This window comes from Mycobacterium sp., from assembly GCF_036273375.1.
Taxonomy (GTDB): Bacteria; Actinomycetota; Actinomycetes; order Mycobacteriales; family Mycobacteriaceae; genus Mycobacterium.
Genome location: NZ_DASUHS010000250.1, coordinates 1 through 57,671, shown reverse-complemented (window position 1 = coordinate 57,671; position 57,671 = coordinate 1). Strand labels below are relative to the sequence as shown.

Below are 57,671 nucleotides of genomic sequence, written 5' to 3'. Positions count from 1 at the left end.
CTTGGAAATTCGAGACACCGATGCTGCGAGCGCGTCCGTCGCGCGCGAACTCTTCGAAGACCTTCCACGTCGAGACGAAGTCGCCGTCATAGAGCGTGGGCAGCGGCCAGTGGATGAGGAACAAATCGACGTAGTCGGAATCCAGCTTCTTCAGCGTCTTGTCGAAGGCGCGACGCGCATCGTCTGGCTTGTGAAATCCGTTGTTGAGCTTGCTCGTGACGAAGACCTCACCGCGGTCAAGTCCCGCATCGCGAATGCCTTGTCCGACTTCCTTTTCGTTGCCGTACATCTCGGCCGTGTCGATGTGGCGGTATCCGATCTCGAGCGCCGTCTTCACCGCCGCGGCGGTCTCGTCGGGCTTGATCTGGAACACACCGAAACCCAGCTGCGGAATGCTGACACCATCATTGAGTTCGATTGTTGGAACCTGGCTCATGCGTCTCCTCCTTCTGAATCCCCTGTACCCCGTCGAGAAAACACCAATCCCTCGGCCGGCGTTGCCAAGCCGGGACGGCAATCAACGGCGGCGCGACCGTAAGTAGTCGCCGACCACGGCCGCTCCCAATCCGTCGAGATCGGGCACCACGACGCGCCCCTCGACGCGTCGGGCGACCTGGTCGATGAACCGGGCCAGACCCGGGTCGCTGCCCAGCCGGAAGATGGTGATCTGGGCACCCAGTCGCGCCATCTCGTCGAAGCCGCGCACGGTATGCGCGATGGTCCGCGGATGCGGTGGGTAATCGAAGAACACGGTCGTGCCGTCGCCGTCGAAGTCTTCCAGGTGCGCGGTGGGCTCTCCGTCGGTCACCACCAGCACCACGGGCTGCGCGTTGGGATGCCGGCGCAGATGGCGACCGGCCAGCGCGAGCGCGTGATGCAGGTTGGTGCCCTGCTCGTAGACGCCCTCGAGGCCGGTGAGCTCCGCGGCGGTCACCGTCCGGGCGTAGCGGCCAAAGGCGATGATCTGCAGAGCATCCGAACGAAAACGCGTGCACACCAAATGGTTGAGCGCCAGCGCCGTCTGCTTCATGGGCAGCCACCGATTTTCCATCACCATGGAGAACGAGGTATCGACCAGCAGCGCGACCGCGGCCTGCGTACGTGTCTCCGTCTCGGAGACCTCGACGTCGTCGACGGTGATCTTCAGCCGCCCGTCCCGGCCGTCCAGGGTGGCGGTTCCCGATTGCCGCAGAACGGCATTGGTCAATGTGCGGGAGATGTTCCACGGTTCGGTGTCACCGAACTGCCAAGGTCGGGTGGCGCCGGTGAGCTCGCCGGCCGCTCCCGCGCGTCGGTGGTCGCGCTCACCGCGGCGCCCGGAAAGTTGTTGCGCCACATCGCGCAATGCCGTCTCGCCGAGTCGGCGCATGGCCTTCGGCGACAGCCGCCACTGGCCGTCGGAGCCGCGGTCCAAGAAGCCCTGATTGACCAGCGCGCGTTCCAATTCGGCAAGGGTGCGGGCGTCGACTGCCGCCTCGTCTCCGAGCTGGCGTGCCAGCGCATCCAGGTCGACGTCGTCCATGGTGGCGCCCGGATAGCTCTGCGACAGCTGCTCGGCCAGTTGCTCCAGCTCGGCGATGTCGGACAGCGCCTGGGTGCCCTCGCCCATCCCGAACGGGTTCTCACCGGAGAACTGCTCGGACCCGTTCCAGTCCTCCCCCGGCCGCGCCGCCTGCAGGTGCGCATCGAGCCGGTTCAGCGCCTGCATCAGCGACGGCGAGCCAAAGGCCTGCTGCGCCAAGGCATCCAGCTCCGCGCGCTGCTCAGCGCTGAGGCTGTTGCGGAATCGCTGCGCGGCGGCGGCACGCTTGGCCAGTGAGTCCAGCAACTCATCGACGTTGCGCGGGTTCTCCGGAAAGAACTCGCCGTGTTTGTCCATGAAGTCTTCGAAGTCTTGTGGGGTGTCCTCGCCGCGGGCGTGCTTGTCCAGCAGGTCGTTGAGGTCATTGACCATGTCGTTGACCCGCTGGCGATCCTCGTCGGTGGCGCCTTCGAGCGCCTGCTTCATGCCCGCGAAGCGTTGGTCCAGCATCTCGCGGCCGAGCAGATCCTTGATCTGGTCGTACTTTTGACGGGCCTCGCCGCTGCGCCAGTTGTAGTCGGAGAGCTCCTGGACGGCCTTGGCCGGCGACGACGGCAGCGCGTCCAGCTGCAGTTCGCCGAAGCGGGCGTCGTCGTCGAGCGCGCGGGCCAGCTCCTTGCGTTCGGCCAGCACCGCCTCGTCGAGCAGCTTCTTGATCTCCTGCAGCGTGCCATCTAAATTATTGCGCCGCAACAAATCCCGTCTCTGCCGGTTGGCCTCGGCGGCCATCCGGTCCGCGCCGGGCATGTTCTTGGTGCCGCGGCGCAGCAGCTCGGACAGCGCACGCCGCGGCGACGTGCCCGCCATGACATCCTGGCCGATCTGTTCGAGCGCCTCGCGCAGATCCACCGGCGGGGCCAAGGGGTCGGGCCCGCCGGTGTACGCCGAGTAGCGTAGCGGGTGCCCTTTCGAAAAAGACCTAGCCATAGACGGTTTGGCCCTCCCCGGACACCTTGTCGATGCGCTTGGCCAGATACAGGGCCTCGAGCGCCAGTTCCAGCGCCGCGGCGCGCTCGCCTTCCGACTGCGCACCGAGCTTGGCCGCAATCTTTTCCACCACCGGCAGGCTCGGGACCGCGGCCAGCACATCTTTGGCCGAGACCCGCTCGCCCGTCGTCACCGCCGAACCGCCCTCGACCGCGGCCACCAGCGATCCGACGTCGATGCCGCCCAAGGCTCGCGACGCGGTGTCCGCGGTGGCGCGGCGCAGCAGGTGTTCGAGCACGGCCTGTTCGCGGCCTTCCTCGCCGGATTCGAATTCCAGCTTGCCGCGCAGGACGTCGATCACCGTGCCCAAATCGACGACCCGGGCGACCGGGTCCGTCTCCCCCAGCACCGCGCCGCGGTGTCGTGCGGCGGCGGCGACGGTCTCGGCGGCGGCGATCGCGAACCGCGCCGACACCCCGGAGCGTTGATCGACGGAGTTGGACTCCCGCAGGTAGCGGGCGAATCGAGCGAGTATCTGCATGAGGTAGTCGGGAACCTGGGCGGACAAGTGCGCTTCCTGCGCGATGACACCGACTTCCGCTTCGAGCTCAAGCGGGTAGTGGGTCCGGATCTCAGCGCCGAAACGGTCTTTGAGCGGGGTGATGATGCGTCCGCGATTGGTGTAGTCCTCGGGGTTGGCGCTGGCCACCACCAACACGTCCAGCGGCAGGCGCAGTGTGTAACCGCGGACCTGGATGTCGCGTTCCTCCATCACGTTGAGCATCGACACCTGGATGCGCTCGGCGAGGTCGGGCAGTTCGTTGACCGCGACGATGCCGCGGTGCGCGCGCGGAATCAGTCCGTAAGCGATGGTCTCCGGGTCCCCCAGGCTGCGGCCCTCGGCGACCTTGATCGGGTCGATGTCGCCGACCAGGTCGGCGACGCTGGTGTCCGGGGTGGCGAGCTTTTCGGTGTAGCGCTCGCTGCGATGCTTCCATTCGACCGGCAGGTCGTCGCCCAGAGTGGCGGCCTTGCGGATCGACTCCGGCGTGATCGGCGAGAACGGGTGCTCCCCCAGTTCGGCGTCGGCGATCACCGGCGTCCATTCATCGAGCAATCCGGTCAGCGCGCGTAGCAGCCGGGTTTTGCCCTGGCCGCGTTCACCGAGGAGAACCAAGTCGTGACCCGCGATCAGCGCCCGCTCGAGCTGCGGCAAGACGGTGTCGTCGAATCCCAAAATGCCCGGCCAGATGTCATCTCCCTCGGCCAAAGCGGTGAGAAGATTTTCGCGGATTTCCTGCTTGACTCCCCGTTCACGATGACCGGCGGCACGCAATTCGCCGACGGTGCGGGGCAGGTTGCTCGGTGACGTCACCACTCCACGCTACGACGCGCGCTCAGACGAGTCATGCCAAGGGCGTTCACCTAACGCTTATTGACACCCGCGTCGCCGCGCGCGCCGTGACTAATGCGCGAAGTGACGCGCCCCGGTCAGATACAGCGTGATGCCGGCGTTGGTGGCCGCCGCGGTCACCTCGTCGTCACGCACCGATCCGCCCGGATGCACAATCGCCTTCACTCCGGCACCGGTCAGCGTCTCGAGTCCGTCGGGGAACGGGAAGAACGCATCCGAGGCCGCGACCGCGCCGCGCACCCGGTCGCCGCCGCGTTCGACGGCCAGCCGCGCGGCGTCGACCCGGTTCACCTGACCCATGCCGACGCCGATGGTGGCGCCGCCGCTGGCGATCACGATCGCGTTCGATTTCACGGCGCGACACACACGCCAGGCGAACACCAGGTCGGCCTGCGTCGCCGGATCGGCGGGGGAGCCGGTGGCCAGGGTCCAGTTCGCCGGGTTGTCGCCATGCGCGTCCAGCTCGTCGCGCTGCTGCACCAGCAGGCCACCGCTGATCGGCCGCAGCTCCGTACCGCCGCTCAGCGGCTCCGAACCCAATAGCACCCGGATGTTCTTCTTGCGGGTCAACACCTCCAGGGCGGCCGGCTCGTAGGCGGGGGCCACGATGACCTCGGTGAAGATGGTGCTGACGTACTCGGCCATTTCCAGGCTGACCTCGGTATTGGCCGCGATGACCCCGCCGAACGCACTGAGCGGATCGCATTCGTGCGCCTTGCGGTGTGCGTCCGCGACCGATGCCGACGAGATGGCAATCCCACACGGGTTGGCGTGCTTGATGATTGCCACGCAGGTCTGCTCGTGATCGAAGGCGGCCCGCCAGGCCGCATCCGCATCGGTGAAGTTGTTGTAGGACATCTCTTTTCCGTGCAGCTGGTCGGCCTGCGCAAGTCCCGGCCACGCGCCAGGGTCGCTGTAGAGCGCGGCCTGCTGGTGCGGGTTCTCGCCATAGCGCAGCATCGCCGAGCGGCGCCAGCTGCGGCCCAACCACTTCGGAAAAGTCGTCGGCGGGTGTTCGGGGGCCAGCGTCGACTCCATCCAGCTCGCAACAGCGACGTCGTATTCGGCCGTGTGCGCAAACGCCAGCGAGGCGAGCTTTTTACGCTCGGCGAGGGTAAAGCCGCCTTCGCGTACCGCGGCGAGCACGCCGTCGTAGCCCCGGGGGTCGGTGATCACAGCCACGCTGGGATGGTTTTTCGCCGCGGCCCGCACCATGGACGGGCCGCCGATGTCGATCTGTTCGACGCATTCGTCGATGCTTGCCCCGGAGTCGACGGTCTCGGTGAAGGGGTACAGGTTGACGACGACGAGCTCGAACGCCGCAATGCCGAGTTCCTCGAGTGCGGCGGCGTGCTCGGGTTTGCGAAGGTCGGCCAGCAGACCCGCGTGCACGCGCGGGTGCAGTGTCTTGACCCGGCCGTCGAGCACCTCGGGAAAACCGGTCAGCTCCTCGACCCGGGTCACCGGAATGCCTTTGTCGGCAATGACCTTCGCGGTGGATCCGGTCGAGACGATCTCGACGCCCGCACCCGTCAGGCCCTGGGCGAGATCGACCAACCCGGTCTTGTCGTACACGCTGATCAAGGCGCGCCGGATCGGCCGTTTGGCGTCTTCGCGCCAGTCGTCGGTGCTCATCGGTTCATCGCCTTTCGTCCGATCGTCGCTTTTCTCCCGACCAGGGTCAGGCCGCCTGTAGCGATCGCGGCCACCACGTCCACCAGTAGCTTCCGTTCGGTGACTTTGATGCGTTCGTGCAAGCTGTCTTCGGTGTCGCCATCGAGCACCGGAACGGATTCCTGCGCCAGAATCGGCCCGGTGTCCGTCCCGGCGTCTACCAGGTGCACCGTACAGCCTGTGAGCTTCACACCGTAGGCCAGCGCGTCGGCCACCCCGTGCGCACCCGCGAACGCCGGCAGCAGCGTCGGATGGGTATTGATGACGCGGCCGTAGAATCGCGAAAGGAATTGCGGCCCAAGTATTTTCATGAATCCAGCGGAGACCACCAGGTCGGGCGAGTGCGCGACGGTGGCCTCAGTGATGGCCGCGTCCCAGGCGTGGCGGTCCGGGTGATCGCCGAGCCGGGCGGTGAACACGGGCACGGATGCGGCCGCGGCGATCTCGGTGGCCAGGCAGTCGCGGTCGGCACCGACGGCAACCACCCGCGCGGGATAGTCCGCGACGGCCGACGTCAGCAGTGAAGTCAGCAGCGATCCGGTGCCCGACGCCAGTACCACTACCCGTGCCGGTGCGTTCGGGGGCACCTGGAGCGGTTCGACCACATCGGCGAGCCTACTGTCGGTGTCGTAGCCCTGACGATCAGGCTGACCACGTGCGAATTGCCCGCCTCTGAGCATCAATCGCCGGCGCCGCACCCGCCCGCGCCGCGGTTGTCGCTGCGAGGCGGGCAAAAGGCCTAATCCCCGGAATCTCGCTCGGTCGCGCCCGGCTCCGGTGCGGCCGGCGGCGGCTGGTCGTCATCGACCGGGAAATCGGGCTCGGCGGAGCCGACCGTCGCGTCGGGTCCGGCAGAGTCGCCCGGGGCATCGGCGGCCGGGTCCGCCGGGATCGCGTCCTCCCCCGCCGCGTCCTCGGGCGGCCGATCGTCATCGAAAGCGCCCGTGAGGTCCGCGGGTTCCTCGACCGCCGCGGGCGCGGGCCTGGCCTCGAGCCGTCGGGGACGGCGCCTGGCCCCACCGCTCATCACCACGGTGACGCCGCCGACGACCGCGAACCAGAAGAAGACACCGATGAGCAACGCGCCCTGGTCCACGCCGACGTGGCCGAAGTTGCCCAGCTGGCCGCTGCCGGCGTACGCCAGCAAGGCCATCACCAACGCCCCGGTGACCGCGGCGACCAGCAGCTTGGCCGCGGCCGCCAGCGGCGGCAGCGCGCGCCGGGCGCATTGCTGGCCGACCGCAACCCCGGACGACGCGCCGATGATGAGCAGCGCCACCCAGACCGGCCCCAACGGAGGCCTGGGCACGGCGGCCAACACCGGCAAGGCCGGGATATCACCACCGAAGACGGTGAACGAGCTGAATGTCGCGAACCCGATGTGCGCGCTGGACCCGACGGCCATCGCCGCGGTGCCCACAATCACGTTGGGCGCGTACAGCATTGACAACAGGGTGAGGCTGAACTCCCCGAAGATCGAATCGGTGATGCCGTAGAGCTCCTGCATGGTCGACCAGTGCACGACCAGCGACCCCGCCGTCACCAGGCCGGACAGCCCGAGCAACGCGAGCAGGCCGGCGGAGGCGGCGCGCAGGGAATCGCCCAGCCAAACCGGCAGCGACGCCGCCGCCAGCGCGCGCGGCCCCACCCGGGACCACACACCGATCCCGGCGCCGGCGGCATGAACCGCGAGGACGCTGAGGAACGCACGCAGCGCGCTGGGTGTCTGCAGCTCGGTGATCACCGATGACGCGTCGTGGATAACCGCCAGGGCAATCGCCGTCATGAATAGCGGGCCGCCCAGCGCCGAGGCGATGACCCAGCGAACGACTAGCCATGACGAGTAGGGCGTGGTGGCCCGTGCCGTGTTGCGGGCGGTCGCCCAGATCATCAGGAGGACCGGCAACAGCGGCATCACACCGAGTTCGCGGCCACCGATCGATACAGGTACCTGGTGCACCCCCAGCCACATACTGGCGATGGCGCCCAGCGCGCCGGTCATGTCGCTGTTGGCGATCAACAACTGGATCAGCGTGACCGCGGCGATGATGACCAACGCCACCACCGCCGGGGCGAACGCCACCCTGGCAAGGTCACGCGCCTGGCGAGCGCCTGCTGCCCGGTTGTCCTCCACCCGTGTCACTCTGGGGCGCGTCCCCGACTATGCGCGACAGCGCACGGTTAGGAGGGCGCTGGCCCAGACGGTGACGACGGCGACTGCTGCTCGTGGCCGTACTGCTGGCCCCCACCCTGCTCGGAGAAGTTTGTCGTCGCCGAACCGGCATCCGATCCACCGGCATTCGGCGGCGGGCTGAAGCTGGGGAAGCCGGTGGGCGGCGTGGACGGGCCATGCTGCTGCGCGGACGGCTGGGGACCCGACTGCTGCGCGGGCTGAGCGCCGAAACCGCCGGTCGGAACGCCGCTCTGGGTGGGCGCCGCGCTGGGCGAATAGCCGCCGTACTGCGACCCGTAACCCTGCGGCGACTGCTGCTGGCCCCCGTGCTGTTGGGCGCCCGGCTGCTGACCGTAGTAAGGCTGCTGACCGTACTGGCCGTATTGCCCGTACTGGCCGTATTGCGCGTAGGGGTCGTACTTGGACCGCGGCGCCGGTGCGGTGATCACCCCGGAGTCCAGCAGGACCACGACGACCGCGGCGATTGCCTGGAGCACGACGGCCGCCACCAGCGGCCACATCGCCCAGCCGATCGCGAAACCGGAGGGCAAGTTGATCGTCTCGGTGATGGCCAGCAGGGCACCCAGAACCGCGATCACCGCAACGATTCCCGGATAGTTCTTGGTCTTCGGCAGCAGGCCGAGCCCGGCGAGCAGCGCGGCCAGCACGGCAACCACGACGGCGGTGCCCGCGTCGCCCGCGCGTCCACCGATGCCCGGGCCGAGATCGGCGCCGATGGTGAATGTGGGACCGAAGTTCAGCAGGTACGCCGCCAGACCGAGCACCACCACCGCGATGTTCAGGTAAGACGGCAGCTTGCTCGTTCCGTCGTCGTCCTTGGCGAAGGACGGTGTGCCGCCCGCATAGGTGCCGCCGGGTTGCGCCGGTGGATAGCCCGGGCTTCCGGGAGAGTAGGTCATAACTCCTCCTGTTGCTTCCAGTGCCTTGAACTGCCTAGCGGTCGCCACGGTTGCGGTGCAACGCTGTGCTTGCAGGCGCCTCGCTGCGTTAGCGACGCGGTCGATCACCCACGCTAGCGCACGTGCGGCAACCCGTGCCGCTGCCACTGGCTTGGATGCCGGGGCCCACGCCGGCGGCGCCGCGCGCCGCTCGCGAGACGGTCCGTGTCACAACGGCTTGCTCAGCAGAGGTAGAACACGTTCTAATTCTCTGCATGGATTACGGGCTTGTGCTTTTTACCAGTGATCGTGGCATCTCCCCGGCGAAGGCCGCGAAGCTCGCCGACGACCATGGCTTTCAGACCTTCTACGTGCCAGAACACACCCACATTCCGGTGAAGCGCGAGGCGGCTCACCCCACGACGGGGGACGAATCGCTGCCCGACGATCGCTACATGCGGACACTAGACCCATGGGTAAGTCTGGGCGCGGCGTGCGCGGTCACCTCGCGGGTGCGGCTGTCGACCGCGGTGGCCCTTCCGGTCGAGCACGACCCGATCACCTTGGCGAAAAGTATTGCCACCCTTGACCACCTGTCGGGTGGACGGGTCAGCCTGGGCGTCGGGTTCGGCTGGAACACCGACGAACTCGCCGACCACAACGTGCCAGCGGGCCGGCGCCGCACCATGCTGCGCGAATACCTCGAAGCGATGCGGGCGCTGTGGACCGAAGAAGAAGCCGAGTACGACGGTGAATTCGTGAAGTTCGGCCCAAGCTGGGCCTGGCCCAAGCCGGTGCAATCGCACATCCCGGTGCTGGTGGGTGCCGCGGGCACCGAGAAGAACTTCAAGTGGATCGCGCGCAGCGCCGACGGCTGGATCACCACCCCGCGCGACTTCGACATCGACGAGCCGGTGAAGCTGCTGCAAGACACCTGGACGGCGGCGGGCCGCGACGGCGCTCCCCAGATCGTGGCGCTGGACTTCAAGCCGGTCCCCGAGAAGCTGGCCAAGTGGGCCGAGCTGGGGGTGACCGAGGTGCTGTTCGGTCTGCCGGATAAGTCCGAGGACGAGGTTGCCGCCTACGTCGAGCGGCTCGCTGGCAAGCTCTCGGCGATGGTTTAGGCCCGCGCGGGCACTACGGGGGTCTAGGCCAGCGAAGCCCGGTTGCCATTGTCGGTCGACCACACCCAGATCTCCGCACCGAGCGGATCGCCGTCGCACATCAATGCGACGAGATCGTCGTCGTCGGTCGTGGCCATGAATCGCGTGTTGTCCGCAGCCAGCCTGCCGACGATGATGCCGGTGCGGACCGGCCAGTCGTAGCGCACGGAGTAGGTCTCGATGGTTGCCGCGCCATCGGGTGTTTTCGTGACGTCGACCTTCGGCAGCGCGTCGATCTCCTTTTTCAGCTCCGCACAGTTGTCGGTGCGCCAGTCCACCGGTGTGGTCGAGTAGATACCGATCGAGTACTTGCTCATAATGCCGCCGTTGGCGCCGACGAGGCCGAATTGGCCTGGCCGGTCCCGCATCTGCGCTACCGTCTCGGCGATACCGTGCAGCGAGTAGCTGTTCCCAGGACCGCCGAAGTACGGCAATCCGCCGGTCAGGGTCAGGCCGCGCGGGTCGTCGCCGTCGATGCCCAGGGCTTCGCAGATGACGGACACCGGGAATGGGAAGCAGCTGTACAGATCGAAGGTTTCGATGTCGTCGATGCCGATTCCGGCTACCCGCAACGCTTCTCGGGCCGCATGGACCGCCGCCGGGCTGGCACCGAGGTCGACGCGATCGAGCATCGCCTGCTCGATCATGTCCGAGTGGCCATGCACATAAACCCACTTGTCCTCGGGCACGCCAAGGCGGGTCGCCACTCCCACTGACGTCAGCACCGCCGCCGCGCCCTGGTTGACCTGATCGCGGGCGACGAGCAGACGGGGATAAGGGTCGCAGATCATCCGGTTGTCGTCGGTGATCGTGATGATCTCCTCGACCGACCGCTCGACCGGTGATGACGAAAGCGGGTTCTTGGCAGCTACTTTGGACATCGGGGCGAACAGTTCGGCCATCTCGCGTCGATAGTCGGCCACGCTGCGCCCAAGGCGGGCGCGGCGCGCATTCTCCAGGAGCCCGTACTGCACGGGCGCTCCGGTCAAGCCGTGCTGGATCGTGTATTCGTCGATGTAGCTTGAGATCTGGTGGCCGCGATCCTCCAGTTGACCCTCGACGTGTTCGGTGAAGTCGGGCTTGTCATCCCGATCGGCGAAGTAGCGGGCCGTCGACCCCGGCTCCGAGCCCATGATCAGCACCACGTCGGCGTCACCCGCCGCGATTGCGTTGCCCGCCTCGGTGACAAGCTTCTGCGGCCCCTGCCCACCGACTGGTTCGAGCACCACGCGGGCGGGATCACCGCCGAGACGGTTCATCACGGAACGCGGGTAGTTGTTCGACTTGCCGAGCCTCGCCGGCATCGGTCCAGAGATCTCGAATTGCCGCAGCCCGAAGACGGTGTCGACGGCCTTCGCAACGCCCTTGGCTCCGGTGTCGGCAAGAGCTGCCCGCGTGGCGGCCGTCGCGAGGTCGACCGCCGACATACCGCGATAGTCAGGGTCGTCGATGCGCTCGGTGAACTGGCCGACACCGACGAGCACCGGAGTACGCGGATCGACCGGCATTACAAACCTCCTGGCAACTGTTAGTTCGATAGGCTAACCGATGGCTGGAGCCAAAACGAAACTGCGGTCAGATCGCGGATTCGGGCGAAAACGCGATCTGACCGCAGTCGCGGTAAGGAACTACAGACTCTGCAGGATCTCCCGGGCCAGCGCGGCGGTCTCCGACGGCGTCTTGCCGACCTTGACGCCGGCCGCCTCCAGGGCCTCCTTCTTGGCGGCCGCGGTGCCCGACGAGCCGGACACGATGGCGCCCGCGTGGCCCATCGTCTTGCCCTCCGGCGCAGTGAATCCCGCGACGTAGCCGACGACAGGCTTGGAGACGTTGGCCTTGATGTAGTCGGCGGCGCGCTCCTCGGCGTCGCCACCGATCTCACCGATCATCACGATGACCTTGGTGTCGGGGTCCTTCTCGAAGGCCTCGATTGCGTCGATGTGGGTGGTGCCGATTACCGGGTCACCACCGATGCCGATCGACGTGGAGAAGCCGAAATCGCGCAGCTCGTACATCATCTGGTAGGTCAGGGTGCCGGACTTGGACACCAGTCCGACCGGGCCGGATCCACTGATGTTCGCCGGGGTGATGCCGGCCAGGGCCTCACCCGGGGTGATGATGCCGGGGCAGTTCGGCCCGATGATGCGCGTCTTCTGCCCCTTGTCAACGTTGTACGCCCACGCAAACGCGCTGTCCTGCACCGGAATTCCTTCGGTGATGATCACCAGCAGCGGGATCTCGGCGTCGATGGCCTCGATGATCGCGTCCTTGGCGAATTTCGGCGGCACGAAGACGACCGACACGTTCGCGCCGGTCTCCTTCATCGCCTCCGCGACGGTGCCGAACACCGGGAGCTCGACGTCCTTGCCTTTCGGGTCCACATGCGACACGGTGGTGCCGGCCTTGCGCGCGTTCACGCCGCCCACCACCTGGGTGCCGGCTTTCATCATGAGCGCGGTGTGCTTGGTTCCCTCGCCGCCGGTGATGCCCTGCACGATGACCTTGGAGTCCTTGTTCAAAAAGATCGACATGGCTTGGCTCCCTTACTTGTTCGCCAGCTCGGCGGCTTTGTCGGCACCGGCGTCCATGGTCTCGGCCTGGATAACCAGCGGGTGGTTGGCTTGGGCCAGGATGCGGCGGCCTTCGTCGACGTTGTTGCCGTCGAGCCGAACCACGAGCGGCTTGTTGGCCTCGTCGCCGAGCATGTTCAGCGCGGTCACGATCCCGTTGGCGACGGCGTCGCACGAGGTGATGCCCCCGAACACGTTCACGAACACGCTTTTGACCTGCTTGTCGTTCAAGATGACGTCCAGGCCCGCGGCCATCACCTCGGCCGAAGCGCCACCACCGATGTCGAGGAAGTTGGCCGGCTTGACGCCGCCGTGCTTCTCCCCCGCGTAGGCGACGACATCGAGCGTCGACATCACCAGGCCCGCACCGTTACCGATGATGCCGACCGCGCCGTCCAGCTTGACGTAGTTGAGGTCGTGCTCCTTGGCCTTGAGCTCCAGCGGGTCGGTGGCGTCGCGGTCCTCGAACTCGGCGTGGCCGGGCTGACGGAAGTCGGCGTTGGCGTCCAGAGTGACCTTGCCGTCCAGCGCCAGAATCTGGTCTTGCGGGTCGCGCACCAACGGGTTGACCTCAACCAGGGTGGCGTCCTCGGCGACGAAGACCTCCCACAACTTATTGATGGTGACCGCGGCGGCGTCGAGCACCTCGGCGGGCAGGTGGCCCTGCTCAGCGATGGAACGCGCGGTAGCCAGGTCGACACCCTTGACGGCGTCCACCGGAACCTTGGCCAGCCGCTCGGGCTTGGTCGCGGCGACCTCCTCGATCTCCATGCCGCCCTCTACCGAGCACATGGCCAGGTAGGTGCGGTTGGCGCGGTCGAGCAGGAAGGAGATGTAGTACTCCTCGGCGATGTCGCTGGCCTCGGCGACCAGCAGCTTCTTCACGACGTGTCCCTTGATGTCGAGACCGAGAATGTTCTTGGCGTGCTCGTAGGCGTCTTCGGGTGTCGCCGCGTACTTGACGCCACCCGCCTTGCCACGTCCGCCGACCTTCACCTGCGCTTTCACCATTACCGGACGACCGATTTCGGTCGCGATCTCGCGAGCGCCCTCGGCGGTGTCGGTCACGCGTCCCGGCGTAGTCGGTACGTTGTGCTTGGCGAACAACTCTTTTGCTTGGTACTCGAAAAGGTCCATGGACTCTCTGTCTTCGCTCGACTCAACTATTAGGCCTCTTGGTGGGCGGCGCCGTGCTCGGCATCTCGCACGGACGAACTGTATCCACCCCTCAAACGGCTTTTACCGCCGCGTCCGCCTATGTGGCTCAGCTCACGAGCAAGGGGTTAACGGTGCGCGTGATCCAAATCACAATTTCGCCCGGATTTTCCAACCAGGTTGCCAGCCCCGCGCGTTAGCGGATACCTTCCTAGGGTCCAGATAACGTTATGGTCACGATACGAGGACATTTCAGGTTGTCCCAGCACCGTTTTGCCCGGCCTTCTGCCGTAACTGAAGGCGTCGTGAGGGTGGGTCGCGCGGCAGGCGCCCGGTGGGCCGAAGCACCGCATCGCACCGAAGTCACGGAAATCCTTCCGCTCGACGGCTTTGACTTCGACAACTTCGATTTCAGTGACGACGCCGGCGATCTCGGCGACCTGGACTTCAGCGGCGATTCACCGTTCGACAACGAAGCACAGGTGCTGCTGGCGCCAGAGCTCGACGACTTGAACGAGGCCGACGACGTACGCCCGGTCTGGCTGGCCGCACCCGTCACCGAGGTGCTGCCACGGGTGATCGTCGAGCCGCGCGTCGAGCGACCTCTACATCGCTCGCACACCACCGACGTCGTCGGCATCACCCGCCGCGCGGGACAGCACCGCAAGGAACCAACCAGCGCGGCCCGGGGCCGCCTGCTGATCTCGGCGATGGCGGCGGGTGCGGCCGCAGCGGCCGCCCACACGGCCACCAGCCACGCCGACACCCCCAAGACCGACGCCGTGCTGACCGCAAACGCCTCGACGCTCAGCGGCGGGGCGGGAAGCAACACCGCACGCGGGCCGCAGGTGATCGCCGCGGCGCCGGCGGCCACCGCCGCGCTGCACAACCAGGAGCTCGCCAAGGGAGTCGCCTTCGCCAACGACCGCGCCGAGCGCGAGGCGCGGTTGTCGCAGCCGCTCTATGTGATGCCCACCAAGGGCATCTTCACCTCCAACTTCGGCTACCGCTGGGGCGTGCTGCACGCCGGTATCGACTTGGCCAACTCCATCGGGACACCGATCTATGCGGTGTCCGACGGCGTGGTCATCGACTCCGGTCCGGCCAGCGGCTACGGGATGCTGGTCAAGCTGCGTCACGCCGACGGCACGGTCACGCTCTACGGTCACATCAACACCACGCTCGTCAGCGTTGGTGAGCGCGTGATGGCCGGCGACCAGATCGCCACGATGGGCAACCGGGGCAATTCCACCGGCCCGCACCTGCATTTCGAGGTGCTGCAGGGCGGCAGCGAACGGATCGACCCGGTGCCGTGGCTCGCTAAGCGGGGACTTACAGTCGGCAACTACGCTGGCTGAGGTGACCGCGCCGAACGAAGAACCTTCCGGTCCGCGTCCGCCTGAGCCCACGCCTGAGCACGATCCGCCCTCCGACTCACGGACACGGATCATCCGGCGGGCGCCGACCGGGCCCATCCCGACCACGCCGGACACCCCGACCACCCACTTCGCCCCGCAATCGGCGCCCTACCGGGCAGGTTCTCGTGGGGGTCGCACCGGTTATACCGGAGTGCCTGCCCTTGAGCCCAAAGATCGGACGGCCGTCGCCGCGTGCGCGGTCAGCATCATCAGCGGCTGGGCGACGTCGGTGGTGGCTACCGATCTGATCGCCGGTTGGTGGCGAACCGACCGCCTGTTCTGCATCGCGGTCGCCTTCCTGGCCCTGGTGTTCGCGGGCACCACGGTGTCGGGCGTGATCATGCTGCTGCAGCGCCGATCGATCAGCCGCTACCTTCTGATGGCCGGCGCGCTGGTCGCCTTTCTCACCTACATCGGGGTGTTCATCGCCGGGGCCCGGGTCGCTTGGGTGGTGCACCTGCTGCCGCTACTGCCGATCGCCACGGTGGTGCTGGTGCTGCTGCCGCAAACCAAACGCTGGCTAGACGCCTGAGCTCTGCCGAACGTGCACTCACGGCGAGGATTTCGCCGCCGATTTTTCGCACTGAGTGCACGTTCGACGCACGCATCGTGGTTGTCGGGCTAGAGCTTGCTGATCGGGGCGTGGTTGTGCATCAGCTTCACCCGGCCCGAGCTGCCGAAGTCGATCAGCGACATCGCCGATTCGCCGATGCCGGACACTTCCTCGACCCGGCCCAGCCCATACTTGTCGTGCGTCACCCGGTCGCCGGGTGCGAGCACCAGCGGCGGGCGCTTGCTCATGCCCGAGCGGGTTGGGGCCGCCCGCGGCGTGCCGAACCTGCCGGCACCGCTCACCGGCGCGCTGAACGACGGCGCCGGCTCGGTGCGTCGCCATTCGATGAGTTCCTGCGGAATCTCTTGCAGGAAGCGCGATTCCGGGTTGAGCATGGGCTGTCCCCAGGAGGACCGGACGATGGCCCTGCTCAGGTAGAGCCGTTGCCGGGCCCGGGTGATCCCGACGTAGGCCAGCCGCCGCTCCTCGGAGAGTTCGACCGGATCGTCCAAGGACCGCATGTGGGGGAACATTCCGTCCTCCCAGCCGGTCACGAATACCACCGGAAACTCGAGACCCTTGGCGGTGTGCAGCGTCATCAGGGTGACCATGCCCGCGCCGTCCTCGGGGATCTCGTCGCTGTCGGAGACCAGCGAAACCCGCTCCAAAAACTCCGCCAGCACACCGGTGTCCGGCACGTCTTCGTCTTCGGGGGTCTGTAAGGACTCGCCCAATGCCGCGGCGTTGGCCCGATCGGTACTGAATTCGTGTGCCACGCTGACGAGTTCGTTGAGGTTGTCCAAACGGGCGAGTTCCTGGGGATCGGTGGAGGATTCGAGTTCCCGGCGGTATCCGGTGCGTTCGAGCACCGACTCGACCAGATCTCCGAGATCGTCGTCCAGGCGCCCGCGCAGCTCGTCCAGCAGCTCGACGAAACCGGCGATCGACTTCTCCGCACGCGAATTCAGCATCGGCACTTTGCCTTCGGCCGCGGCCACGAGCGCGTCGGCGAAACTGGCGCCGGTGTTCTCGGCATACACCGCCACGCAGGCCTCGGCACGATCGCCGATGCCCCGGCGCGGGGTGTTGAGGATGCGCCGGATGCTGACCGTGTCCCCGGGGTTGTCCAGCACCCGGAGATAGGCGACGATGTCGCGAATCTCCTTGCGCTCGTAGAAGCGCACTCCCCCAACGACTTTGTAGGGGATTCCGGCGCGGATGAACACCTCTTCAAACGACCGAGACGAGTTGTTGGTGCGGTAGAACACGGCGACGTCGTTGTAGGTGATCTCGCCCTTCTCGGCGAGCGCGTCGATCTCCCCGGCGACGAATCGGGCCTCGTCGTGCTCGTTGTCGGCGACGTAGCCGACGATCAGCTCACCGGCGCCTTCGGCGGTCCACAGCCGCTTGTCGCGGCGCCCGGAGTTGCGGGCGATCACAGAGTTGGCCGCGGACAGGATGTTCTGCGTCGAGCGGTAATTCTGTTCCAGCAGAATGGTTGTCGCGTCCGGGTAATCGCGTTCGAAGTCCTCGATGTTGCGGATGGTGGCGCCGCGGAACGCATAGATCGACTGGTCGGCGTCGCCGACCACGCACAGCTCCGCGGGCGGCACCTCGTCGGATACCTCGTCACTGCCTCGCCGATTCGGCGGTCCCAGCTTCGCCTCGCCTCCGCCGGCCCCCGGGCCAGCCGCGGCGAGCCTCGCTGAACTGCCGCGGCCGGCCAGTTCGCGCACCAGCACGTACTGCGCTTGGTTGGTGTCCTGGTACTCGTCGACGAGGACATGCCGGAACCGCCGCCGGTAGTGCTGGGCGATCTGCGGGAAGGCCCGCAGCACTGCCACGGTTTCCCCGATCAAGTCGTCGAAGTCCAGCGCGTTGGCCGCCCGCAGCCGTCGCTGGTATTCGCCGTAGACGCTGGCCACCGTGCGGGACAACTCGTCGGATTCGTCGGTCAGCTTGCCCACCGCCTCGGCGGGGTCGATCAGCTCGTTCTTCAGATTGGAGATGGCGTTGGCGAGCAGCCGTGGCGAGTAGCGCTTGATGTCGAGTCCCATGTCGCGCCCGATCATCTGCAGCAGACGCCGTGAGTCGTCGGCGTCATAGATGGAGAAGTTGGAATTGAGGCCTTCGATCAGGGACGCCTGGTTGCGCAGGATGCGCACGCAGGTTGAGTGGAAGGTGGACACCCACATGGCGCGCGCCCGGTTGCCTACGAGCCGCACCACCCTGTCGCGCATCTCCGCGGCTGCCTTGTTGGTGAAGGTGATGGCCAGCACCTGACCGACCCCGACCCCGCGTTCGGCGATCAGGTAGGCGATGCGGCGGGTCAACACCGCGGTCTTTCCCGAACCCGCACCCGCGACGATCAGCAGTGGGGAACCCTGGTGCACCACCGCTTGGCGCTGTTGCGGATTGAGGCCCTCGAGCAGTTGATCTGCTTCGGAGGCCGGCTTGGCATCTGTTGCGTGCACACTCATGTCAGTCCAAACTTACCGCCGCCCACTGACGCACAGCGCCCTGGCATCAGACCAGGCTAGTGGGCGGAGCCGCCATGACAGCGTCACGCAGACTCCCACGAATTCGGCGTGTCGGAACGCAATTCTTAACCCGGATTTGTCCGGCGAAGCAATTGCACCCAAGTCCAAAAAGCGCAGCTTAAATCCGTTTCTTTGTACGTCTACGATTTTTAGTGGCAAACTCGATTCGTGCTCAACGCGCAGTATCGGCGACACTCCTCGACTCAGGAGTGGCGCTGTTGACTTTGCTCCGGGTACCGGTTCGCGGTGCCCGTGGGTTAACTGCTTACGCAGAGCCCCGTGGTCCGCTTTCGGCACTCGGGGCTCTTCTTTTGTGAGGCCCGATACTGCATGAGACCAGAACCCCCGAATCACGACGAAAACGCGGAGTCAGAAGAGATGAACACCGAGGTGGTGGAGGCCCAAGAGGCCACCGACATAGACCAGTTGCGCCACGAAATCGACCGGCTCGACGCCGCGATTCTCGCCGCGGTGCAGCGGCGCACCGAGGTATCCCAGGCGATCGGCAAGGCCCGAATGGCATCCGGCGGCACACGGCTTGTCCATAGCCGCGAAATGAAGGTCATCGAGCGATACAGCGCGCTCGGCCCCGAGGGCAAGGACCTGGCGATACTGCTGCTGCGTCTGGGCAGGGGCCGGCTCGGTCACTGACCTCGACGGTCTATCGGTCGGGCGCAGAGCTCGCCGCGACACCTGGCTCCGTCACGTCACAGCCCATAGGGTCGAAGCATGACCTCCGTGCACATCCTCCCCGACATCACCGCCACCCCGGCGTGGGACGCCCTGCGCAGGCATCATGACGAAATTGGCGACACCCATCTGCGCCAGCTCTTCGACGACGATCCCGATCGCGGCCGCGAGCTGACCGTCTCCGTCGGCGACCTTTACATCGATTACAGCAAGCACCGCATCACACGAGAAACGCTGCGGCTCTTGATCGATCTCGGGCGCACGGCCAACCTCGAAGAGCGACGCGACCAGATGTTCGCCGGGGTGCACATCAACACCTCGGAGGATCGCGCGGTCCTGCACACCGCGCTGCGACTGCCCCGGGACGCCGAGCTGGTAGTCGACGGCGAAAACGTCGTCCAAGACGTGCACTCGGTGCTCGACGCCATGGGCGACTTCACCGACCGGTTGCGCAACGGCGAATGGACGGGGGCCAGCGGGAAACGGATCAGCACGGTGGTCAACATCGGCATCGGTGGATCGGACCTCGGCCCGGTGATGGTCTACCAGGCACTGCGCCACTATGCGGATGCGGGGATTTCGGCGCGCTTCGTCTCTAACGTGGACCCGGCCGACCTGATCGCCACACTGGCCGACTTAGACCCCGCCACAACGCTTTTCATCGTCGCGTCGAAGACGTTCTCGACGCTGGAAACCCTGACCAACGCCACGGCCGCGCGCCGCTGGATCACCGACGCGCTCGGCGACGCCGCGGTGTCCCAGCACTTCGTCGCCGTCTCCACCAACAAACGCCTCGTCGACGATTTCGGTATCAACACCGACAACATGTTCGGGTTCTGGGATTGGGTCGGAGGCCGCTACTCGGTGGACTCGGCGATCGGCCTCTCGGTGATGGCCGTCATCGGCCGACAAGCCTTCGCGGACTTCCTATCCGGGTTCCACATCGTCGACCGCCACTTCAAAACCACGCCACTGGAGTCCAACGCGCCTGTGCTGCTTGGACTTATCGGCCTGTGGTATTCCAACTTCATGGGCGCGCAATCGCGCGCTGTGCTGCCCTATTCCAATGACCTGGCACGTTTCGCGGCGTATCTGCAACAGCTGACCATGGAATCCAACGGCAAGTCGACCCGCGCGGACGGCGGCCCGGTCACCACGGACACCGGTGAAATCTTCTGGGGCGAACCGGGAACCAACGGGCAGCACGCGTTCTACCAGTTGCTGCATCAGGGAACCCGGTTGGTGCCCGCCGACTTCATCGGGTTCAGCCAACCCCTGGACGATTTACCCACCGCCGAAGGCAGCGGCAGCATGCACGACTTGTTGATGAGCAACTTCTTCGCCCAGACTCAAGTGCTGGCCTTCGGCAAGACCGCCGACGAGATCGCCGCCGAGGACACGCCCGCGGACGTCGTGCCGCACAAGGTGATGCCCGGTAACCGGCCGTCGACCTCGATTCTGGCTAACCGGCTCACGCCGTCAGTGTTGGGCCAGCTGATCGCGCTGTACGAACATCAGGTCTTCACCGAGGGCGTGATCTGGGGAATCGACTCGTTCGACCAATGGGGCGTGGAGTTGGGCAAAACCCAGGCCAAGGCCCTGCTCCCGGTGATCACTGCCGACGGCTCGCCGGCCCCGCAGTCGGACAGCTCCACCGACGCGCTGGTGCGCCGCTATCGCAGCGAACGCGGGCGAAGCAGCTGACAAGTTCTCAGGCGAACATCTTGGTCAGCTGAGGCGGCAGCACCCGCATCAACTGCACCAGCGGTGCCCACGGCCACCACGGCACCGCGGCCCGGCCGGGCTCCCGCTCCATGGCGGCGACGAGGGCGTTGACGCCAGATTCGTTGTCCACCATCAACATTGTGCTGTTTGACTTGGCCGTCATCTCCGACTCGATATATCCGGGCTCGATGACCGAAACCTTGATGGGTCCCTTGGCGTATTCGGCGCGCAGCGATTCGCCCAGTGAGCTCACCCCGGCCTTGCTCGCCGCATAGGCCGCCTTGACTCCGGGCACGCCCTTATTGCCGAGTACCGAGGAGATCAGCACCAGGTGGCCCGAACCGGTCTTGTTGAACATCTCCAAGGCGGACTCGATCTGCACCAGGGCTGACACCAGGTTGGTCTCGATGGTGGCCTTGTTGGCCCACAGCTTGCCGGAGCCCAGTTTCGCGCCCTTGCCGATGCCGGCGTTGACGACGATGCGGTCGATGCCGCCCAGCTCGTCGCTGAGTTCAGCGAACACCTTGGGGACGGCCTCGTGGTCGTTGACGTCCAGCGCGGCGACCGCGATCTTAATGTCCGGATATTTCTGCGACAGCTCGGCTTTCAACTCATCGAGCCGGTCGTTGCGACGCGCGCACAGCGCAAGGTCGCGGCCCTTGGCGGCGAAAGCGCGCGCCATCCCGGCGCCCAGGCCGGAGCTGGCACCGGTGATGAGGATCTTCTGGCGAGTCATCGGGGCAGCATATCGACAGGTGTCAAGTTCCCGCCCGGCGACTACTTCAGCAAACGCGACATGCGCCGGTCGGCCAGGATCTTGCCACCCGTCTGACACGTTGGGCAGTATTGAAAAGACTTGTCCGCGAACGACACTTCGCGCACGGTGTCCCCGCATACCGGGCAGGGCAACCCGGTGCGGGCATGCACCCGCAATCCGGAGCGCTTCTCGCCCTTGAGGGTGGCCGCCCCCTGCCCGACGGACCGGCTTACCGCGTCGGTGAGCACCGAGACCATCGCGTCGTGCAGCGTGGCGAGCTGCGCGTCGGACAGCTTGCCGGCGGTGGCGAACGGCGAAATGCGGGCGACGTGCAGGATTTCGTCGCTGTACGCGTTGCCGATCCCGGCGATCACCTTTTGGTCGGTGATGACCGTTTTGATCCGGCCGGTGTTGCCGGCCAACAGATTGCCCAGCGCGTCCACGTCCAGGTCCAGCGCGTCCGGGCCGAGCGCGGCGATCCCGGGAACCTTCGCCGGGTCATCGACCAGCCACACCGCCAGCCGCTTCTGGGTGCCGGCCTCGGTTAGGTCGAAGCCGGGCGCCTCACCGGGCGTGCCCAGGTGCACCCGCAGCGCGATCGGGCCCTTGCCGGGCCGCAGCGGCGCCGCGGCCAGCTTGTCCGACCACCGCAGCCAGCCCGCCCGCGACAGGTGCGCGATCAGGAAGAGGTTGTCCGTCCGCAGCCCGAGGTACTTGGCCCACCGCTCGGCCCCCACCACGGTCTGGCCATGCAGCGCGCTGATCGGCGGATCGAATGTCTTCAACACGGACAGGGCGGCGATGTCGACCCGGCCGATCGTCAGGCCGACGGCATGGCGCCGCAGATGGTCGACCAGCGCTTCGATCTCGGGTAGTTCGGGCACGGTTTCAGTGTGCCGGTCTGAGCAAATAGGTGTCCATGATCCAGCCGTGCCGGGCGCGGGCTTCGGCTCGCAGCGAAACGATGCGGGGTCCCGCCTCGCCTACGGTGCCCGCGATGAGCAGTTCGTCGTCGGTCCCGAGGTAGGCGCCCCACCAGATTCGCGTTTCGGGCGGACAGACCTGGAACGAGCAGTCGGCGTCGAGCATTACGACGGCAGATCCCGGGGCCGGCCCGTCGATGCGAAGTTGCCTTCCCGTCGTGATCAGAACGGGTTCGCCGACCTGGTTGAGCGGGATCCGGTGCCGCGCGGTCAGCGCCTGCACCGCGGTGATGCCCGGGATGACGTCGAACGTGAAGTCGACCCGCGTGGCCACCGCGTCGAGGATGCGCAAAGTGCTGTCGTAAAGCGACGGATCGCCCCACGCCAAAAACCCACCGACGCCATGCAGACCCAGTTCGGCGGAGATGGCGTCGGCCCAGATAGCCGCGCGGGCGGCGTGCCAATCCGCAACCGCGCCCCGGTAGTCGGCATCAGCTGTCCTTGTCGGGTCGGGTAGCTCGACGAAGCGGTAGCCCGGCTCACGAATGAAGCGGCCGCAGATCTCGCGTCGCAGCGCCACCAGGTCGCTCTTCTGCTCGCCCTTGTCCATCGCGAAAAACACCTGTGTGTCGTTGAGCGCCTCGATCGCCTGCATGGTCACGTAGGCGGGATCGCCGGCACCGATGCCGATGACGTGGATGTGCCGGCCCACTACGTCGCCTCCTGATGCTGGTTGCCCGTCAGATTGCCGAATCGCAACCTTCAGCATCTAGCCGGGACCGCAAGTACCCAGTACCATGGGTACCGTCTGAAGTACCCAATGGAGGGACACCAGCGATGACCCGCGCCGAGACGACGCAGAGCGAAGCGATGAGGAGCAGCGGCGCCAAGACCGCCGTGGTGAAGCCAAGTGGGCCGAGTCGTGAAGAGTTCTCGGACCGATTGCTGAAGGGCTCGGTCAAGAAGTCTTACGAGCCCGTCGTCGACATCGATTGGGACGCCCCGCTGGACCCGGACAAGTTCTACCTGCCGCCCCGGCTGGTGTCGCTCTACGGCACGCCGTTGTGGGACGAGATGACCCGCGTGCAACAAATCGAGCTGTCCCGCCAGGAACTGGTCAACACCTTGTCGGCCGGGATCTGGTTCGAGAACATGCTCAACCAATCGTTGCTGCGCACGATCCTGCACGAGGACCCGACCAGCAAGTCGACGCATTACAAGCTGACCGAACTGGGCGACGAGACCCGGCACATGGTCATGTTCGGCAAGGCCATCGAACGCATCGGCGCCAAGCCGGTGCGCCCCAGGCTGTTCCACAGGATGATCATCAATTTCCTGCCGCTGGCGTTTCAGCGCGGCTCGATGCTCTGGGTGGCCGCACTGATCGGTGAGGAGATCTTCGACTCGCTGCAGCGGCAGATGATGGACGATCCGGAGCTGCAGCCAATCATCCAGCGACTCATGCGTATTCACGTCACCGAAGAGGCGCGCCACATTCAGTTCGCGCGGGACGGCGCCCGCAAGCGCGTCGTCGAGATGCCCCGGTTCAACCGCTGGTTCATGGCCAACATCAACGGTCTGGGCGGCTACTTTTTCAACTACCTGTTCAGCAACCCCGTCCCTTACGCGCGAGCGGGTCTCGATCCCAAGCGGGCCCGAGCGGTCGCGCGCACCAGTCCGCATCGGCGCGACGTGCAGGTTGCCGGCTTCGCTCCACTGGCGGCGTTTTTGACCGAGGCCGGCCTGATGGGGTCGATCGCACGCCGCGGCTGGAAGCGCAGCAGGTTTCTGTGACGCAGCCGCGTGACCGCACCGAACACCGCTGTCACATCGCCGTCGTCGGTGCGGGCGCCTGCGGCCGGAGTGCCCAAACCGCATTGCTGGCAGCCGGTTTCACCGACCTGGTAATGCTGGACGCGCCCGGCCGACATGCGCGCTTTGACGACGAATCCGACACCTGGCTGTTGACCGCGGCTGATGGCGGACAAATCCGGGCCGATGTTCTCCTCGCCGCTGACCGTCCGGTCCAGCGACCCTGGCTGCCCCGCTTACCCGGGCGCGATGAGTTCGGCGGAGCGTCGTTTCACGCCGCGGCATGGGATTCCGGATTCGATCCGTCCGGCAAGCACATCGCGGTGGTCGGCACCGACACCGCGGCCGGCCACCGTCTCGCGCCGCTGGCCCAGGCAGGCGCATCCGTCATCGTGTTCGCCCACGCACCGCGTCGCATCGTGACCGACATCCCGCTGTGGTCCACCCGCGCCGCACGCTGGCTGTTCCGCCGCACCCGGCCGCGCTGCCGCCCCCCGATGACGATCGCCCCGTCAGCGATCGAGGCGGTGACCGCGTCGGGCGTGCGGACGGTCGATGGCGTCGACCATCGCGTCGACGCCATCATCTACGGCACCGGCTTCTTCGTCCCTGAGGACTTCGCCGACCAGACCTTGGTCGGCGCGGCCGGCCTGACCATCCGGCAGGCGTGGCACGACGGCATGGAGCCGTTCTACGGAGTGGCCGTTTGCGGGTTTCCCAACTACTTCTTCATCACCGGACCCGATCCGGACGCGCAGGCGCGCTACGTCGCCGAGTGCCTGAAAGCCATGCGACGCACCGCCAGTGGCCGCATCGAGGTGCGTGCCAGCAGCCAGCAGGTGTTCAACGAGCGAGCCCAGTTGCGAGCGGCCGAGCCGCCCCCGGTGGCATCCGCCTTCGATCTCTCGGCCAGCGCGCCCTCCGGTGATGACGCCTACGACGGCGTCGCCACGCTGGAAATCGCGGGCACCCGCCACTCGGTGCGGGTCCGGCTCACCGGTCACCTGGACCCGATCGACGGCCACTACCACTGGCAGGGAACGGTGTTCGCTTCCCCGTCGGAACCCCTGTCCGGCGACATCCTCAAGCAAGCGCGGACCGGCACGCTGACCGTCGGTGAGTCCAGCGCGCCGGCACGCATCGTCGAACAAACACCGTGGGGGACGCACTCGGTCGTCGGAGTGGGCGCTCCCCCCTACGCACCGAGCAACCACTGAGCCGATATGTGCGCCGTCGTGCCGGCTGACGCGCGGCGCGCGCGTCGGGGCTTTTGCGCAGATTAACGCCCTGATTACCCGACATACCGAAAAGTTTGGCGGCACTCACCGTGTGGTAACCCCGAAGAAAGCGCGTGCTGGGCGTTGGACTCCATGGCGTGTTGGGGTGGTGTGGTCGACTTCCTGACGGTGGAGGGCGCAAGGTGCTTTCGTTGCGAGCTTGCGTTGGGGATTTCCCGGGATCCCGATCTCAGCCTGCGGTTTCCTGCGGTATTGAGGCCGCTGGCCCGCGAATTAGACTTTTGCCGCTGAGAGCGGATACTCAAGCAGTCGGCCCGGCAGAATGCGAGGAGCGGGAAATGGAACCGGACGTCAGGACCGAGCTGGGATGAGCCCGGTGGCCGTTGCAATGCGGACGGATGACTCGGTTGCCGTTCTGACCGTCGACGGTGAGCTTGATGCCGCCCACGAGACCCCACTTCGCGAACGGATCCTCAAGGCCACGCTGGACGATGCCGCCGCCGTGATCGTCAACGTCTCCGGGCTCAAGGTGCACACCGAATCGGCATGGTCGGCCTTCCTGGGCGCGTACTGGCAAATCGGCAGCGTCCCCCACATTCCGATCGTGTTGGTCTGCACCAACCGGGCGGCCCGCGAAGCGATCACCAGTAGCGGTGTCAGCCACTTCATGCCCATCTATTCGAGCGAGAAGGCCGCGTTCAAGGCACTCGGCCAGAACAGCCGTCGCCCGATGCGGCGCACCGACGTTCAGCTGCCCGCCGACCTGACCAGCCTGCGCGAGTCACGACGCCTGGTTCGCGAATGGCTCACCACCTGGTCGCAGTCCAAGCTCATTCCGGTGGCGTTGGTGGTGGTCAACGTGTTCGTCGAGAATGTGCTGGAACACACCGCCAGCGTTCCGGCGGTGCGAATCGAAGCGCAAGGCACCACCGCGACCATCGCGGTGTCGGACGCGAGCAACACGCCCGCGGTGCGACTGCCGTCGCCGAACAAGGGCATCGACGTGTCCGGGCTGGCGATCGTCGACGCGTTGTCCCGAGCGTGGGGCAGCACCCCTACCTCGTCCGGCAAGACGGTATGGGCGGTCATCGGCCCCGAGAACCAGCTTTAGTCGGAAACCTGCTCCAGTCGACGACCGAATCATCGTCGCGCCCATCTGCCGGTTGTGCTGAAACTAGAACACGTTCTAATGTCGTGTTAGTGCCCGTTGACGGAAGGTAGATGACGTGCGGTTCAGCTTTGCGGAGTCACTGACCGACCCTTCGTTTTACATCCCGCTGGCCAAGGCGGCCGACCAGGCCGGCTACCACAGCATGACGATCGCCGACAGCATCGCGTACCCCTTCGAGTCCGACTCAAAGTATCCGTACACGCCCGATGGCAACCGCGAGTTCCTCGACGGCAAGGAAATCGTCGAGGCCTTCGTGCTGACGGCGGCGTTGGGCGCGGTGACGACAAACCTGCGGTTCAACTTCTTCGTCCTCAAGCTGCCCGTCCGGCATCCGGCACTGACGGCCAAGCAGGCGAGTTCGCTGGCCGCGCTGACCGGCAACCGGTTGGGGCTCGGCGTCGGCACCAGCCCGTGGCCAGAGGACTACGAGCTGATGGGCATCCCGTTTACCAAGCGCGGCAAGCGGATGGACGAGTGTCTCGAGATCGTGCAAGGCCTCACCACGGGCGAATACTTCGAATTCCACGGCGAGTTCTACGACATCCCCAAGACCAAGATGACCCCGGCCCCCACCCAGCCGATCCCGATCCTGGTCGGCGGCCACGCCGATGCGGCGCTCCGGCGCGCAGCGCGCCTGGACGGCTGGATGCACGGCGGCGGTACCGACCCGGAAGAACTCGACCGACTCATCGCCCGCGTCAAGAAGTATCGCGAGGAAGAGGGCAAGACCGGCCCCTTCGAGATCCATGTGATCTCAATGGACGCCTACACCGTTGACGGCATCAAGCGCCTCGAGGACAAGGGCGTTACTGACGCCATTGTGGGCTTTCGGTACCCCTACATCAAGGGGCCTGATACCGAACCGCTGGAGAAAAAAATCCGCCACCTGGAACGGTATGCCGAGAAAGTGATGTCGAAAATCTAAGCGTTACAGCACATCCCATTTCGGGGCGCGCTTCTCCCGGTGCGCCATGGCGGCCTCGACCGGGTTGTTCGTGAAGCCGCTGAGGATCTGGGTGCGGTTCTCGATCTCGATGGCATGGCGCAGGCTGGGGGCGTCCAATGCGGCGTTGAGGCCAATCTTGGTCTGCCACACGCCGTATGCGTTGTTCTCGGCGATCGAGCGGGCCAGCTTGAGCGCGGCCGGCACCAGCTCATCGGGGGCGACGACCTCATGCACCAGCTTGATGCGATAGGCCTCGGCCGCGTCGATGATGCGACCGGTGAGCATGAGTTCGCGCGCCACCCCGGCGCCGACGATCTTCGGCAGCAGGTAGCTGGTGCCCATGTCCATCGACGAGAAGCCCGCCTTGATGAACACCGAACCGAACCGGGCCTGCTCAGAGGCGACCCGGATATCGCAGACCAACGAGAACGCCAGGCCACCCCCGACAGCGACACCGTTGACAGCGCCGATCACCGGAATGTCCATGTCGTAGATCCGGGTGTACAGGTTGGCCAACCGGACCTGGGAGTCGTAGTTGACCTTGAACGCGGGCGTGGTCGACTTGTTCTGCGTCCACGGCTCCCCGGTGCCGCTCAAATCGGCGCCGGCGCAGAATCCGCGCCCGGCACCGGTCAGGATCGCCACCCGGTACTCACCGTTGTCCAACACGTCCAGGGCCTCGTGGACGCCGTTGATCAACGACCCATCGATGGCGTTGAGGCGCTCCGGCCGGTTCAGGGTGATGCAGGCGATGTTGTCTTCGAGAGCTTCCAGTGTCACTGCAGGCATAGGGGAACCGTAGGCGACATGGCCATTTACCGACGAGGCATACCGTAGTTTTGCCACCACATCGAAGGAGAAGTCATGGCACGAACCGAAGATGACACTTGGGACCTGGCCAACAGCGTGGGCGCCACCGCCACCATGGTGGCCGCGGCCCGGGCGGCGGCGACCAGAAGCCCACAACCGGTGATCACCGATGAGTTCGCCGAACCGCTGGTGCGTGCCGTGGGGCTGGACCTGTTCACCAACTTGGCGACCGGCGAAGTCGATTCCGACGACATCGAAAAGGACGTCGGATTTTCGCGGTTTGTCGACACGTTCGCCGCCCGGGCCCTGTTTTACGACGACTATTTCGCCGCGGCCGGCAAGGCGGGCCTGCGCCAGGTGGTGATCGTGGCATCGGGTCTGGACTCGCGCGCCTACCGGCTGCGGTGGCCGGTCGGGACGACCGTGTACGAGATCGATCAGCCGGAGGTGATCGCATTCAAGACAGCCACACTGGCCGAATTCGGCGCGGCCCCAACCACCGAACTCCGCACCGTGGGAATCGATTTGCGCGAAGACTGGCCGGCGGCCCTGCAGGCGGCGGGATTTGACCCGGCTGAGCGGACGGCGTGGCTCGCCGAGGGCGTGCTGATCGGATTTCTTCCGCCCGAGGCCGAAGTTCGGTTGCTGGACGCCATCATTCCGTTGTCCAGCGAGGGCAGCCGGTTCGCCGCCGATTACGGAGCGGTCGCCGGGACGTCGCCGGAGGCGCTGGAACAATCCAGGCGCATGGCTGAGGGTTGGCGGCGCCAGGGCCTCGATCTGGACATCACCGCGTTGACCTACCCGGGCGAGCACACGGATGTCGCCGCGCATTTGCACAACAACGGGTGGCAGACCACCAAATTCCATCTCGCCGAACTGTTTTCCGCAGCGGGCCTACCGGAATTAGGCGAAGCCGAGCACCAAGTCCCTGCAGACACGATCAGCTTCGTCACGGCGGTGCGGCTCTAGCCACCGCCAGTGGTCACGCGGACCGTTTGGCCAGCCATTCGGCCTGCATCACCAGCAGGGCCATGACCTCCAATTGCGGTGTCTGCGGATCCAGTTCGCGGTATCGCTGATAGACGTTGACGACGACGCGCTCGGCGTCCAGCCATGTCGCGTACTCGCCGAGGTCGATCGTGTCGGCGGCCTCGGCCCACGACAGCCCCTGGCGGTACGCGACGTCGGACTGTTCGGCAACGTGCAAGAGATAACCACGCACCGCACGGATTCCATCCGGATCGGTGATTGGACCATGGCCGGGGACCACTGTCGGGGCGTCCAGCGCGATCATCGCGTCGCACGCCGCGACCCAGTTGGCGATAGGGCCCGCCCACACGATCGGGGTGCAGCCGATGAACAGCAGGTCGCCGCCGAACAGCACCCCCGCGTCGGGCACGTGCACCACCGAGTCGGCGGCGGTGTGCGCGGGGCCCAGATTCAACACGTCGATCCGCCGCCCGCCGACCTCGACGCGCAGGTTGCGCTCGAAGGTCTGGTCGGCGTTGCGCAACGTGATGTTGCTGAAGTCGAAGTGCCCGAAGCGTTCTCGCGTGTACGGGGTAGCCACCGGCCCGAGGTTGGCGGTTTGCGCCATGGCCAGCATCTCGGGCGCCATCCCGTGCTCGATTTCCTCGGCGGTGCCGCGCGCCGCGATGATGCGCACCGACGCGTCCAGCAGCTGGTTGCCGTGGGTGTGGTCGCCGTTGGAGTGGGTGATCACCGCGTCGGTGATGGGAGCCGACCCGGTGATGGTCCGCATCGCGGTGAGCATCTCGTGCGTCAGTGCCAGGTCGAACAGGGTGTCCACCAACAGGGACGCGCGCTCGCCGGCTATCAGCCCGGCGTTGCTCCATCCGTAACCCCCGTCCGGCAGCGTCCATGCCCACACCCGGTCGGCGACCTGATGCAGCCCTCGGGTGTAGGGCACCCGGGCCGATGCCCGGTTGACCCGCTGCGCGGCGGGCGCGGCATCCGGATTGGGTCGCGCGGCCAATGCGTGTGGCGCGCTGCTCGAGCGGACGGTTTGCCGGGTCTCCCCCAGACCCTGGACCTGCAGCGTGACGATGTCGCCGTCGTGCAGCCAGCCGGGAAATGATTCCAGCGCTGTGGGATTGAGGTGCTCGACCAGCGTGCAGGTCGGCACCGTCCCGGAACCGATGACGTCGCCGGGATTGAGAGTGACGCCGCGCGATGCGTAGGAGATGACTTCGCCGAAGGTCCAGTCCATCTGGGCCGTCGACCCCGAACCGATGAGGGTGTCGTTGACCAGGGCGGTGACCTGCAGGTCCAGTTTGGCGTCGCGGCGGTAGGGCTCGAGCTCGTCGGGAGTCACCAGGTAGGGGCCCAGCGTCACCCCGCTGTCTTTGCCCTTGCCCTGTCCGATTCCCAGCTGGCTTTCCATCTGCTGCAGGTCGCGCGCGGACCAGTCGTTGAAGATGGTGTAGCCGATGATCGTCTGTTCGGCCTGCTCAACGGTGAGATCCTTTCCGCCCGTTCCGATCACCGCCGCGATCTCCAATTCGAAGTCCTGCCAAGCGCTTCCGGGTGCCGTCGGCGCGTCGTCGTAGGGGCCTAAAACGGTTGTCGGACAGGCGAAGTAAAACGCGGGAATGCGATACCAGGTGTCGGCGAGCACGCGCCCGGCGCCCAGCGCTGCTTGGCAGTTGCGCATGTGGTCGAGGAAGCACAGGGAATCGCGGATCGACGGCGGACGCGGAATGGGCGCCAGCAATCGCACATCGGCGACAGGCACCGCCGCCGCCGGGGAGCGCTGCGCCTCCTCCCCCGCTTGCCGCAATCCCTCAGAGCCCCGCGAGATCAGATCGAGCAGCGTCGCTCCCGGCGGCATCGCATAGATCGTGTCGCCGGAGAGGACCCCGACGCGCTCGCCGTCATCACTTTGGTAGGTAACCCATTTCACTCGCGTACCACCTCACTCGCTTCCTTGTCCGGCCGCAGTCCCCGCCAACTCGATTGGCGTAGCCGGTTATCCGGGGTCCACTCGCTGTAGCGAACCTCCCCGACCAGAACCGGCTCCACATACGTCACGCCCCGGGCTTCGCTCCGGGGCAGCGTTGGGTGGAACGGGGATTCGTCGGTGTGCAGCGGCGCCAGCGTCTTCTTCAAGTTGGCGAGGTCGCGTTCGGTGAACCCGGTACCGACGCGACCCGCGAAGTGCAGACCGTCGGCGGTGGGGATGCCCATCAGCAGTGAGCCGATGCCGCTGGTGCGTCCGCCTTCCCCGGCCTTCCAGCCGCCGATCACGACCTCCTGGGTGTTCCAGTGCTTGTCCTTGATCCACGACGACGAGCGCCGGCCGGGCTGGTAGGTGGAGTCACGCCGCTTGGCGATCACCCCCTCCCAGCCGCGCTTGCCGGAGTGTTCCAGCGCTTGTGCGCCGTCTCCGGGCAGCAGCTCGGGAACGATGAGATCGGTCCCGGCGCCCAGTGTTTCCAGCACCTTTCGCCGGTCCCGGTAGCTGGCCCGCAGCAGCGAGCGGCCGTCGAGGTACAACACGTCGAACGCCCAGAATTCGACGCGCGAGCCTCGGCCACGGTTCTGCATCTCGTGGAAGTTGGGCACACCCGAAGAGTCCAGGACGACGGCCTCGCCGTCGAGGATCACGTGGTGCTCGTCGAGATCTTCTGCCAGCGAACGCAATTCGGGATATTCGCCAGTGACTTCGCGGCCGCGCCGAGACCGCACCCGGATGGCGCCGTGGTCGACCTCGATCAAAAGCCGGTAGCCATCCCATTTGCCTTCGAACGCCCATTGGCCTGCCTTGAGCGCCGTCACCGAACCGTGGGTGGCCAGCATGGGCGCGATCGTGTCGAACTCGAAGACCTTCTGGTCCTTCATCCGGTGCGCCAGCCACTGGTCCCCGTTGGTCTGAATCAGTGCATAGCGTCCGGAGATCTTGCTGCCGTGCAGATTGACGATGACTTCGTCGGCACGGAACTTCTCGGCCTCGTAGGTTCCGGAGTCCCAGATGATCACCTTCCCCGCGCCGTACTCCCCTTTGGGAATGCTGCCCTCGAATCCGCCGTATTCCAGCGGGTGGTCCTCGGTGTGGACCGCCAGGTGGTTCACCGAGGTGGATTCGGGCAGGTTCTTCGGCACCGCCCACGACACCAGCACACCGTCTCGTTCCAGCCGGAAGTCGTAGTGCAGCCGACGGGCGTGGTGTTCTTGGATGACGAAGCTATTCCCTTGTCCTGTATCGGGTTTCGCTACCGGGACCGGCTCGGGGGTCTTCGACGCGTCGCGCATGCTGCGGTATTTACTCAGGCGATCCGGCACCGGTGCATCCTCGTCCAGCGGTGCCAGCAGATCGCCGTCGCGGGCGACCCGGTCCAGTACTTCGTCGTAACGCAGCTGGCGCAGCGATGGGTCGTCGAGTTCCTCCCAGGTGCGCGGCGCCGCGACCGTGGGTTGTTCACGTCCGCGCATCGAGTACGGCGCGATGGTCGTCTTGGCGCCGTTGTTCTGACTCCAGTCCAGAAAGATCTTTCCGGCCCGCAGGCTCTTGGTCATGGTCGACGTCACCAGTGCGGGCATCGTCTTTTCCAGTTGTTGTGCAACGCGTTTGGCCAATACCGTGGCGCCCTTACTGCTCACCGGCTCCTGCAGCGGCGTGTAGAGGTGCAGGCCCTTGCTGCCGCTGGTGAGCGGATACGTCGTCAGCCCGATTCCGGTGATCAATTCGCGGACGGCGCGCGCCACCTCGGCCAGCTGCGCCATCGTGACGTCTTCGCCCGGATCGAGGTCGAACACCAGGCGAGTCGCCGGGCCGGGTTTCAATTCCTCGGCCCGGCTGCGGGTCCACTCGGCGACGAAGCGCCACTGCGGCACGTGGACCTCCAGCGCGGCCTGCTGGGCGATCCAGGCCAGCCCGTCGACGCTGTCGATGACCGGATACGTCGTCGTTCCGGATCGGTGGGTCACGCTGGCGCGCGGCAGCCAGTCGGGCGCCGACGAGGCCAGTTGTTTTTCGAAGAACGATTCTTCGTCGACGCCGTTGGGCCAGCGCTTGCGCGTCGCCGGACGCCCGGCGATGTGCGGGATCATCACCTCGGCGACGCGCGTGTAGTAGTCGAAGATCTCGCTCTTCGTGGTTCCGGTGGCGGGATACAGGACCTTCTCGGCGTTGGTCAGTTTCACCCGCGGTGCCATGTTGTCAACCTACGCGTTTCGCGCGTGTTAACCGCTGTGACCACCGCTAATTGCGCGACCGTCGATTCATTTTGTGACAAGACCCACGGACGCGTATACCTCCGGACGGTTCGGGGCACAGGAACACGATGTTTGATGTCATCCCCTCCCCCTGGCGTCCAAGAGGCGGCGTCCCACTCAGCGACGCGACACTACGACTGCATTCGCGACGAGTCGACGTTCCGACGTACGACCGGTCGGCCCTCGGTCGAGGAGTCGTCCACATCGGCGCGGGCAACTTCCACCGCGCGCACCAAGCCGTCTACTTCGACGACCTGGCCCGCTCGGGCATCTCAGGACGCTGGGGGGTGACCAGCGTCAGCCTCCATTCCCCCGACGTCAAGCACCTGCTGTCGGCCCAAGACGGGCTGTACACCGTCGTACAGCGCGGCCACGACCGCCAAACCGCCCGCGTGGTCGGCTCGATCGGCTCCGTTCATTACGCGCCGAACGACGGCGCGGCGGTTCGAGCCGCCCTGGCAGATCCGCAAACCCGCATCGTCAGCCTGACCATCACCGACAACGGCTACTTCCTGAATCCGGTCACCGACGAATTCGACGCCGAGCACCCCGACGTGCGCGCTGACCTCGTCGCCTCCGGCAGCTACGCCACCGCGTGGGGATACCTGGCCGAGGCCCTCGACCGGCGTCGCCGCACGGGCATCGCGCCGTTCACCGTGCTCTGCTGCGACAACGTTCCCTGCGACACCCAGCCGGCGAGAAGCGCGCTGGTGTCGTTCGCCGCGTTGAAGGATCCCGGGCTTGCCCGCTGGATCGACACGCACGTCGCGTTCCCGTCGACCATGGTCGACCGCATCACCCCGCAAACCACCAAATCGGAGCGCAAGTTCGTCGAGCAGACGTTCGGCGTCGCCGACAGATGGCCGGTGGTGACCGAGCCGCACAGCCAGTGGGTGATCGAGGATTCGTTCAGCAACGGGCGGCCACCGCTCGACGAGGTCGGTGCCGAATTCGTTGCCGATGTCAGCGACCACAAGTTGATCAAAACCCGTCTTCTCAACGGAACCCATATCGCGCTCGCGTGTCTGGCCATTCTGGCGGGCTACCAGCGCACCGATGAAGCGATGCGGGACCCCGTCATCTTCGATTACGTCGACAAGCTCCTGCGTGACGAGATTCAGCCGCTTTTGCCCGCGGTGCCCGGAATGAACACACCCGAATACCGGGGCACCTTGCTCGAGCGGCTCAGCAATTCACGGATGAGTGACCAGCTGTCGCGGCTGGCCCGACGCGGAACCAGCAAGATCGCGACCTTCGTGCTGCCCTCTCTGCAGGAGGCGATCACGCAGGGTCGGCCGCACACACTGCTGATGGTGGCCGTCGCCGGATGGGCCCGTTACATGCGGGGTCACGACCTCGACGGGCGAACACTCCGCCTGGAAGACTCGCAGGCGATACCAGTGGCTAGGTTGGCCAATATGGCAAGCAGCAATCCTGATCCGCTGCTGAGGCATGAGATGTTCGCCGAGGTGCGCGCGGTTCCCGGTTTTGCCGAGCGCCTAGGCGCCATGATCGCCGACATCGATGACCGCGGTGTGGTGCCCACGCTGCGTGACGCGATGCGCAACGACGAGTGGGAGTTGGTGTCGCGATGAATGGGCTGACTGTTGTGCGCACCTTCGACCCGGCGCCGATCACGACCTTGCTGTGCGACGCCGATGACAACCTGTTCGGGTCCGAGCGGCCGGCGTTCGACGCCTCGACGGAGGTGACCAACCGTTTCCTGGCCAGGTTCGGTGTGACCGCGCCGCTCAGCTGCGAGGAGCTGCGCAAGCGGGCCGTCGGGAAAAACTTCCGTAACACGGCTCTCGACCTGGCGGTGCAGTGCGAAGTGCCGCTCGATGAGACGCTGGTGCAGGGCCGTCCCGCAGCAGTGGTCGCGTCGGCCGGCGACCTCGCGAGCGGCAACGCGTTGTCCGCCGACGAACTCGATCAGTGGGTGCGCGAGGAGCGCGAGCGGGTCACCGCTCATCTGGCCGTCACCCTGACCCCTGATCCGGAGGTGCTGGAGCCGTTGCGAAGCCTCGCGACCCGCTACGCGCTCGCGGCCGTGAGCTCCAGCGCCACCAAGCGTCTGCGTGCCTGCTTCGCCGCCACCGGCCTCGACTCGCTCATATCGGAGGCGGTGACTTTCAGCGCGGAGGATTCGCTTCCGGTGCCGACGAGCAAGCCCGACCCGGCGGTGTACCTGCACTGCGGCCAGGTCCTGCGCGTCGCCCCGGAACAAGGGCTGGCCATCGAAGACTCCGTGGCCGGCGTGACGTCCGCGGTCGCGGCCGGCTACGCCACCATCGGCAACCTGATGTTCGTGCCACCTGACGAACGGGATTGCCGCCGTGCGGAATTGATCGATGCCGGCGCAGTCGCGATCACCGATTCGTGGCGCCCTCTCGCGGATGTGCTGCTGTTATCGGCCATGCCGGCTGGAGGTTCCCGAGCCCGGTGACGATCCGGGCCCTGACCCGGGGAGGAGTTGGCCAATGAAGGCTAACGGAATCAACCTGAACAATGCGGCGCTCGCGACGCTGCCGATCGACGCGCCCAGCTACGACCGCACCAGGGTGACCGTCGGGATCGCGCATATCGGCGCCGGTCATTTCCACCGCGCGCACCAGGCCGCGTACATCAACCTGCTGCTGCAGCGGGGCCTGGCGCACGAGTGGGGCATCTGCGGCGTGGGGGCGATGCCCGCCGACTGGACCATGCGCGACGTCCTTGATGGTCAGGACGGGCTCTACACGCTGATCCTGGAAAATCCCGACGGCAGCCGCGATGCGCAGGTGATCGGCTCGATCATCGATTACCGTTACGCGCCCGATGATCCCGAGTCGGCGCTAGAAGTGCTGGCGGCACCGACCACCCGGATCATTTCGCTGACCATCACCGAGGGCGGTTATCGCGACCCGGACGGGCCCGCGTTCGCGATGATCGTCGAGGCGCTGGACCGGCGTCGCCGGCGCGGGATCGACGCGCCGACAATCGTCTCCTGCGACAACATCGAGAACAACGGTGAGGTCGCCAGGCGGACTGTGCTCGCAAGCGCCGACCGCATGGATCCCGAGTTGGCCGAGTGGGTGGCCGAGCACGCCCGGTTCCCGAGTTCGATGGTCGATCGGATCACTCCGGCAACGACTTTGGAGATGGCCGAGGAGGTGCGGCGCGACTTCGGTGTCAACGACCGGTGGCCGGTGGTGACCGAGCCGTTCACCGCCTGGGTGATCGAAGACGACTTCGCCGATGGCCGGCCACCGCTCGAACAATCGGGCGTGCTGATGGTGGACGATGTGCGCCCGTACGAGCTGATGAAGCTGCGACTGCTCAACGCCGGACATCAGTGCCTGGCCTACTTCGCCCATCTCTGCGGCTTCGAATTCGTTCATGACGCCGCGCGCGATCCGTTGTTCGCCAAGTACTTGCTCTCCTACTTCGACACCGAGGCCATCCCGACGCTCCCGCAGGTACCCGGGATCGACCTGCATGAATATGGACGCACGCTGGTCGAGCGGTTCGCCAACCCGGCCATACGTGACACCGTCGCGCGGCTGTGCGCCTACTCGTCGGACCGGATCCCGAAATGGTTGTTCCCCGTCATCTGCGACAACCTGGCCAGCGACGGGCCGGTTCAACTGGCGGCCGCCGCGGTGGCCAGCTGGGCCCGCTATGCCGAGGGCACCGACGAATGGGGTAAGCCGTACGAGGTGTTGGACCAGCTGGCTGACTCGCTCATTCCGATCGCCCGGTCGCATCACGAAAATCCCACCGCATTCATCGAGGTCACTGCGGTGTTCTGCGATCTGGCCCACCAACCCCGCTTCGTCGAGGCGTACCGCTGGGCGCTGGATTCGTTGCACAGCAAGGGAGCTCGGGCGACACTGGCGGCTTTGGTGCGATGACCCGCGGGCTGGTGATCGGCGAGTCGCTGATCGATATCGTCGACAGCGACGAGCACGTCGGTGGCAGTCCGCTCAATGTCGCTGTCGGACTCGGCCGACTGGGCCGCGAGGTCGACTTCCTGACCTCGATCGCCGACGACTCGTATGGCCGGCGCATCATCGAGTACGTCGAAGCCGCAGGGGTGCAACTCGTTTCGGAAAGCCGGGCAGCGCAGCGTACGGCGACTGCGCGGTCAACCATCGCCGAAGACGGGTCCGCCGATTACGTGTTCGATCTGGACTGGCGACTGTCCGGAACGCCGCCGGTCCCCCCGCCGCTGTTCGTCCATACCGGATCGATTGCCGCCGTGCAGGATCCGGGCTGCCTGGCGGTCGCGGCGCTGATCAATACCTATCGCGTCTCGGCCACAGTCACCTTCGATCCCAACGTACGGGCGTCGCTGATCGCCGACCGGCAACTGGCCGTCGCGCGCATCGCGCATCTCATCGAACGCAGCGACGTCGTGAAGGTCAGCGAGGAAGACCTGCGCTGGATCGACCCCACGCAGCCGCCCGAGCAGATCGCGCAAACGTGGCTGCGGATGGGCCCCGCCATTGTGGCGATGACGATGGCCGACCGGGGCGCGGTGGCATTCTGCGCAGCGGGGGCCGCCCGGGTGCCGACGCGCGCGGTGCGCGTGGTCGACACCGTCGGCGCCGGCGACTCCTTCATGGCCGGACTGCTCGACGCGCTATGGGAGTCGGGAGCGTTGGGCGGCGAGCGGCGCACCGAGTTGCGCGGAATCAGCGTGGACGCGCTGACGAGGGCGCTGGAAGCTGCGAGCCTGTCTGCGGCACTCACCATCGCTCGCGCGGGAGCTGACCTGCCGGATCGGGCTGCGCTGGACGCTGCTTCGCGTCGTTAGCCGAGTGGACCGATAGGTCGAGTCCGGGGTGGAATCCCAGGTCGTAGGCCTGTCGTGCTGTTTTGCCACCGGCCCGACGGGCATACTGACTTGCATGCGCTCCATCTGGAAGGGTTCCATCGCGTTCGGTCTGGTGAACGTCCCGGTCAAGGTGTACAGCGCCACCCAGGACCACGACATCAAGTTCCACCAGGTGCACGCCAAAGACAACGGCCGCATCCGTTACCAGCGCGTATGCGAGGTGGACGGCGAAGCCGTCGAATACCGTGACATCGCGCGGGCCTACGAGTCCGACGACGGTCAGATGGTCATCATCACCGACGACGACATCGCCACCTTGCCCGAGGAACGCAGCCGCGAGATCGAAGTGCTGGAGTTCGTGCCGGCCAGCGAGGTGGACCCGATGCTGTTCGACCGCAGCTACTTCCTGGAGCCCGACTCCAAATCGTCGAAATCCTATGTGCTGCTTGCCAAGACGCTCGCCGAGACCGACCGGATGGCGATCGTTCACTTCACGCTGCGCAACAAGACCCGGCTGGCGGCCTTGCGCGTCAAGGACTTCGGTAAGCGCGACGTGATGGTGATCCACACCTTGTTGTGGCCCGACGAGATCCGCGACCCGGACTTCCCCGTCCTGGACAAGAAAGTCGAGATCAAGCCCGCCGAACTCAAGATGGCCGGTCAGGTGGTGGAGTCGATGGCCGAGGACTTCAATCCCGACCGCTACCACGACACCTACCAGGAGCAGCTACAAGAGCTGGTAGACGCCAAACTCGAAGGCGGAGAAGCGTTTACCACCGAGGAGCAGCCAAAGGAGCTGGACGCGACCGAGGACGTCTCGGACCTGCTCGCCAAGTTGGAGGCCAGCGTGAAGGCGCGTTCCGGTAACGGCAAGGCACCCGCGAAGAAGGCCACGGCGAAGAAGGCCCCCGCGAAGAAGGCCCCCGCGAAGAAGACAGCCGCCAAAAAGGCGGCGTCGAAGTCCTGACCCGGGTCAGCGTCTGCGGCTTGCCAGGAAGCGCGTGAGCGCCGCGACGATGTTGATCACGGCGACCATGATGATCAGGGTCAGCGCCGCACCCCAGATCCGCAGGAAACCGGCGTGTTCGGGGTTGGTGAGCTCGGTGTAGATCAGCAGCGGCAGTGACGCCATGTTGCCGTGGAAGATGTCGAGGTTGATCGATCGGCTGTAGCCGACCAGCACCAGCACCGGCGCGGTTTCACCGATCACCCGCGCAATGGCCAACAGGATCCCGGACACGATGCCGGGCATCGCGATCGGGAAGACGATCCGCACGATGGTCTTCCATTTGGACACACCGAGCGCGTAGCTGGCTTCGCGCAGTTCGTCGGGCACCAGCCGCAGCATCTCCTCGGCGGAGCGCACCACCACCGGCAGCATCAGCAAGACCAGGGCCAGCGACACCGCGAACGAACTCTGCTGGAAGCCCAGGGTGGCGATCCAGAGGCTGAAGATGAACAGCGCCGCCACGATCGAGGGCACGCCGGCGAGCACGTCGACCATGAAGGTCGTCAGCCGCACCAGGCGCCCGGATCCGTATTCCACCAGGAAGACCGCGGTCATCAGGCCCAGCGGCACGGCCAGGGCCGCGGCCACCCCGGCTTGTACCAGCGTGCCGTAGAGCGCGTGGTAGACGCCACCGGCGAACTGCTCCGGCAGGATTCCGTGCAGCGAGTGGGTCCACCACCCCGACCGCGTGACGGCGTACCAGCCTCGTTCGACCACGATCCACAGCACCCAGATCAGCGGCACCAGCGCGATGCAGAACGAAGCGAGGAAGAAAATCGTCGCGGCGTTGTTGGTGATCCGGCGCCGAAAGCTCAGCGGCCTGAACACCTCGACCTTCACCGGCCGGTCCAGCGCTTCAACGGTCACGAGCGCCGCTCCTCATAGCTTCGCTCTGCATCGTCGCCGGCGCGGGTCACGAGCGCCGCTCCTCATAGCGCGTCATCCGTTGACCTTGCCGCCGGCGATCGCGCGGGCGAGCGCGTTGACCACGAACGTCAAGACGAACAGCGCGAATCCCGCCGAGATGTATGCCCCCGTGGGCAGCGGCGCGCTGAACTCGGCGGCCGCCGACGCGATCTTCGAGGCGAACGTGTAGCCGCCGTCGAACAGCGACCAATTACCCGGGTGGGCCGCCGAACGCAAGATGATCAGCACCGCCACGGTCTCGCCCAGCGCGCGGCCCAACCCCAGCATCGAAGCCGCGATCACACCGCTGCGACCGAACGGCAGCACGGTCATCCGCACGACCTCCCATTTGGTGGCGCCAAGCGCTTGCGCAGCCTCCATCTGGATGTGCGGGGTCTGTCGAAACACTTCCCGCGAGACGGACGTGACGATGGGCAGGATCATCACCGACAGCACGACGCCGGCGGTGAAGATGGTGCCGCCACCGGCCAGCGAGACATTGCCCTGCTTGAACAGGAACAGCCAACCCAGGTGGCGGTTGAGGAACGCGGCCACCGGCTCGATCTGGGGTGCGAGCACAAAGATCCCCCACAGCCCGAAGATGATCGACGGCACCGCGGCCAGCAGGTCCACCACCGCGCCGAAGGGCCGCGCCAGCCGCTTCGGCGCGTACTGGGTGAGGAACACGGCGATACCGACCGCGACGGGAACGGCCAGCACCAGCGCGCTGAGCGAACTGAGCACCGTGACCATCAGCAGGTCGCTAATACCGAACGCGAGCTTGTTCGGGTCGCTGGTGCTGAATTTGGCGCTGGTGAAGAAGTTCGCGTGGTTGACACGCAACGATGGGACGGCACGCAGCAACAGGAATACGGCGATCAACACGATGGCGACAACGATCATCGAACCGGCGGCGGCGGCGATCAACTTGAACAGTCGATCAGTCCGCCGCCCCACGTGTTCACTCAGCGCTGTTAATGCCGGCTTCTCCGTGGTCGACGGGCTGACTGCTGTTCCTCGTGTCACGACCACCTCAGGTTAGGTGATGGCGTTGATGGAAGTAGATAACCTCGCTTTGAACGCATCAGGAATTGGGATGTAGCCGTTGTCAGCCAGGCCGTTTTGCCCGGCGCCGATGGTGCTCTGCAGGAACGCCTTGACCGCGGTACCGATCTGGGCGTCGGGATACTTCGAGCAGACGATCTCGTAGGTGGCCAACACGATCGGGTAGGAACCGGCCTGGGTCGGCTTGTAGAACGACAGCGTGTCGAGCACCAAGTCGTTTTCCTGGCCGGCGATCTTGGCCCCGGCAATCGTCTTGCCCACCGAGTCGGCGCTGATCGACACCGCATCCGGGCCGGCCGAGGTGACGACCTTGGCCATGTTCAGTTTCTGTGCCTGAGCAAACGACCATTCGTTGTAGGTGATGGATCCTTCGGTGGCCTTGATTGCCGCGGAGGTGCCGTCGTTGCCCTTGGCTCCCTCGCCGACACCGCCCTTGAACGTCTTGCCGGCACCTTTGCCCCACGCGCCATCGGCGGCGGCATCGAGGTACTTCTGGAAGTTGTCGGTGGTGCCGGATTCGTCGTTACGAAATACGACGTGGATCGGCTCGGCGGGCAGCGCCACACCCGGGTTGAGCGCCTGGATGGCGGGATCATTCCACGTCGTGATCGCGCCATTGAAGATTTTGGCGGCCGTGGCGCCATCCACGCTCAGTGAATTCACGCCCGTGACGTTGTAAGTGATGGCGATCGGGCCGAAAACAACCGGCAGATTCAACGCCGGCGAACCGCAACGTTGTTGGGCCGCGGCGTATTCGTTCGGCGCCAGCGGCGAATCCGAACCCCCGAAATCGGTTTGTTTGCCGTTGAATTCGCTGATTCCCGCACCCGAACCGTTGGCGGTGTAGTTCAGCGTCTGCCCGGGGCAAGCATGCTCGAAGGCGTTGACGAACCGGGTCATCGCGTTGGCCTGAGCCGTCGAACCGCTTGCCTTGAGGGTTTTCGCCCCGCCGCAGCTCACCTTGCCCGACAGGGAACCGCTACTTGCGCTCGCGCCGGTCCCGTTGTTGTCGCTTCCGCATCCGGACAGCGCCAGCGCTCCGGCGCTCAGGACACCCAGCACGGCGCCAAATCGGTTGAGTTTCAATTCGCTTCCTTACGGTAGGGATGAAACAGGATCGCCGCCGGTCAGCACCGCTGCGCCCCGACCGGCCCGTCTCGCAGCCACGAAGCTAACAGTAACAAGGTTAACTGTCAGCAAACTGTTCGACGATCGCGCCTTAACGCGATGGCGACCGGCGGCGACATGGACGAAATCCGAACTGGACTTTGTTTCGGCGCCCTCCGACAGCAAAGAAAGTTGCTTAGATCAGTTCGCAACGCGGGCCGCGAACCCGCGCTCACATTCCCCCGCAACTGACCTGGCCCGAGGGGTTGCCCGCTTCCCCACGCTCGGGTGTCGCCATCCCCGCATCCCGACAAAACCACGCGCCGGCCGTAAGAACACTCAAAGCGACCCCAAATCGGTTGCGCCTCAAGTTACTTCCTCACGGTGAAGACCAAACATGATCGCCGCCGTTCAGCTAACGGCACCAAGGTTAACGGCGGGTGAATGAGGTCGCGGTGCAGGCGAGGGCCGGTACCGCGGCCTCGGGCGCATGCATGCCTCCTCGGCGGGCCGTATCACCACGCCCGTACGGAAAAGTAGAACGTGTTCCAGAAATGTCCAATCCAAGACGGCGCGGCTTGCTACCGTGTCGGCTGACACCGAAACGAAGAGAGGCCGCCAATGATCCTCGACAGGTTCCGTCTCGACGACAAAGTCGCCGTCATCACCGGTGCAGGCCGCGGCCTCGGGGCGGCCATCGCGCTGGCCTTCGCCGAGGCGGGTGCGGATGTTCTCATCGCCTCACGCACGGAATCCCAACTAGAAGCCGTCGCCGAACAGGTCCGCGCCGTCGGACGGCGGGCCCAAGTCGTGGCCGCCGACCTGGCGCATCCCGACTCCACCGCGGAGCTGGCCGGCAAGGCCGTCGAGGCATTCGGAAAACTAGACATCGTCGTCAACAACGTCGGCGGGACCATGCCCAACACGCTGCTGACCACCTCGACGAAGGATCTCAAAGACGCCTTCACGTTCAACGTCGCCACGGCCCACGCGCTGACGCTGGCCGCTGTCCCGTTGATGCTGGAGCACTCCGACGGCGGCAGCATCATCAACATCACCTCGACCATGGGTCGGCTGGCCGGGCGCGGTTTCGCCGCTTACGGCACTGCTAAGGCCGCGCTGTCGCACTACACCCGGCTGACCGCCCTGGACCTGTGCCCGCGCGTTCGTGTCAACGCGATAGCGCCGGGATCGATCCTGACCTCCGCCCTGGACGTCGTCGCCTCCAACGACGAGCTGCGTGCGCCGATGGAGAAGGCCACACCGATGCGCCGACTCGGCGATCCCGTCGACATTGCGGCTGCCGCAGTTTATTTGGCGTCCCCTGCCGGAAGCTTCCTGACCGGCAAGACGCTTGAGGTGGACGGTGGTCTCACATTCCCCAACCTCGACATCCCCGTCCCGGACCTGTGACCCCGACCGCCAAGGAGCCAGTCATGCCCATTCCCGTCGTCCAATTGGGCACCGGCAACGTCGGTATCCACGCTCTGCGGGCGCTCATCACCAATCCCGAGTTCGAACTGAAAGGCGTCTGGGTGTCCTCGGACGCCAAGGCAGGTAAGGACGCGGCAGAGCTTGCGGGACTTACGGAATCGACCGGCGTGCTCGCCAGCACCGACCTGGGTGCCGTGCTCGCCACCGGGCCGCAATGCGCCGTGTACAACGCGCTGGCCGACAACCGGTTGCCCGAGGCGCTCGAGGATTACCGGCGCGTCTTGGCGGCGGGAATCAACATCGTCGGCAGCGGCCCGGTCTTCTTGCAGTATCCGTGGCAGGTCATCCCCGAGGAACTCATCAAGCCTTTGGAAGATGCAGCGCGCGAAGGAAATTCGAGCCTCTTCGTCAACGGTATCGATCCCGGCTTCGCCAACGACCTGTTGCCACTCGCGCTGGCGGGTACCTGCCAGAGCATTCAGCAGATTCGATGCATGGAGATCGTCGACTACGCCACGTACGACAGCGCCGCGGTCATGTTCGACGTGATGGGCTTCGGCAAGCCGCTGGACGAGCTTCCGATGCTGCTGCAGCCCGGCGTGCTCAGCCTGGCGTGGGGGTCGGTGATCCGCCAAATGGCTGCGGGCCTGGGTATTTCGCTCGACGAGGTCACCCAGGACTACGTCCGCGTACCCGCTCCCGAGGACTTCGACATCGCCGCGGGTCATATCGCCAAGGGCACCGCCGCGGCGCTGCGCTTCGAGGTGTTCGGCATGGTCAACGGCGACCCGGTCGTCGTCCTCGAACACGTCACCCGGCTGCGCGAGGACCTGTGCCCCGAGTGGCCGCAGCCCGCCCAAGAGGGTGGTTCCTACCGCATCGAGATCACCGGCGAACCGTCGTACGTCATGGATGTCTGCCTGAGCAGCCGCAAGGGCGATCACAACCACGCCGGCCTGGTGGCCACCGCGATGCGCGTCGTCAACGCGATTCCCGCGGTGGTGGCCGCCCAGCCGGGCATCGTGACGACCCTGGACCTGCCGCTGGTCACCGGGAAGGGGCTTTACCTCCGCGGCTGAGGCTCGAGGGGAAATGCTGGAGCCGCTGACGCCCGCGCCGAGATGTTCGACTAACCTCACTTTATTATTTGGTGAACTGAATCGAGGTCGGCACGTTGGGGCAGCGCACCCAGGGCTCGCTCAAGGGCAACTGGTATTTGCTCGGGCCCGCGTTTGTCGCCGCGATCGCCTACGTCGACCCGGGAAACGTCGCCGCCAACGTCAGCGCCGGCTCGCAGTATGGCTACTTATTGCTGTGGGTCATCGTGGCGGCAAATGTGTTGGCGGGGCTGGTGCAGTATCTGTCGGCGAAGCTGGGGCTGGTCACCGGGCGCTCCCTGCCCGGCACGATCGGCAAGCGGATGGGCCGCCCGGCTCGGTTGGTCTACTGGGCTCAAGCCGAACTCGTGGCCGTCGCAACCGATGCGGCCGAAGTAGTCGGTGGGGCCATCGCCTTGCACATCCTGTTCAATTTGCCGCTGCTGGCCGGCGGGTTGATCACCGGCCTGGTGGCCTTGCTGCTGCTGGGAATTCAGGACCGGCGCGGACAGATCATTTTCGAGCGGGTCATCACCGGCCTGTTGCTCGTCATCGCGATCGGGTTCGCGGCGAGCTTCTTCGTCAAGACGGCGCCGCCGGAGGAGATGCTCGGCGGGCTGGTGCCCCGTTTCCGCGGCACCGAAAGCGTGCTGCTGGCGGCCGCCATCCTGGGCGCGACCGTGATGCCGCACGCGGTCTACATGCATTCGGGCCTGGTCCTGGACCGGCACGGGCATCCCGCCGAGGGGCCGCATCGGCGCCTGCTGCTGCGCGTCACCCGTTGGGATGTCGTGCTGGCGATGACGGTGGCGGGCACGGTGAACGCCGCGATGCTGTTGATCGCCGCGATCAACCTGCAGCACCGCGACGTGAGCGCCTCCATCGAGGGCGCCTATTCCGCGATTCACAACACGCTGGGCGCGACCATCGCGGTGCTGTTTGCGGTCGGCTTGCTCGCGTCGGGTCTGGCGTCGTCGTCGGTGGGCGCCTATGCCGGCGCCATGATCATGCAGGGGTTGCTGCACCGGTCGATTCCTATGGTGGTGCGCCGGGTGATCACCCTGGTGCCCGCCCTGGTGATCCTGGCGGTGGGATTCGATCCCACCCGCGCGTTGGTGCTATCGCAGGTGGTGTTGTCGTTCGGAATACCTTTTGCGGTGCTGCCTTTGATCAAGCTGACCAGCGATCGCGAGCTGATGGGCGGCGACGTCAATCACCGCATCACGACGCTTCTCGGCTGGGCCGTCGGCGTATTGATTAGTCTGCTTAACGTGGTGCTCATCTGGCTGACGGTGACCGGCTGAATGCCGGCCCGCCGGCACCTCTACTTCGCATACGGGTCGAACCTATGCGTCCGGCAGATGGCGCGACGCTGTCCCGACGCCGCACGGCCGCGACCGGCGGTGCTGGCCGATCACGACTGGCTGATCAACCAGCGCGGCGTGGCCACCGTGGAACCGCTCGCCGGTAACCAGGTGTACGGGGTGGTTTGGCAGATCTCCGACGGTGACTTGGCGACGCTGGACAGCGCCGAGGGTGTGCCGGTGCGCTACCGGCGCGACGAGATGACCGTGCACACCGACGACGGGCCGGCGCCGGCCTGGGTCTACATCGACCACCGGGTGACGCCGGGTCCGCCCCGTCCGGGCTACCTGCCCAAGATCATCGACGGCGCCACGCAGCACGGATTGCCGCAACGCTGGGTCGACTTCTTACGCCGCTGGGATCCCGCTGGATGGCCCAGCCCGAAATCGTCTTCGGCGTCCGGTCTTGGGCCACAGTCATTTTCGGCATTGCTGAGCGAGCCCGGGGTGACCGAGATCAGCAAATTGCGTTCGCGTTTCGGCTTTTTCGCGATCCACGGCGGCGGCCTGGAAGAGATGACCGACGTGATCGCCGAGCGCGCCGCCGAAGCCGCCGGCGCCTCGGTGTATGTGGTGCGCCATCCGGATCGCTACCCGCACCACCTGCCGTCGGCGCTGTTCGACCCGGCCGAGTCGCCGCGGCTCGCCGAGTTCCTCGACCATGTCGATGTCGCCGTGTCGCTGCACGGGTACGGCCGCGATGGTCGCAGCACCCAGCTGTTGGCGGGCGGCCGCAATCGGGCATTGGCCGCTCACCTGACCCGGCACATCCAGCTGACCGGCTATCAAGTGATCACCGACCTCGCCGACATCCCGCCGGAGTTGCGGGGCCTGCACCCGCGCAACCCGGTGAACCGGGTGCGTGACGGCGGCACCCAGCTGGAGCTCTCGGCGCGGGTCAGGGGGATCAGCCCGCGCAGCCCGCTGCCGGGCGATGATGGTTTGTCGTCGGTCACCAGCGCCCTCACCCAGGGGTTGGCCGCGGCCGCCCGTAGTTGGTCAATGTCGGATCGTTGAACGGAGATTGTTGGTGGCCAAGGACTTTCGTTTCGGAATGAGCATGCGGTTCTACAAGTCGCGCGTGGCACTACTCGACAAGGCCAAGCGCGCCGAGGACGCCGGCTTCGACATTCTTTGTGTGCCGGACCATTTGGGGGCCGCAGCTCCATTCCCGACGCTCACCGCGGTCGCGATGGTCACCACGACGCTGCGGTTGAGCATGTATGTGCTCAACTCCGCGTTCTACAAGCCGGCCCTGCTCAGCCGGGACATGCAAGCCCTGGATCTGCTCAGCGATGGCCGCCTGGAGATCGGGCTCGGCACCGGTTACGTACGGGAAGAATTCGAGGCCGCGGAGATTCCGTATCCCAGCGCCGGCGCGCGGGTCGACTACCTCGAGCACATGACGAAGTACCTGAAAGAGCACCACCCTTCGACGCCACTCATCATCGCCGGCAATGGTGACCGGGTACTGACTATTGCAGCCCGCAACGCCGACATCATCGGGCTGACCGGCTCCAAGGTGCGCGACGTCGAGGACCCGTTCGCCGAACGCGTCGAGTTCGTCCGCAACGCGGCGGGAGAACGGTTCGACTCACTCGAGCTGAACCTGGCGATCACGGCAATGCCACGCGACGGCGAGACCGAGCCCGACCTCAAATTGACCCGCGCTTACTCGCCCAACCTGTCCGACGAGGAGATCCTGTCCCAACCCTCGGTCCTCAGCGGTTCCCCCCGCGAGATCGCCGACACGTTGTCCGCATACCGCGACAAGTACGGCGTGTCGTCCTTCACCGTGCAGGACAACAACATCGACAACTTTTCCAAGGTGATCGCCGAACTGCGCTGACCGCCGGGGCGATTACCTGGGGGCCTGCCGGTAAGCTCAGGCCCGTCCGCCCCCGTAGCTCAGGGGATAGAGCACGGCTCTCCTAAAGCCGGTGTCGCAGGTTCGAATCCTGCCGGGGGCACAGGCGGGAAACCGCAGTTCAGCGCTGATTTTTGATGCCCGCCGACTGGTCTTCGCTTGTTCTGGTCGGTGCTGTGGTCGGCGATTTTTTGGCATCAGATGGCTCGCATTGGCTCGGCGCTGGCAATCATTCGATCTCGATGAGGATTTTGACGTCCAGTGACGTCCGTCGCAGAGCGGCCGCGACGTCACGGCGATCGCCGGGCTGGGTCAATGGCGAAGTATTAGCAACCAGGCAGTGCGGCCCTCCCGGATTCCCCGATCTATCCCTTCCCTCAGAGCTGGGCTGCCGGGCGGAGCTGTCTCTCGGCAGCCACAGCTGAGGCCGCCGAACGGGTTCGGGGCGCTGCCGATCGGGTTCGGGTCAGCGCTGACTGGTGCCGCTCCCCCCACGTAAGCGCCGAGAGCGACAGCAGCACCGATCAAGATTTTCGTGATCCGTTGGAGGTGCTGATTCGTCATGTCATACCTCTTTCCTCGAAGCGAAGCGGTGAGACTTGATACCGAGAAATGCGCTCCGCGAGTCCGAATGCAGCAGCGCGGGTAGAATCAGACGTCCGTTGTCCTGTCGATGTAATTGCGCGCCGGGCAGTCGGCCCGCGTACACCGACCTCGTGATTTCACTTCCTGCGCCCAGCGTCCGGCGTCTTCGACTGGATCCCCTACGGATTCGGACCAAGGCGAGACGCCGCCTTGCCGGGTTAAATCTTGCGGTTCTCGGATTTGATCATCCAAGCGAGCTTCTCCAGCGAGTCGATGACTTCGTGGAGCAGATCGCTGGTACTCGGGTCGACGGCGTCCACCGCGTCGTGCACATCACGAATGGTGTCGACCGTTGCGTACGTCCGCGTGGTCACCAGATCGACGACATCGCCGGTGATTACCTCGTTGGCCGGGAACTGCGGCAGGCTCGTCGTCGCTGCGACGGTGTCGGACCGGCCATCGGGGACGGCGTCGAGGGCACGCATCCGCTCGGCGATGGTGTCGCTGGCCTCGCGGGCGGCGTCAACGAGCTCGTCGAGCTGCAGGTGCAGGTCGCGGAAATTTGAGCCGATGACGTTCCAGTGCGCTTGCTTGCCCTGCAGGTGAAGCTCAACGAGGTCGACTAGCACGCGCTGCAGACTGGCGGCCAGCTGTGGGGACGGCGTGAAGTTGTGGATTTCGTCGGCGTGACGACGGTTGCCACGCCGGTCGGCCTTCTGGGCTGCGGTCATGGTGGGGCATCCTTCCAACCAAATGAAATGAACTTGCTTGCGCTCACAAGTCTATAGTTGCTTGCGTTAACAAGCAACTACTCATGGGGAACCTCGGCTGTGGCATCGCCCACAAACGAAGAAGCGAAAAGTTATGTGGCCCGCCAGTCACACGCCGGGTGCGGACGTGGAATCCTCTGCGACGGCGATGCGTTCGAGCGCAGTGCCGAGGGCGCGCAGGTCGACACCGTGCAACTGATCCCAGCAGATACCGCCGGGCGCAGCCTATCGATCACTCTGACTTCGTCGTCTGTGAGCGCTGTTCTCGCGCGGCACGCGCTCATAACTCCGGACTTTGGCACTTGGTTGTTCGCGCAAGCAATGTTATGCTTGTCGGCGCAAGCAAATTCCAACGAGATGGAGAGCCCCGTGACCACCCGAATCCTGGCCCTGGTGGGAAGCCTGCGTGCCGGCTCGTACAACAAACAGCTCGCCGAGGCGGCCGTCAAATATGCACCCGACGGCGTCGACGTCGACATCTTCGACAACCTGGCCGACGTGGCTTTCTACAACGAAGACATCGACCGCCCGGGCGCAGTTGCGGCCGCAGACTGGCTTCGCGTCGAAGTTGAGTCCGCCGACGCGCTGTTACTCGTCACCCCCGAATACAACGGCACCATGCCGGCCTCGCTCAAAAACGCCATCGATTGGATCTCGCGACCCTACGGAGCCGGGGCGATCAGCGGAAAGCCGTTGGCTGCCATCGGCGTATCGAATGGCCAGTACGGCGGGGTGTGGGCCCACGACGACACTCGCAAAGTAGCGAGCATCGCCGGCGCAAGGGTGCTCGATGACGTCACGCTGTCGGTGCCGCACGGATCGACCCGATTCGCGACCATCCACCCCGCACACGACGACGAGATTGCCGACGCGATGCCCACCATCCTGGCCGCTCTCGCCGCCGCGGTCGACAACCGTCGTCAGGCTGTCGCGGAGTCATAAACCGGAATTCACGGACAGGAGGTAGGTATGTCAACAGTAAGGCTGCTTGACATCGAGGAGATCGAGCGCGAGGTTTTCACCAGATGGGACATCACCGGCGGAAGCCGGCAGAGCCGAACGCATCGCAAACGACGCCCTCTCGGCGCTCCGACAACGACATGCGGAGATCTCCTCGGTCCACGAGCAGCCGCCAACGAAGGGCGATACCCGTTCAGGCCGTGATGTATCGCCCCATCGGGGTGTCTGGTGATGGTTGACCAGGAACTGCATGAGGATCTCCGCTAGCGGCAGCCGCAATGCGTTCGAAGGCATCGCCGATTGCGTTGAGGTTGACACCGTCGAGGTGATCGAATAGGTGACGGCGCAGGCTCGCGACATGGGCGGGGACGGCTTGTTCCAATCGGGTGAGCCCGGCATCGGTGAGCACAGCGTTGTAGGCCCGCGCGTCGTGGGATGACTGCTCACGGCGGACCAACCCCTGGGCCTCCATCCGCCCGACCGTACGGCTAATCGCGCTCAACGACTGCTGGCAACGCCGGGCCAAATCGCTGAGCCCTAACGTGCGGTCGGAAGCCTCAGACAAAAACATCAACGCGACGAATTCGGCGTGCGACATGCGATGCTCGCGCTGCAAGTCGACATCGAGTTGCCGCATCATGGTGACAAAACCCGGGTGCAACGAACGAATCACCCTGAATTCACCCGCGCTGAGCGGGGTCACCCCATCGACCTTCGTACTTCGCGTTCTCTTACTGCCCGGTTTACCAGCTGCCACGAGTCTCAACATACGTAGTATCTGTTCGCGCGAGCAAGTAAAGCGCTGCTTTGCGCACTGAGCACGTCCCCTTGTCAGGCGGCGGCTAATCCCGGCAGCAGAATGGCGACCAATCCGTTGGCGTGAGCGTCGATCCACGCGTGGCTCTTCGGATCCTGGCCAGTGAGAAGGCGGACTTCGGGGGCGTTGACATACGGCAGCGATGCAGCGCCGATGAGTACGTAGTGCAGGATCGAGCTGTCGATGGGTGCGGCAACCCCCGCGTCACGAAGGATCTGCCATGCCGGCCTAATGGCATCGAAGACTGGCTTCACGTGGGTTTCGGTCATCCATGTCAACCGGTCGCTCTCCGCCGTGCCCTCGTGGACAATGATCTGGTTTAGTTCGGGGTGCTCGGCGGCGAATCGCACGAACCGACGAATCGCGTCCGCAAAGGCAGCACTGAGTTGCGGTGTAGCGACCTCGGTCAGCGTCGCGACATACGGACATGCTTCCCGCGGGACCAGCAGTCCCACCAGTCAGGTGTCCGCCGTCAGGGGTCAACCCCACACAACACGAGTGTCAACGATCAACCGAAACCAAAACGTCAACCATCAACCGACTCTGAACAGGGGCACCGACCGAGCTGTATGACCTCGGCTGACGCTTGACGTTTTAATTCCGCGTGATGATCGTCGATTCGCTGAATCAAACCCCCGCGATGGGCCGGTCGCGTAGTCTTCCCGCTCACTCGCATCTGAATGAGGGGAGACGCGAATGGGCACCAGCCGAGCCATCATCAATGGCATCTACGACCAAGTGGATCTCGAACATTTCAGCGACGTCATCGTCGCAAAGGTAGACCTGCGCAACCCGGACCGTCAGGAACTCAACTGGCTCCTCATGGGCACAGTCGTGTTGTGGAATTACGATGGCTCCAAACAATATGCCGAAGCCCGGCTTCTTTACGATGCGAACATCGAACTTGAAAAAGTAAGGATCTATCTGAACGAATGGGATAATTCAGGCATTACGCTCGTCGCCGGACTCACCACCACTCGCGACGAAACGGTCACCCTGGCATGTAACACCTACAAAGGAGGCGCTTTCGGGGCACGCGTAGTCGCGTTGAGCGTCGACTACCTCGAATTTCAATAGGTGCGCCGCCGAAGGTCCGGACCGGCCCTGACCATACCCAGTCCCCGCTGTCCATGGCCGCGCCACGCCGTTGCGGACCACGGGCCCGCGTCATAGTTGTCGGGCCACCCCTCTCTCCGGTCGGGCTCGTGGCCCTCGCGTGGTGAGCCAGCCGTCGATTCGTTCGGCGACTGTCTAGAACAAGGCTTCAGCGTGGTTTCCCCAACATGGGCCACATCATGATGCTGGAGACTCGATGGCATACAGCGAGCCTTTCCCTATCGGGTCGCGGGCCGCACATACGTCGGCGCCTTCGAGGACCAGTGTCGGCGTTTGGGTTACGCGCTTGGGCCGACCAGGCTCAACAGGCGCATATCCACGCTGAGCGCTCGATAAGCCTGGAGTCGACTGACGAATCGCTCAACCGTCGACTCGGAGTGTGCGCACAGAAAACAATTAACGCACGTGTAACGTTTATTCCTCGCGAATAGGGCAATGTCATGAAAACTGCGAACGGGGGTGCTTGGCGTGGTGTTGAACTTTTTGACCGGTTCAAAACGTGGTGGCACAGTGGCCGCGGAAAGCTTCCAAATCGACCGCATGCCGCGCGGCGGACCGGACGCCTCGTGGCTGGACCGGCGGCTGCAGACCGATCGTCTGGAATATCTCGACCGCGACGACGTCGACGATCTGAAACGCAAGGTGGTCCGCAACCTAGACCGCATGGAGAGGATTTCCGGTGCGCAGAAGAAGTTTGCGCGCATCGCGCTCGATGAGGTCGCGGAGGTGCCCGATCCCAATATCGTCGAACTCGGTGCCGGCCACGGCGGGCTATCGCGAGCTCTGCTGGAGATGCATCCCACCGCCCAAGTGACGGCTACCGACATCGATCCCACGTTTGTGGCCACCATCGCCGCAAGTGACTTAGGCAGGCACCCGCGGGCGGTGGTTCGCGCGATGGACGCCACCACCATCGACGCGCCCGATGGACACTACGACCTCGCTGTGTTCGCGTTGTCGTTGCACCACCTCCGGCCGCCGCTGGCCGCCCGAGTGTTCGCCGAAGGCACCCGCGTCGCGAGGAAACTGCTGATCATCGACTTGTCGCGTCCGCCGTCGTTAGTGCACATCGCGCGGTTGTCGCTGACCCTGCCGTTCGCACCGATATTGCCGGTACCGCATGACGGATTCATCAGCGGGCTGCGCGCCTACAGCCAGTCGGCGCTGAGGACGTTGGCACGGTACGCCGACCCGGCGATCAAGGTCGAGCTGCGGGGTGGCAAAACTTTCAGGCCACAAATCGTGGTGGCGAGCCGGTAGCCGTAAAGCATTGTTCAGCCACGCTCAACTCCTTCATGCAGGGAGTGGGATCAGCTGAAGTAACTGTCAGCATCAGCCGAAACTCTGCCACGCATGACCCGACGACAAAATGTCGAGCATCAAACGACGTCATATGACTGACAGTGGCCCGGCACGACTCGAACGTGCGACCTAGGATTACCTGTCGGCCGTTCTAACGATTGCAATAGATTGATGTTGCCGTTGCGGCGCAACGTCTTTCGGGGGATTACCGTTGCCAAGGATTGAGGCTAGTTCTCGTTGCCTGACCCGCGGTCACCACAGCCTTGGACCTTGTTGATGGGAACTCTCGCCTGCACTGGGTCACCTCACTGCGGGCCCCCAGCAACGAACGACCAACATGAACCGAGCTGTGCGATTTTCCAGTGTTCCCGGGTCACATGGGAATAATCTGCGGTTTATGAAACGAGGAATCGTTGGGTCAGCAACGATCATGCTGGTGTCCGGCGGTTTGGGCGCGGCAGGTTTGGGACTGGGTGCTGGTACCGCCCATGCCTATACCTATGGCCCATTCCAATGGTGTCCGGGACAAGCTATGCCGAATGATCCACCACGGTCGGATACAGACCTAGTTTGGGACATGGGTGTCTGCCACACCTACTACTTCGACTACGACGTGCGGACTACGGCTCCTGCGCACTATTGGGAGGGACCTAACCTATTCCCAACTCCAATCCCGCCGCCTCCGCCGCAACCGTTGCCAGCTGATTGCCCCCCGTGGTCACCCATCTTGGCCCCCTCGCGGTGCGGTGGCCTCTAGTAGGCGTGCCGTGCTCACGACCGGATCCGCTAAGTTGCGGGTCGCCCGCTCACAGCCGATCGAAACACCCGGTTATAGCCATCGTTTGTTCATCCATTAGGACTAAAACAGTGCAGGATTACCGATAGCCGTTGACACGGTAGGCTATCGAAAGATATTGCGCTACACCGACTTGCGATAACAAGTGAGCAGCGTCAAGACCAGTCGGCTCTCCGAAAGCCGGAGTCGCAGGGTCGAATCCTGCCGGGGCACCATCTGAAGAAGGTAAACGCAAGCCCATGCAATATTTGTGCACTATCTCCTCCCTTCAGGCGGTTCAGAATCACGTGGACCCGCTCGTCATTCCCGGCGTAACCAGCTGCCTCGATAATTACTAGAGGGAACTACGAGGCCACACTGGTCTCATTGTTCCGCGCTTGTAAGAGGGCCAGCCGGGAAACGCTGAGTGCCATGACCGGAGCGCCGCTGGTCCAGCACCGGCGACCGAGTCGGTGGGCCCTCATCGGTTGATTTGTTGTCGGGCTGTCGGTCTAAGCACAGCTTTTCGTCGTATGGATAGACATCCGAAAATGACGACTCAGGAGAACGCAATGAACATCATCAGACTCAACGACGCCGCACGCCAACTGATCGGTTCCGACCCTGCAACGCTGGTCACGATCAATCGCGACGGCAGCCCGCAAGTCAGCCTGGTCTGGATGACGGTGCAGAGTACCGCTGACGGCGGTGATGAGCTGGTCACCGCTCATCTGTAGGAGCATCAGAAGATCCGCAACACATTAACCAGAAACCCCCAAAGCGAAGCTAACTGCCGCGGCGGCCCGACTTGATGATCTCGAGGCGTTCCCTGAGCAGTTCGTCGAGTTCCTCGATCGAGCGGCGTTCCCGCAGCATGTCCCAGGGTGTGCGTGGCACCTTGACCTTCTTGGGTTCGGCCGGGTCACCGCCCTCGATCAGAGTGCCCTCCATGCCGTTGCGGCACAGCCAGGTGCCGGGGATCTCAGCGTCTTCCGCGAAGGGAACCTCAAACTCGCCACCGTTCTCGGTCCGATACCGCGCGACCTGACGTGGCGCGAGGCTGTGGTTGCGGTCAGCCTCGTAGCTCACGAATCCGAGGCGACTGCCTCTCATGACGCGATCAGCCATCATCAACGCTTCCCTGACGCTCCACTTGATCGGCAGCAACGCGCATCCGACCCGACATTTCAAGCAGATGGTGCTCCCCCACACCTTCGGGCAGGGTGTAGGCAAGTTGTCGTAACTCGAGGGCGTAGTTGCGCAAGTCCTGGCGGAGCTGCGCCTCTAAGGTGGGCATAATTTCTTCCTGGGGCAGGGATTTACTGAGACGCACGGACTTCGACTTGGAGTTTGATGCCGTCCAGCTGTCTATCCGAGATGCACCGGGGGTGTTTTCTAGCGTCTCCCAACCGCCCCCGCCACCCTACTCCGCTGGCGGGCTAACCACTTTGCGCCGGCATATTCGTAGGACGGCCGGTACAACATTCCGAGGGCGGCCCCGCCTACCTACCCAACCTGGACCGGGACAATGACGGCATCGCCCACGAGTCCTTACGTAACGTCAACGCGGTACCAGCCGACTTAACCTCCATGAGGACCAGCAGGCTTGTTCGGCTCATTGTCTTGAGCTTTTCCTTTGCGTTCGTCATCACCGCCGCTGCGGGGCCGGTCGTGGCCGCCGTAGCATGCGCCGCGGCGTTGATTTCCGCGCTGGCGACGGGACGCAATGACGCGGCCCGGCGCGCCGAGGCAGCAGAATCCGAGGCAGTCGCGGCGACGCCAGAAGCCAAGGCGGCAGAAGCAGTAGTTGCAGAAGCCGAGGCAGTGATATTACGGGCCCGATTACGCCTGTCTGGAGAAGCCGCTTGGTGACCCTGGTGAAGTGCGTGCCATCCGCGCACTTACCTAGCCTCGCGCCATGTGTGACACCGACGATTGACTTCGAGCTGCGATTAGTGCCGGCGCTTTTGGTCGCGAGCGGGACTACGTGAAGCACATTCGACTTACCGCTCTTGTTCTGACCCGCAAGGAGGTTGACATCAGTCAGCGGCCAATGCTCACGCCACCGCTGTCAGGCCGGGACGTTCCGCAGCCGCCGGCGCCGCCTCAAGTTCGGTGCGCACGGCCGCGGTCACAGCCCAACAGCACCTACCGGTTGCGCAAGTTTCACGATTTCCCGTGTAACCAACAGCGCAGGCATCTACGCTCGAATCGACGAAGTCGGGCAACGTCACCAAACAGCATCACCAATCCCGGAGGTTCGGGCGAGCATGTTGTCCCGCGCATCTCACGGCCACGACGGCGTTCAACAGTCGCGTGTAGTAGCCGTCTCATGACCGCCCAGTCGCTGAGCCAGCATCTGTACGGATTTGCCGCCGAGTTCCACCAGCTGGCTTTCTGGCGGTGATGTCATGGACGCGGCGGGCTTCTTTTACATTCTCTTTCTCGTTTTCTTTGTCGCTATTGGTGGAATTGTGCTCGGCGCGTTGGTCGTTCAGACGAGGCCCGCCAAGGCGAGGGCCGCCAAGGCGAGGACTCGAGCCGCAACGGCTAAAGCAGCCGCACGCGACGCCGATGTTCGCCCTGCCGGACTCGAGATCGAGGTGGCCCCGACCGACGACTCCACCCCTGCGCCGAACTCCAACGGGGTTACGCCGCCAAGCAAGTTGGGAACGCAAGGTAAGGCAGCGACGCTGACCGAGCGCTCCAAGCTGTATTGGGATTTCTGGGAGCAATTCCTCAACCGCGTAGGCGCGGAGCACCCCGGCTGGACAAAGAGGAAAACACCGACACGCGCCTCGCGATACAACCTCCCTACCGGCACGAGCGCGGTTTCCTACTCGACCGCCTTCACTCACCAGGGTCTCGGCGTGCAGCTTTACTTCGGCAGTCCCGATCCCAGAATCAATTTGGGCCGGTTCGAGGCACTCCGCGCGATAAAACGTGAATTCGAGGGCGTTCTGGGCCAGGTCGCCGAGTGGGACGACAAGCCCGGTAAGAAGGCCGCCGCAATCTGCGTCACATCGCAGTTCGACGATGTTGCGGATGTGGATCTGTGGCCCGCGATGCTCGACTGGGCGCTGGATCAGCATCAGCGGTTCAGGCAAGCGGTTGAAGCGGTCGGTGGGCTCGGGAGACTGAAAGAGACGATGCCTTCCATGCGTTTTGCGGAAGCTGGCTAACTGAACTGCGGGGGCTCCTACCGTCGGTGCACGTAACGGATGCGCTGCTGGAAAACCCGCGAGCTAACCGATTGGGACACAACCCGCCACCGGAACGTTCATCGAACCGGCCTAAGTG

General features: G+C 65.2%; 49 protein-coding genes, 1 tRNA gene and 2 pseudogenes (1 of these 52 running past the window's edge). 26 read left to right on the top strand and 26 right to left on the bottom strand.

What is annotated here, in order from left to right; translation table 11 throughout:
• From VFW69_RS22425 to VFW69_RS22395, 7 genes are all read right to left on the bottom strand, one after another.
• Positions 1–436, bottom strand: the 5' portion of a protein-coding gene (locus VFW69_RS22425; RefSeq protein ID WP_526504724.1) for an aldo/keto reductase. 413 nt of this gene lie to the left of the window's left edge; 436 of the gene's 849 nt are visible here — the first part of the coding sequence; the start codon lies at positions 434–436; its stop codon lies beyond the left edge, outside the window.
• An 81-nt stretch (positions 437–517) separates the two neighbouring features.
• Complete coding sequence (locus VFW69_RS22420; protein WP_526504722.1) at positions 518–2,509, bottom strand: vWA domain-containing protein; 1,992 nt, start codon at positions 2,507–2,509, stop codon at positions 518–520.
• Positions 2,502–3,887: a sigma 54-interacting transcriptional regulator gene (locus VFW69_RS22415; RefSeq protein ID WP_526504720.1), complete on the bottom strand. Its 1,386-nt coding sequence runs from the start codon at positions 3,885–3,887 to the stop codon at positions 2,502–2,504. Before VFW69_RS22415 ends, VFW69_RS22420 begins: the two co-directional genes overlap by 8 nt.
• 87 nt (positions 3,888–3,974) lie before the next feature.
• Positions 3,975–5,558 (bottom strand): bifunctional phosphoribosylaminoimidazolecarboxamide formyltransferase/IMP cyclohydrolase, encoded by a 1,584-nt coding sequence (gene purH, locus VFW69_RS22410; protein ID WP_526504718.1) that lies wholly within the window; start codon positions 5,556–5,558, stop codon positions 3,975–3,977.
• Positions 5,555–6,202: a phosphoribosylglycinamide formyltransferase gene (purN, locus tag VFW69_RS22405; RefSeq protein WP_526504716.1), complete on the bottom strand. Its 648-nt coding sequence runs from the start codon at positions 6,200–6,202 to the stop codon at positions 5,555–5,557. The genes purH and purN overlap by 4 nt, the downstream gene beginning before the upstream one ends.
• Before the next feature lie 134 nt (positions 6,203–6,336).
• Positions 6,337–7,731, bottom strand: a complete 1,395-nt coding sequence (locus tag VFW69_RS22400; RefSeq protein WP_526504714.1) for a cell division protein PerM — start codon at positions 7,729–7,731, stop codon at positions 6,337–6,339.
• 47 nt (positions 7,732–7,778) lie between these two features.
• Positions 7,779–8,690 (bottom strand): DUF5336 domain-containing protein, encoded by a 912-nt coding sequence (locus VFW69_RS22395; protein WP_526504712.1) that lies wholly within the window; start codon positions 8,688–8,690, stop codon positions 7,779–7,781.
• Positions 8,691–8,944: 254 nt separating this feature from the next.
• Here VFW69_RS22395 and VFW69_RS22390 point away from each other — a divergent pair, with 254 nt between their 5' ends.
• Complete coding sequence (locus VFW69_RS22390) at positions 8,945–9,793, top strand: LLM class F420-dependent oxidoreductase (protein ID WP_526504710.1); 849 nt, start codon at positions 8,945–8,947, stop codon at positions 9,791–9,793.
• 23 nt (positions 9,794–9,816) lie between these two features.
• On the opposite strand, the gene VFW69_RS22385 is transcribed toward VFW69_RS22390, so the two are convergent.
• The 3 genes from VFW69_RS22385 to sucC form a co-directional block, all read right to left on the bottom strand.
• Complete coding sequence (locus VFW69_RS22385) at positions 9,817–11,340, bottom strand: acetyl-CoA acetyltransferase (RefSeq protein ID WP_526504708.1); 1,524 nt, start codon at positions 11,338–11,340, stop codon at positions 9,817–9,819.
• A gap of 120 nt (positions 11,341–11,460) precedes the next feature.
• A complete protein-coding gene (gene sucD, locus VFW69_RS22380) occupies positions 11,461–12,363 on the bottom strand; it encodes a succinate--CoA ligase subunit alpha (RefSeq protein ID WP_526504706.1) in 903 nt (300 codons plus the stop codon).
• Positions 12,364–12,375: 12 nt separating this feature from the next.
• Positions 12,376–13,539, bottom strand: coding sequence for an ADP-forming succinate--CoA ligase subunit beta (sucC, locus tag VFW69_RS22375; RefSeq protein ID WP_526504704.1), 1,164 nt, complete (start codon positions 13,537–13,539; stop codon positions 12,376–12,378).
• A 329-nt stretch (positions 13,540–13,868) separates the two neighbouring features.
• On the opposite strand from sucC, the gene VFW69_RS22370 reads away from it, so the two are divergent.
• A complete protein-coding gene (locus VFW69_RS22370) occupies positions 13,869–14,915 on the top strand; it encodes a M23 family metallopeptidase (RefSeq protein WP_526504702.1) in 1,047 nt (348 codons plus the stop codon).
• Between the two features lies 1 nt (position 14,916).
• Entirely contained in the window at positions 14,917–15,507 is a 591-nt protein-coding gene (locus VFW69_RS22365; RefSeq protein WP_526504700.1) for a hypothetical protein, read from the top strand.
• A gap of 89 nt (positions 15,508–15,596) precedes the next feature.
• Here VFW69_RS22365 and pcrA read toward each other — a convergent pair whose 3' ends face one another.
• On the bottom strand, positions 15,597–18,008 hold the full coding sequence (gene pcrA, locus VFW69_RS22360) for a DNA helicase PcrA (protein ID WP_526504698.1): 2,412 nt from the start codon (positions 18,006–18,008) through the stop codon (positions 15,597–15,599).
• A gap of 390 nt (positions 18,009–18,398) precedes the next feature.
• Here pcrA and VFW69_RS22355 point away from each other — a divergent pair, with 390 nt between their 5' ends.
• Both VFW69_RS22355 and pgi read left to right on the top strand, forming a co-directional pair.
• A complete protein-coding gene (locus tag VFW69_RS22355; RefSeq protein WP_526504696.1) occupies positions 18,399–18,719 on the top strand; it encodes a chorismate mutase in 321 nt (106 codons plus the stop codon).
• A 78-nt stretch (positions 18,720–18,797) separates the two neighbouring features.
• Entirely contained in the window at positions 18,798–20,462 is a 1,665-nt protein-coding gene (gene pgi, locus VFW69_RS22350) for a glucose-6-phosphate isomerase (RefSeq protein WP_526504694.1), read from the top strand.
• Positions 20,463–20,469: 7 nt separating this feature from the next.
• Here the strand turns inward: pgi and VFW69_RS22345 are convergent, their stop codons facing one another.
• The 4 genes and pseudogenes from VFW69_RS22345 to cobF form a co-directional block, all read right to left on the bottom strand.
• Positions 20,470–21,219: an SDR family oxidoreductase gene (locus tag VFW69_RS22345; RefSeq protein ID WP_526504692.1), complete on the bottom strand. Its 750-nt coding sequence runs from the start codon at positions 21,217–21,219 to the stop codon at positions 20,470–20,472.
• 41 nt (positions 21,220–21,260) lie between these two features.
• The gene (locus VFW69_RS22340; protein WP_526504780.1) at positions 21,261–21,719 is read right to left on the bottom strand and encodes a zinc finger domain-containing protein; all 459 of its coding nucleotides are present in this window, start codon (positions 21,717–21,719) and stop codon (positions 21,261–21,263) included.
• A 162-nt stretch (positions 21,720–21,881) separates the two neighbouring features.
• Positions 21,882–22,124 (bottom strand): annotated as a pseudogene (locus tag VFW69_RS22335) (DNA-formamidopyrimidine glycosylase family protein); the annotation flags it as partial.
• 4 nt (positions 22,125–22,128) lie between these two features.
• Positions 22,129–22,875, bottom strand: coding sequence for a precorrin-6A synthase (deacetylating) (gene cobF / locus VFW69_RS22330; protein WP_526504690.1), 747 nt, complete (start codon positions 22,873–22,875; stop codon positions 22,129–22,131).
• Between the two features lie 125 nt (positions 22,876–23,000).
• On the opposite strand from cobF, the gene VFW69_RS22325 reads away from it, so the two are divergent.
• The 4 genes from VFW69_RS22325 (at position 23,001) to VFW69_RS22310 (ending at position 27,309) form a co-directional block, all read left to right on the top strand.
• A complete protein-coding gene (locus VFW69_RS22325; RefSeq protein ID WP_526504688.1) occupies positions 23,001–23,957 on the top strand; it encodes a diiron oxygenase in 957 nt (318 codons plus the stop codon).
• Positions 23,954–25,192: a DUF4873 domain-containing protein gene (locus VFW69_RS22320; RefSeq protein ID WP_526504686.1), complete on the top strand. Its 1,239-nt coding sequence runs from the start codon at positions 23,954–23,956 to the stop codon at positions 25,190–25,192. Before VFW69_RS22325 ends, VFW69_RS22320 begins: the two co-directional genes overlap by 4 nt.
• 409 nt (positions 25,193–25,601) lie before the next feature.
• A complete protein-coding gene (locus tag VFW69_RS22315; RefSeq protein ID WP_526504684.1) occupies positions 25,602–26,324 on the top strand; it encodes an STAS domain-containing protein in 723 nt (240 codons plus the stop codon).
• 115 nt (positions 26,325–26,439) lie between these two features.
• A complete protein-coding gene (locus tag VFW69_RS22310; RefSeq protein ID WP_526504682.1) occupies positions 26,440–27,309 on the top strand; it encodes a TIGR03619 family F420-dependent LLM class oxidoreductase in 870 nt (289 codons plus the stop codon).
• 3 nt (positions 27,310–27,312) lie between these two features.
• Here VFW69_RS22310 and VFW69_RS22305 read toward each other — a convergent pair whose 3' ends face one another.
• The gene (locus tag VFW69_RS22305) at positions 27,313–28,119 is read right to left on the bottom strand and encodes an enoyl-CoA hydratase/isomerase family protein (RefSeq protein WP_526504680.1); all 807 of its coding nucleotides are present in this window, start codon (positions 28,117–28,119) and stop codon (positions 27,313–27,315) included.
• Between the two features lie 75 nt (positions 28,120–28,194).
• Here VFW69_RS22305 and VFW69_RS22300 point away from each other — a divergent pair, with 75 nt between their 5' ends.
• A complete protein-coding gene (locus VFW69_RS22300) occupies positions 28,195–29,112 on the top strand; it encodes an SAM-dependent methyltransferase (RefSeq protein ID WP_526504678.1) in 918 nt (305 codons plus the stop codon).
• A gap of 13 nt (positions 29,113–29,125) precedes the next feature.
• On the opposite strand, the gene VFW69_RS22295 is transcribed toward VFW69_RS22300, so the two are convergent.
• Both VFW69_RS22295 and VFW69_RS22290 read right to left on the bottom strand, forming a co-directional pair.
• Entirely contained in the window at positions 29,126–31,066 is a 1,941-nt protein-coding gene (locus VFW69_RS22295) for a fumarylacetoacetate hydrolase family protein (RefSeq protein WP_526504676.1), read from the bottom strand.
• Positions 31,063–33,318 carry an ATP-dependent DNA ligase gene (locus VFW69_RS22290; RefSeq protein ID WP_526504674.1) on the bottom strand — a complete coding sequence of 752 codons (2,256 nt, stop codon included), beginning with the start codon at positions 33,316–33,318 and terminating at the stop codon, positions 31,063–31,065. Before VFW69_RS22290 ends, VFW69_RS22295 begins: the two co-directional genes overlap by 4 nt.
• A gap of 128 nt (positions 33,319–33,446) precedes the next feature.
• On the opposite strand from VFW69_RS22290, the gene VFW69_RS22285 reads away from it, so the two are divergent.
• The 5 genes from VFW69_RS22285 (at position 33,447) to ku (ending at position 39,164) form a co-directional block, all read left to right on the top strand.
• Positions 33,447–34,973: a mannitol dehydrogenase family protein gene (locus tag VFW69_RS22285; protein ID WP_526504672.1), complete on the top strand. Its 1,527-nt coding sequence runs from the start codon at positions 33,447–33,449 to the stop codon at positions 34,971–34,973.
• Positions 34,970–35,824, top strand: coding sequence for an HAD family hydrolase (locus VFW69_RS22280; protein ID WP_526504669.1), 855 nt, complete (start codon positions 34,970–34,972; stop codon positions 35,822–35,824). The genes VFW69_RS22285 and VFW69_RS22280 overlap by 4 nt, the downstream gene beginning before the upstream one ends.
• Positions 35,825–35,858: 34 nt before the next feature.
• Positions 35,859–37,271 (top strand): mannitol dehydrogenase family protein, encoded by a 1,413-nt coding sequence (locus VFW69_RS22275; RefSeq protein WP_526504667.1) that lies wholly within the window; start codon positions 35,859–35,861, stop codon positions 37,269–37,271.
• Positions 37,268–38,176: a carbohydrate kinase family protein gene (locus VFW69_RS22270; RefSeq protein ID WP_526504665.1), complete on the top strand. Its 909-nt coding sequence runs from the start codon at positions 37,268–37,270 to the stop codon at positions 38,174–38,176. The genes VFW69_RS22275 and VFW69_RS22270 overlap by 4 nt, the downstream gene beginning before the upstream one ends.
• Before the next feature lie 94 nt (positions 38,177–38,270).
• Entirely contained in the window at positions 38,271–39,164 is an 894-nt protein-coding gene (gene ku, locus VFW69_RS22265) for a non-homologous end joining protein Ku (RefSeq protein WP_526504663.1), read from the top strand.
• Between the two features lie 6 nt (positions 39,165–39,170).
• Here the strand turns inward: ku and pstA are convergent, their stop codons facing one another.
• From pstA to pstS, 3 genes are all read right to left on the bottom strand, one after another.
• Entirely contained in the window at positions 39,171–40,073 is a 903-nt protein-coding gene (pstA, locus tag VFW69_RS22260; protein ID WP_526504661.1) for a phosphate ABC transporter permease PstA, read from the bottom strand.
• Positions 40,074–40,145: 72 nt separating this feature from the next.
• A complete protein-coding gene (pstC, locus tag VFW69_RS22255; protein ID WP_526504659.1) occupies positions 40,146–41,144 on the bottom strand; it encodes a phosphate ABC transporter permease subunit PstC in 999 nt (332 codons plus the stop codon).
• A gap of 6 nt (positions 41,145–41,150) precedes the next feature.
• Positions 41,151–42,263 carry a phosphate ABC transporter substrate-binding protein PstS gene (pstS, locus tag VFW69_RS22250; protein WP_526504657.1) on the bottom strand — a complete coding sequence of 371 codons (1,113 nt, stop codon included), beginning with the start codon at positions 42,261–42,263 and terminating at the stop codon, positions 41,151–41,153.
• A gap of 642 nt (positions 42,264–42,905) precedes the next feature.
• On the opposite strand from pstS, the gene VFW69_RS22245 reads away from it, so the two are divergent.
• The 6 genes from VFW69_RS22245 to VFW69_RS22220 all read left to right on the top strand — a co-directional run bounded on the left by VFW69_RS22245 (position 42,906) and on the right by VFW69_RS22220 (position 48,149).
• Entirely contained in the window at positions 42,906–43,697 is a 792-nt protein-coding gene (locus VFW69_RS22245; RefSeq protein WP_526504655.1) for an SDR family oxidoreductase, read from the top strand.
• 23 nt (positions 43,698–43,720) lie between these two features.
• Complete coding sequence (locus VFW69_RS22240) at positions 43,721–44,797, top strand: NAD(P)H-dependent amine dehydrogenase family protein (protein ID WP_526504653.1); 1,077 nt, start codon at positions 43,721–43,723, stop codon at positions 44,795–44,797.
• 80 nt (positions 44,798–44,877) lie between these two features.
• Positions 44,878–46,119, top strand: coding sequence for an Nramp family divalent metal transporter (locus VFW69_RS22235; protein WP_526504778.1), 1,242 nt, complete (start codon positions 44,878–44,880; stop codon positions 46,117–46,119).
• Positions 46,120–47,196: a poly-gamma-glutamate hydrolase family protein gene (locus tag VFW69_RS22230; RefSeq protein WP_526504651.1), complete on the top strand. Its 1,077-nt coding sequence runs from the start codon at positions 46,120–46,122 to the stop codon at positions 47,194–47,196.
• A 7-nt stretch (positions 47,197–47,203) separates the two neighbouring features.
• Positions 47,204–48,028: an LLM class F420-dependent oxidoreductase gene (locus tag VFW69_RS22225; protein ID WP_526504649.1), complete on the top strand. Its 825-nt coding sequence runs from the start codon at positions 47,204–47,206 to the stop codon at positions 48,026–48,028.
• 48 nt (positions 48,029–48,076) lie between these two features.
• Positions 48,077–48,149: transfer RNA gene (locus VFW69_RS22220), tRNA-Arg, on the top strand.
• Between the two features lie 700 nt (positions 48,150–48,849).
• On the opposite strand, the gene VFW69_RS22215 is transcribed toward VFW69_RS22220, so the two are convergent.
• A complete protein-coding gene (locus VFW69_RS22215) occupies positions 48,850–49,362 on the bottom strand; it encodes a Dps family protein (protein ID WP_526504647.1) in 513 nt (170 codons plus the stop codon).
• 408 nt (positions 49,363–49,770) lie between these two features.
• Between VFW69_RS22215 and VFW69_RS22210 the strand changes: the two genes are divergently transcribed.
• Positions 49,771–50,343 (top strand): NADPH-dependent FMN reductase, encoded by a 573-nt coding sequence (locus tag VFW69_RS22210; protein WP_526504645.1) that lies wholly within the window; start codon positions 49,771–49,773, stop codon positions 50,341–50,343.
• A gap of 211 nt (positions 50,344–50,554) precedes the next feature.
• On the opposite strand, the gene VFW69_RS22205 is transcribed toward VFW69_RS22210, so the two are convergent.
• Positions 50,555–51,130 (bottom strand): MarR family winged helix-turn-helix transcriptional regulator, encoded by a 576-nt coding sequence (locus VFW69_RS22205; protein ID WP_526504643.1) that lies wholly within the window; start codon positions 51,128–51,130, stop codon positions 50,555–50,557.
• Between the two features lie 62 nt (positions 51,131–51,192).
• A complete protein-coding gene (locus tag VFW69_RS22200; protein ID WP_526504641.1) occupies positions 51,193–51,633 on the bottom strand; it encodes a hypothetical protein in 441 nt (146 codons plus the stop codon).
• A gap of 241 nt (positions 51,634–51,874) precedes the next feature.
• On the opposite strand from VFW69_RS22200, the gene VFW69_RS22195 reads away from it, so the two are divergent.
• The 3 genes and pseudogenes from VFW69_RS22195 to VFW69_RS22185 all read left to right on the top strand — a co-directional run.
• Complete coding sequence (locus VFW69_RS22195; RefSeq protein ID WP_526504639.1) at positions 51,875–52,255, top strand: hypothetical protein; 381 nt, start codon at positions 51,875–51,877, stop codon at positions 52,253–52,255.
• A gap of 579 nt (positions 52,256–52,834) precedes the next feature.
• Positions 52,835–53,554, top strand: coding sequence for a class I SAM-dependent methyltransferase (locus VFW69_RS22190; protein WP_526504776.1), 720 nt, complete (start codon positions 52,835–52,837; stop codon positions 53,552–53,554).
• Between the two features lie 1,398 nt (positions 53,555–54,952).
• Positions 54,953–55,105: pseudogene (locus tag VFW69_RS22185) on the top strand (PPOX class F420-dependent enzyme); the annotation flags it as partial.
• A gap of 52 nt (positions 55,106–55,157) precedes the next feature.
• Here VFW69_RS22185 and VFW69_RS22180 read toward each other — a convergent pair.
• The gene (locus tag VFW69_RS22180; protein ID WP_526504774.1) at positions 55,158–55,499 is read right to left on the bottom strand and encodes an RNA polymerase-binding protein RbpA; all 342 of its coding nucleotides are present in this window, start codon (positions 55,497–55,499) and stop codon (positions 55,158–55,160) included.
• Positions 55,492–55,668 (bottom strand): hypothetical protein, encoded by a 177-nt coding sequence (locus VFW69_RS22175; RefSeq protein ID WP_526504637.1) that lies wholly within the window; start codon positions 55,666–55,668, stop codon positions 55,492–55,494. The genes VFW69_RS22180 and VFW69_RS22175 overlap by 8 nt, the downstream gene beginning before the upstream one ends.
• A gap of 1,114 nt (positions 55,669–56,782) precedes the next feature.
• On the opposite strand from VFW69_RS22175, the gene VFW69_RS22170 reads away from it, so the two are divergent.
• Positions 56,783–57,553: a DUF4268 domain-containing protein gene (locus tag VFW69_RS22170; RefSeq protein ID WP_526504635.1), complete on the top strand. Its 771-nt coding sequence runs from the start codon at positions 56,783–56,785 to the stop codon at positions 57,551–57,553.
• Positions 57,554–57,671: the final 118 nt, after the last annotated feature.

Coding starts and splice junctions, on each gene's coding strand:
- VFW69_RS22420 (WP_526504722.1), bottom strand. CDS start 2,509: ATGGCTAGGTCTTTTTCGAAAGGGCACCCGCTACGCTACTCGGCGTAC.
- purH (WP_526504718.1), bottom strand. CDS start 5,558: ATGAGCACCGACGACTGGCGCGAAGACGCCAAACGGCCGATCCGGCGC.
- VFW69_RS22395 (WP_526504712.1), bottom strand. CDS start 8,690: ATGACCTACTCTCCCGGAAGCCCGGGCTATCCACCGGCGCAACCCGGC.
- VFW69_RS22390 (WP_526504710.1), top strand. CDS start 8,945: ATGGATTACGGGCTTGTGCTTTTTACCAGTGATCGTGGCATCTCCCCG.
- VFW69_RS22385 (WP_526504708.1), bottom strand. CDS start 11,340: ATGCCGGTCGATCCGCGTACTCCGGTGCTCGTCGGTGTCGGCCAGTTC.
- sucD (WP_526504706.1), bottom strand. CDS start 12,363: ATGTCGATCTTTTTGAACAAGGACTCCAAGGTCATCGTGCAGGGCATC.
- sucC (WP_526504704.1), bottom strand. CDS start 13,539: ATGGACCTTTTCGAGTACCAAGCAAAAGAGTTGTTCGCCAAGCACAAC.
- pcrA (WP_526504698.1), bottom strand. CDS start 18,008: ATGAGTGTGCACGCAACAGATGCCAAGCCGGCCTCCGAAGCAGATCAA.
- VFW69_RS22355 (WP_526504696.1), top strand. CDS start 18,399: ATGAGACCAGAACCCCCGAATCACGACGAAAACGCGGAGTCAGAAGAG.
- pgi (WP_526504694.1), top strand. CDS start 18,798: ATGACCTCCGTGCACATCCTCCCCGACATCACCGCCACCCCGGCGTGG.
- VFW69_RS22345 (WP_526504692.1), bottom strand. CDS start 21,219: ATGACTCGCCAGAAGATCCTCATCACCGGTGCCAGCTCCGGCCTGGGC.
- VFW69_RS22325 (WP_526504688.1), top strand. CDS start 23,001: ATGACCCGCGCCGAGACGACGCAGAGCGAAGCGATGAGGAGCAGCGGC.
- VFW69_RS22315 (WP_526504684.1), top strand. CDS start 25,602: ATGCGGACGGATGACTCGGTTGCCGTTCTGACCGTCGACGGTGAGCTT.
- VFW69_RS22305 (WP_526504680.1), bottom strand. CDS start 28,119: ATGCCTGCAGTGACACTGGAAGCTCTCGAAGACAACATCGCCTGCATC.
- VFW69_RS22300 (WP_526504678.1), top strand. CDS start 28,195: ATGGCACGAACCGAAGATGACACTTGGGACCTGGCCAACAGCGTGGGC.
- VFW69_RS22290 (WP_526504674.1), bottom strand. CDS start 33,318: ATGGCACCGCGGGTGAAACTGACCAACGCCGAGAAGGTCCTGTATCCC.
- VFW69_RS22285 (WP_526504672.1), top strand. CDS start 33,447: ATGTTTGATGTCATCCCCTCCCCCTGGCGTCCAAGAGGCGGCGTCCCA.
- VFW69_RS22280 (WP_526504669.1), top strand. CDS start 34,970: ATGAATGGGCTGACTGTTGTGCGCACCTTCGACCCGGCGCCGATCACG.
- VFW69_RS22275 (WP_526504667.1), top strand. CDS start 35,859: ATGAAGGCTAACGGAATCAACCTGAACAATGCGGCGCTCGCGACGCTG.
- VFW69_RS22270 (WP_526504665.1), top strand. CDS start 37,268: ATGACCCGCGGGCTGGTGATCGGCGAGTCGCTGATCGATATCGTCGAC.
- ku (WP_526504663.1), top strand. CDS start 38,271: ATGCGCTCCATCTGGAAGGGTTCCATCGCGTTCGGTCTGGTGAACGTC.
- VFW69_RS22245 (WP_526504655.1), top strand. CDS start 42,906: ATGATCCTCGACAGGTTCCGTCTCGACGACAAAGTCGCCGTCATCACC.
- VFW69_RS22240 (WP_526504653.1), top strand. CDS start 43,721: ATGCCCATTCCCGTCGTCCAATTGGGCACCGGCAACGTCGGTATCCAC.
- VFW69_RS22230 (WP_526504651.1), top strand. CDS start 46,120: ATGCCGGCCCGCCGGCACCTCTACTTCGCATACGGGTCGAACCTATGC.
- VFW69_RS22215 (WP_526504647.1), bottom strand. CDS start 49,362: ATGACCGCAGCCCAGAAGGCCGACCGGCGTGGCAACCGTCGTCACGCC.
- VFW69_RS22205 (WP_526504643.1), bottom strand. CDS start 51,130: ATGTTGAGACTCGTGGCAGCTGGTAAACCGGGCAGTAAGAGAACGCGA.
- VFW69_RS22195 (WP_526504639.1), top strand. CDS start 51,875: ATGGGCACCAGCCGAGCCATCATCAATGGCATCTACGACCAAGTGGAT.
- VFW69_RS22190 (WP_526504776.1), top strand. CDS start 52,835: ATGCCGCGCGGCGGACCGGACGCCTCGTGGCTGGACCGGCGGCTGCAG.
- VFW69_RS22180 (WP_526504774.1), bottom strand. CDS start 55,499: ATGGCTGATCGCGTCATGAGAGGCAGTCGCCTCGGATTCGTGAGCTAC.
- VFW69_RS22175 (WP_526504637.1), bottom strand. CDS start 55,668: ATGCCCACCTTAGAGGCGCAGCTCCGCCAGGACTTGCGCAACTACGCC.
- VFW69_RS22170 (WP_526504635.1), top strand. CDS start 56,783: ATGGACGCGGCGGGCTTCTTTTACATTCTCTTTCTCGTTTTCTTTGTC.